We start from the raw sequence: 42,663 nt of genomic DNA, 5'->3' as shown, positions 1-42,663 counted from the left end.
TTCCACTGATATCTCCTTTGCCCCGCGCGGCTTCTCTCCCATGTGGAATCCCCTGACGAGGAGATGGAAAACCCTCACCATGAGGAACCTTCGTGAAGAGGCGCTCAACCGGGAATAGTCGGGATTCAGACCGAACGTCTCGTAATGGTTGCTCGCGTGGGCCATCTCCGAGCCGAACAGAACGATCATCCAGCTTATCTGCAGCCACACGAGAAGGAGGGGGAGCGCCGCGAAACTGCCGTATATGGCGCTGTACTTGGCAACACCTATCTGGAATGTGATGTACACGAATTGAACGACCTGAAATCCCGTGCCGGCAACGACGCCTGCCAGTACCCCTGAGCGCAGGGGCACCCTGGTGTTCGGCATCACCACATAGAGCACGATGAGAAGGACCCAGACGGAAACATAGGGCAGGAGATTGAGGAGGAACAGTATGACGGGGCTGAAGGCACCCAGGATCCAGATCTCATCCATTACCGCCTTCACGCGGCCCGACACCAGGACCGTGGCGCTCGTGGAGACGGCGAAGAGTATGGGGGCCACGACGAGTATCGAGATGTAATCCGTGAATCTCCTCACCAGCGTCCGCGGACGTTTCACCTCCCACACGGTGTTAAAACTGTCCTCGATCCTCCCAAGGATGGAAAGCACCGTCCAGAGCAAAAGGGCAATACCGACGCCGGCGATGACGCCTCCTTTGGCATGCGTGAGCAGGGAACTGGAGAAAGTGAGGATCTGGTTCGTCACATCGGCCTGAAGGTTTGCCCTTTCCGCCATCTGGACCACGTAGCTGACAACGATCTTCCTGAGACCGAACCCTTTCGCTATCGCAAAGAAGACGGCCACCAGGGGAACGATATTGAGCAGTGAATAGTACGTGAGGACCGACGCGGTCTTCACCGAGTCGTTCCTCATGAAGCCCTGCACCGAGAGGATGACCACCCGGAGGCAGCGGACAGAGAACGCCTTCCAGGGAGAAAGGTCCTTTAGCCCGATCTCCCAGACGCCTCGATCGAGAAAACTGATGACCCGTGCGACCGTTCCCATGCATCTACTCTTCCACATCTTGAAGGAACAATCAAACCATTTTCGGCGGCCGGCACAGCCACAGGGCTTTCGCACCCTTGTCTGAAGCCCCGCGAGGCGCAGGGCAAGACCGCGAGCTTTTCTTCCGGCGGCCGCGATGATATACTGAAACAAGACCGAACACACCGGTTAATGCAAGACACGTACACATAACAGGAGGTCGTTATGCTCGACGCACTCACCAGTCTTGACCGTTTCATGGCCGTTTATCTCATTCCCGTCGGGTGGAAGGTCCTCGGCGCGATAATCCTCTGGATCGTGGGAAGCTGGCTCATCAGGGTCATCGGCAACCTGTCCGGGCGGGGCATGCGGGCCCACAAGATCGACCCTACCCTCGTGAAGTATTTCGATGCGACGATCCGCGTCATATTGAAGATAGTCCTCGTCATCGCGATCCTCTCCATTTTCGGGATCCAGACGACATCCTTCGTGGCGCTCATCGCCGCCGCCGGCATAGCCATCGGGGCCGCCTGGGGCGGTCTCCTGGCCAACTTCGCGGCCGGCGCCTTTCTCATCATACTCAGGCCCTTTCACGTGGGAGAGATGATATCCGCCGCCGGGGTCACGGGGGACGTGCGCGAGATCGGGCTTTTCGCGACGACGATCGACACCGTGGACAATCTCTGCGTTGTGGTGGGCAACAACAAGATCCTCTCCGACAACATCATCAATTATACCCGCAACCCCTTCCGGCGCGTGGACCTCAAGGCGCAACTTGCCCACGGCGTCGACCCCCGCGAGGCGGCGGACCGTCTCATGGACAGGATAAAGGCTATTCCCAACGTGATCGATGCCCCTGAGCCCAGCGTTGAGATCCTGGAGTTCAATCTGGCCGGGCCTGTCCTTGCCGTCAGGCCCTTCTGCAACAACAAGGACTACTGGCAGGTCTTCTTCGACACCAACAAAACCATACAGGAGGTCTGTGCGACCGCGGGCTATCCGGCCCCGTCGACGAACCAGGTCATCTACCACAAGCCTCTGGCGACATAAGTGCATCCGCGTCGCCAACGGGAAGAAGCTTAAGCGGGGCTCAGCGCGCCCCGCTTAAGCGGGACCCCTTCAGCCCGACAATCTCTGTTTGAGCATATCGAGCGCCTGGTCCAGCAGGCCGCCTTCAGGCACTGTCCCATCCGGCGTGAGTCTGTCTATGACCTGCGGCAAAAGGTCGGCAAGGCCCTTTGAGGCTTCAGACTCAGACACGCCAAGTCCTCGGGCGATCTCCCCGATCCTGTCGCTCCCGAACGCGCCCGCTACCTCGTCACCCGAGACCGGGCTGTTATCCCCCGTTCCTATCCATGAAGACACGGCATCCCCCAGGCCATTGCTCCTGAACATTTCGACAAGACCCGGGAGCCCGCCGGTACGCGGATCGTTGATGATCCCCAGAACCTGCTCCATCAATCCCGACCCCTGGCCCGAACCCCCGAGAAGCTGGCTTCCTGCTTTCACGATCTCATCCAGAAAACCCATGACGACCCCCTTTTGTTGTGGTCGCTTCCACGCGGCCGGTTGGAGAGCGCGGCGGCCTTCAGGTGGGACGATGGCCGCCGCGGTGATGCGCCTCACGTCATTTCTTCGCGGGAGCGGACTCGGTCTTTTTCGGTTTTGCCGTTTTGCCCGTGTCCTTGACCTCGATGGTAGCCGCCTTCATCGTGTACTCGATGGTCACCTTCGATCCGACCTTCAGATCGCCCGTCACCTTCGTCGCCGCGTCCCTCGCGATCTCCCATTTTTCCTTGCCCTTCTGGACCGTGATGGTATCGGCCGTCATTTCCAGCACGGGACCCGTTACCTGATACGTCTTCGGACCTGCCGCGAACACCGACGAGGACAGCAGGGCCACCATTCCCATAACGATCAAGAAAACCCTGGCGCATGCGATCATAGATGTGATCCTCCTTTGTTGTTTTGTCACAAGGCGGGCACTGTACCAACATCAATTGATGCTGATCCCGCCCTTGATCTTCTCGAAAGTCCCTCCTTTTATCCCTTTCACTTTCATGATGTCCTCTATCTGCTTGTAGGGACGTCCATCGATGATGGCCTGCGCCTTCACAGGCCCAATTCCGGGAAGCGCTTCGAGCTGCTCCCTGCTTGCCGTGTTGATGTTCACCTTCTGACTTTGCCCCGGTCTCGCCGGGGCTGCCTTTGCCGGCGCTTTCCCGGGAGGCTTCCCCGCGGACGCAGGCGGAACCGGGCCTTTCGTAGGCGCCGGGGCCGAGCCGACCTTCACGTGAGGTTTCATGGACTCTATCAGCTTGTCGGAAATGCCCGCCTTCTTCAGGTCTTCGACTGACGAGTACGGTCGACCGGCGATGATCTTCTTCGCCGTTGCCGGGCCGACACCCTTCAAGGTCTCAAGCTCCTTCGCGGAGGCGGTGTTGAGATCCACCGACGTCTTCTGGGCCTGCCCGTAACACGGAACACCACCGATGACGAGCAGAAACCCCGCAAGCCCGGCCACGATAAAGATGGAGTAATACCGCAAATATCTTCTTCCCATCTCTTTTTTCATCGGATACCTCCCTGAATATGCCGTTCGTGACCTTTTCGCGCACGGACCCCGGCGTTTCGCGTACCCCGAGAAGACCTTCCTCCATGGCGGGTCAGGTTGTCGCGAACATCCTTCATAACGGCCACCTTCGTCACGCGCCCGAACTGGAGAACATACCGTATTCTTTAGACGCAACCCCCCTTTTTGTCAAGCGTGAGCCGTCCGGTCCGGCATCCTTCCCTGCCGGCCTTGACAAAAACCCCGGAGAGACTTCACAATGAACAAACAGGTTATGAAGATGGGCAAACATTTCGCAGCGATCATCGGCGTCCTCGCCCTCCTGCTCTTGCCGGGGGGTTTACTTGCGTGGGCGGACACGAACGGTCGCGATCAAGCCCTCCTCACGGCCTCCACAAAGGGTGACCTGACGGGGGTGAGGAACCTTCTGGAGAAGGGAGCGGACGTGAACGCCCGCACGGACATGGGTGAGACGGCTCTCCACATGGCAGGCTCTGAAGAGGTGGCCCGCGTCCTCATCGAGCACGGCGCGGACGTGAACGCGACAGACGCCGAGTACGGGATGACACCTCTTTTCAACCAGGGTGTCACTGTTGCCCGGCTTCTCATCCAAAAGGGCGCGGACGTGAACGCCCGAAGCAGGAAGGGGGTGACACCCCTCATGTGGGCCGTCTACTGGGATGCCATGGATAAGGCCCGTTTCCTCGTCGGGAACGGTGCCGACGTGAACGCCCGCGACGAACATATGAAGACCCCGCTCCATGTCGCGGCAAACTGGAACAAGGAGGAACTGGCTGGTCTCCTCCTGTCGCACGGAGCTGATGTGAACGCCCGCGACGTCTCCGGCTGGACACCACTCCACTGGGCAGCCTTTGAAGGCGGGCCCGAGACCGCGGAGACTCTCGTCTCGCATGGCGCAGACACAAGGGCCCGTACCACCCGGGACCGGATGATCTTTCCCGCGGGGTCCACCCCTGCCGATGTCGCGAAAAGGGCGAAGAACGGGGGAATGGAGAGATATCTCCTGAACGCTGACAGGACGAAGGAAGACACGACGAGGTGAGCCGTGAGATCGCCAGCCGCCGGAACCGACGATTGCCGGACGGTAGCTGAGTTATCCCTTGAGCAACGCTATTGCCAGTACGATCGCGGCAGCAACGCCAAAAGCCCACACGAAGATGCCTATCGACCCGCCGGGATGCAGTATCATGGCCCTGTAGTAGTGTTTCCTGCACCAGACGCGAGTGACCGGGACAAAACCGGGAAAGTGCAGGATGTGGCCCGGCTTGCCGCAGACGTCACAGAGCCCGCAAAATCCTTCGGGAATGCCCTGGCTGGCCAGCGTCTGCGGGCTCTTCTTCCACAGGTCGCAGTGGCAGCGTCCGGGTGGCCACTTTTCGTTCCTGTAACGCACGATGACCACCTCTCCATCCCAGTCCGAGCGGCGGCATTCCTCCTCGATGAACCCCTCAACATCGACCTCGGAACCTCCACCGGTTCCTGCCCCGATCAAGGGGAAAGCTACGGAACGGAACCCTCTCGCCCCCACCTCCCGTAAGGCGGAACAGACGGAATCACGTATCGATTTTTCAGACGAGCGCCAATCGTGGCCGATGCCCGCCACGTGTATGATGGCCTTGAACGGCAGTCGGCCCGCAGAGGTCACCGAGGCGCCTCCCAGGGCGAGGACGCCGCTGCGCCTGAGCTCGACGAAGGGCCGTAAGCCCGCGCGCTTCTTGATCGCGCCCGATACCCCGCGGGGCAACAACAACCACCATGGAATCAGGTTCCTGTTCCATGGATTGACTATGGCATCTACCGTCTGGTCCAGCAGGTCGCCATCTACGATCTTGATCCCCATTGTTCCAACACCCCATGTAGTCAAGCCGCCACCGGCAGGATTCCTACATGTTAGAATCAGCGGCCGGCATTGTCAAGGACGGGTGGCCGGGCAGGGAGCGTCGCACCACTCCTCCGGAGGCACCGCGTTTCCCTTTTTGTCTTGAAAAGCGACACAGTTTTCGCAGAAAATAGATAGCCGGGACCGCAGAGGGCCTGAAAGGGCATGACAATGCCGTGAAGCACCGGCGACCCTCCCACGTTGACACGCACCGGGCAAGGATGATGCATGGCGGATGATCTGAAGAAACTGCTTAAACCCGCATCGGTGGCCCTCGTCGGAGCAAGCGAGGGGGAAGGGTCTGTGGCAAGACCGATCCTTCTTAACCTGGCAAACTTCTTCAAGGGCGAGATATTCCCCGTCAATCCGGCACGGACGACGCTTCTCGGAATGGAATGCTTCCGCTCCGTTACGGCCATCGGCCGGCCCGTCGATCTTGCCGTCGTTGTCGTGGGGGCCGACCTTGTGCCCGATACCATCGAGGAATGCGCCCGGGCGGGAATACGGGGGGCTGTCATCATATCGACCATGTTCACCCGTGGGGGCGCCCCGGACAGGCAACTCCTGGAACGCCTGCTCGAGGTCCGCCGCCGCTTTGGCATCCGGATCATCGGCCCGGGCTCGGTGGGCATCATCAGTCCCGATATCGGACTCAACACGAGCTTTCTCAACGTCAATCCGAAGCTCGGCAATATCGCCTTCGTCTCCCAGAGCGGCGAGCTCGGCGATGCCACCCTGAAGTGGGGTATCGAGGCCGGCGTCGGTTTCAGTGCCTTCGTGTCCCTCGGCTGGAAGATCGATGTCGATTTCGGCGATGTCATTGATCTTTTGGGGGACGACCTGTCGACGCGCAGCATTCTCCTCAGCATGGAGAGCGTGCGGGATGCGAGGAAGTTCATGAGCTCGGCGCGCGGTTTCGCCCGTTCGAAGCCGATCATCGTGCTGAAACCGGGCCGCTTTCCCGAGAGCACGGCCGCAGCTGTCTCCGCCGCGGAAGACCCCTGGGGCGACAACGAAGCTTACGACGCCGCCTTCAAGCGCGTCGGCGTCGTGAGGGTGGGCGAGGCGAAGGACCTCTTCAACGCCGCCCAGGTCCTCGACTCGAGCTGCGTGCCCGCGGGCCCGAGCCTCGCCATCCTCGGGAACGTGAAGACCGTGGGCGTCCTGGCGGCCGACCTCCTCATCGAACTTGGCGGGACGATCGCCTCTCTCGGTCCCGACAGCACCGACCGCCTCGTCAGAGAGCTTGACGACGAGTGGAACGGAAAGAACCCCATTGACCTCGGCGGCACCGCCAATGCCCGGAAATACAGGGACGCGATCACCGCCTGCCTCGATGACCCCGCCGTCGACGCCGTCCTCGTGATCTACACGCCCCACGCCACAATAATCGCCGAGGACATCGCCACCGCGATCTCGGCCCTTTCTCGGGGGACGCGAAAACCCGTGATCGTCAGCCTCATCGGTGGTGAGGAGATGAAAAAGGCGGCCGCCATCCTCCACGAGAAGAACATCCCCACCTACGATACGCCTGAGGAGGCCATCAGGACGTACCTCCAGATGTTCACGTACAAAAAGGGCCTGGAACTCCTCTACGAAACCCCGGAAGACCTGCCCATAGACCAGGCCCCGCCGAAGAACCATCTCAAGACGCTCATCCTGAGGGCGCTCACGGAGGACCGGGGCAGTCTCACATCTGAAGAATCGATGACCTTTCTCGCCACCTACGGCATCCCCATCAGGCCGGAGACACAGGCAGCGCCGAATCCCGGACCCGATGCCAATGATGCCGGGGACGGCCTCTACCTGACCATGGCCAGGGACAGGGACTTCGGATCGGTGATCAGGTTCGGCATCGGGGGGATCGGCAGGAGCATATTCAGGGATTGCGCCGTCGGCCTGCCTCCGCTCAACCAGACACTGGCGCGGCGCCTCATGGAGGATTCACGGGCGTACACGATGTTGCGCAAGAGGGCCGGGGCGGCCGATGGTGTGCTATCGGAACTCGAACGTGTCATCGTCAATTTCTCGAACCTTATCGTGGACTTTCCGGAGATCACCGGCATCGATATCGACCCCCTGACCGTATCGAAGAGGGGAATAACCGCAGACCACGTCGTCATTTCCCTCGGTTCCGGCACGCCTCCCGCGGGGAAGACCTATCCCCATCTCGTCATCACGCCCTATCCCGTCCGGTACGTGATGCCATGGAGACTCAGGGACGGCACGGAGATCATGCTGCGCCCGGTGCGGCCCGAAGACGAACCGCTCCTCTTCGAGCTCTTCGGCTCCCTGTCGGAGCGGACGGAAACGGAGCGTTTCTTCAGCCCGATCAAGGACTGGACCCATCAGATGCTCACCCGGTTCTGCAACATAGACTACGACCGGGAGATAGTCATAGTTGCAGAGGTGAGGGAAGGTCAGAAAAGGTCGATACGGGGCGTTTCAAGCCTGATCGTGGGAGCGGGGCAGACGAGCGAGTTCGCCGTCCTCATACACGACGATTACCAGGGCAGAGGGTTGGGATGGAAGCTCATCGACGTCCTGATCGGCATCGGGCAGGAAAGGGAGATAGAGGAGATACACGGCACGGTGCTCACGGACAACATCAGGATGCTCGCCCTCTTGAAGAAACTCAACTTCCGCGCCTCCAAGAGGCCCCTCGGCCTCACCGAGGTGAGGCTCCGGCTCCGCTGAACGCCGGTCCGGTGGCGCCTGTGCGGGACCGCATCATTCGTCCAGCTCAGGATAGAAGTTCTTCACGCAATCGGGGCATATCCCGTGGGTGAACTGCGCGCCGGAATGCTTCTCGATGTAGGTCTCGATCTGGTCCCAGTATCCCTTGTCATCACGGATCTTCTTGCAGACCGAGCAGATGGGCAGGAGCCCCCGGAGGGTCTTGACCTCACCGAGCGCGTTCCGAAGCTCCTCGTTCTTCCGGTTCAGTTCCTCCATGGCGGTGACAAGGGCCAGGTGTGCCTCGATGGCGACCTTGAAGGTTGCGAGAACGTCACTGTATTGCTTCCCCCACTCGTGTTTCCTGGTATCGACAGCGCAGATGGTCCCGAAGACGTCGCCATCGGGCCAGAAAAGGGGGAACCCGAGGTAGGAGAAGATGCCGGCCTTCGCGGTGGGTGAATCGGCCCATTCAGGGTCCTCCCTGGCATCCTTCACCTGGACCATTTTCCGTCTCCTTGCCGCCGCCTCGCAGTAGACGCCCGCCATTTCCATGCGCGTTCCCGATGGGAAAGGGTTGTCGGAGCTGATATTTGAGCGGAATATCTCCAGTTCCGGGGGCTCCAGCCGGTTTATCATCACGCTCGGCACCGACAGGAGTACCGAGATGGAGTCTACCACCTCCTGCCAGACATCAACGATACGGGAAGGTATTTCCATGTCTTTCATCTTGATCCCGTCCGCGCCCTCCTTCTTCTCCGACGCTGCCCCAGGAACATGTTTCATGGTCACACCCCTCCTCTTGCTGTGCTTCTCGCCCCTGTCAACACAATTATAGCCCGGAAATAGAATAAGTAAACACAGGACCGGAGCCGGACCTTCCCCACGGGACCCTGATCGGGGCCGCGAGCCTCGGCGGCCTGCGCATCAGGGAGCGCCGCTCTTCGCCAGGACCCTTTCCAGGGTCTCGACGATGTCCGTCCTGATGCGCGTGCCCGCGATGTCGCGCAGGATCGCAAGGGCCTCGGCGGACGTTCTTGTTTTCTGGTAGGGACGCTCTGAAGTGATGGCGTCGTAAATGTCGGCAACGGATATGATCTGGGCCCCGAGCGGGATCTCGTTGTCCTTGAGCCCCCTGGGATAACCGCGTCCATCAAGCCGTTCGTGGTGGGCCGAGACGTAGTCTACGGCGGGCCCCAGGAAATCGAGGGGCTTTAAGATCTTCGCGCCTATGGAGGGATGGCGGTTTATCTCCTTCACAAGGTTCGACGGGAGCTTCCCCTCGTGATCGCCGAAGAGGATGTCCGGAAATCCGATCTTCCCGATATCGTGAAGCGCCCCGCCCAGACGAACGTATTCCAGCTCCTCGCCCGCAAGGCCCATCTCGCGTCCGATGGCGTGGGCAAGCTCCGCCACCCGCGACGCGTGGCCCTCGGTGTAGGTATCCCGCGCGGCCAGGGCGTGTGCCATAGCGGTGACCACGGCCACGGTATTGTTCCTGACCTGCTCGTTGAGGTCCTTCAGTTCCTCCACGAGCTGCTGGAGGCGGAACTCCCGGGCCTCCACCTTGACCATCATGAGCGCCACGGCCTCGGCTATGGTCCGGACAGTCTCCGGCACATCGTCCTTTGTCAACTCCATGATGTCATCGGAGTACCGCCCTTCGGCAATGTCGGAGATGATGTCAAGAAGCCTCTTGTCAAGTTCGGCGGAGTTCATAAGCTACCTCACGGGGCTTGTCTACCCCGGGTACCAGTTTCTTGTACACTATCGATCAGCACCTCGTCAATCACAAACGGACGACACTTTCGTCCCCCCGGGGGACATCCCGGCAACTTTTCCTTCCATGGTAACCGTAGAGGGACGTAGCATGGTCAAACACGCGCCTCCGATCGGCCGCGGGACCTCCCGGGGATCGCGGGTGGCCGCTGAAGGAACTCGAATGGAGGAGGCAGGAATGTTGAAAAAGCTTTTTGTGTGGCTGATGTGCCTCTTTGTTGTCTCGGCATCTGCTCCCGGGGCCGCCATAAGCGCACTGCGCAGGCTTCAGGCCATGTTCGGGAACGAAAGCGACATCTTCGCCAGCCACCCCGCCCCGGGCGACAGGGCGGCCGCCCTAGAAAAGCTGCAGGCTGGACCGGCGCAGGAGTTCTCACGGGGGCTGTAGAAATGCCGCGCAGGTCGGCGGCGGCTCAACGCACGGAGTCAGCCGCCACGCGTCAACACCCGCGGGAGCCGACCCGTGAGGGTCCCCGCTGAAGAGGCCCCCGATGGGACGCGGAGACCTCTTCCACTGCGGGGCGTTCACATAAAAGGAGGAGAAACGTTTCTGCCGGGTCACTGTACCTGCGCAGCGCCCGCCCTTGCCACGACGCCGTCCTGTGCGGACGATCCGCCGGAGACGCCGATGGCGCCGATGATCCTGCCGTTCTCAATAATGGGGACACCGCCTTCAATGGCCCGTATGCCATCGAGGGTAAGGTACGTCATGTTGCCGCCGCTGCTCAGGATGTTCTCGAAGGCCTTCGTGGGCCTCTTGAACATGACAGAGCTCTTTGCCTTGTTGACCGCCACGTCAACGCTGCCCCACTGGACAACGTCGAACCTCTCCAAATAGACCAGGTTGCCGCCCGTGTCGACAACGCCTATCACGACGTTGATCTTGATCTTCGCCGCCTCGGCCGCCGCTGCCGCCGCGACCTTCTTCGCCGTTGCCAGATTGACGTTCGGACCGTAAGGGTTCGGCATCTGCTGTGCCATCGCGATACCGGTCATCATGAAGAGGACCAAAATACCGATAAGGGTTACTGCTTTCAACGCACGCATTCCTGGGCCTCCTTTTTTTTGTTGACCCCATCCCGGGGCGGGGGAGTCTTCGATTCGATCCGCTCTTCGCGTTCCCGGACTGCCACCCGGGTCCTACGTTCCCAGAAGCGCCTTGAGCCGTGGAACGCGGTCGGCCCTCTTCTTGACCACGAGGTTGAACGATCGCGGCACGTCGGCCATCAGGTGCTTCGACTGCTCTGCCGCTTCCTTGTAGTAGCTGATGATCTTTTCTTCAATCTCCACGGCAGCCTTCAGCGTATCGGCCCGGCCGGGCCCGCCGGACGCGGCCTCTCCCAGCTCGTAGCCATCGGTCTCCAGGTCGAAGGCGAAACAGCCCTCAATGGCATCGGTGATCACGCCGTAGTACGCCCGTTCGATCTGGGCGATGAACTTCTTGTTCTCCTTGGCGAAAGACGCGAACATCTCGGCATCTGCCGGGAAACGGGTCGCCGCCTCCTCGTAGAATACCGCGGACTCCGTCTCCAGCTTCCGTGAGAAACTTATGGCGCCGGAACAGGTATTGATCGTCATGATTCCCCTCCCTTGCTAAACCCTAGAACCATCTCTGAATGACTACCTTGCTCTCCGTGAAAAAGCGGATGGCTTCCTTGCCCTGGGTATGAAGGTCACCGAAGAAGGAATCCTTCATCCCGCTGAAGGGGAAGAAAGCGACGGGCGCGACGACGCCGATGTTCGTGCCCACGTTGCCGCTCTCGACATTGTAGGTGAAGTATCGCGCGTACCCGCCATTCTGGGTGAAGATCGAGTGCCCGTTGCCAAAGGGATTGTTGTTGCAGATCTCGATCGCCTCATCGAGGTCTTTCGCCCTCATGATGCTCATAACGGGACCGAATATCTCTTCCGAGCCGATCCGGCCGTTGGGATCGACGCCTTCGAATATCGTGGGCCCCAGGAAACAGTCTTCCGGATAATCGCCTGTTATCTTCGGTTTCCTTCCGTCGAGGAGCATCTTCGCTCCCTCGCTGATCCCCATCTCTATGTACTTCAGTATGTTCGCCTTCTTTGCCTGGTCCCTGACCGGTCCCATCTGGGTGTTGTCATCGAGTCCGTACCCGACACGTATCCTTGACGCCATCTCCAGGAGCTGTGTGACGAAATCCCTGTAGAAGGCCTCGTCCTCACCCACCATCAGGAGGTTGGCGGCGGCAAGACATCTCTGGCCGGCATTTCCGAAGAATGATGTCCCGCATGCGGCTATGGTCGCCCGTACGTTGCAGTCAGGCATGACCACCATGAAGTTCTTCGCGCCGCACTGGGCGATGACCTTCTTTCCCGTTTCCCCGCACCTTCTGTAGATCACGTCACGGCCGGTGGGTGTTGAACCGACAAATGTGATCCCCTTGATATCGCGATGATCGAGCATCCCTTCGACCACGGTCCTTCCTCCGTTCACAACGTTCCAGACCCCGGGAGGGAACCCGGCCTCTTCCGCCAGCTCGGCAAGGCGCATCTGGCTGAAGGGGACCTCGCTGGACGGCTTGATGACAATGGTATTCCCCGTCGCCACCGCATACGGCGCGGACCAAAGAGGTATCATGAAGGGGAAATTGAAGGGCCCGATGATCCCGAAGACTCCCGTGGGCGTGGGTATGACCCATTCGTCGATACCAGAGGCGATATCCTCGGAGTAATACCCCTGCATGAGCGTGGGGATGCCGCAGGCGACCTCCACATTCTCGATCCCCCTGCGGGTCTCGCCCCTCGATTCATCGATCGTCTTGCCGTGCTCCATGGTCTGGATACGGCTCACCTCTTCGAAGTTCTCCTCGAGAAGCTCCTTGAGTCTGAAGAGTATCCTGGTGCGGGCGAGCGGGGTCGTCCTCCGCCAGTCATGGAATGCCTCCTTCGCTGCCTCAACGGCCTCGTTTATCTCCTCTTTCGTGGAGATGGGGCATTTGCCGATCACTTTGCCCGTCGCAGGGTTTACAACGTCCACTATCTTCCCCTTCGAATCGACCCATTCCCCGTTGATATAGTTCCTGACCTCTTTGATACCCTTGATCGGTTCTTCCAAAATGGCCATGTTGTCCTGTCTCCTTTGTCTTCGTATTTGCTTTGCCGCACCGCGGATTCTGTCTAGCCGTCCTGGCTCTCCTTTGCGTTCTCCTTCAGGTAGTACTCGACGTTCTCGAGATGCGCGATCATCATCTTCTCGGCGGACGCCCCTTTCTTTTTCTTCAGCGGCTCCAGAATGAGTTTGTGGTCCTTGATGATGCTGTTGGAGAACTCGCTGCTCGGCGCAAGCGCCGTCTTCTTGAAGCTGAACATGAAGTCGAGCACGTAATCCATCGTGAGCACGAGGACCGGGTTCTGCGTCGCCTCTCCGATGATGCTGTGAAACTCTATGTTGCTTTCCTCCAGCCGGAAGAAATCCTCTCTCGACAGTGCCCCGCCCGTCTTCTCTATCAGGGATTCGCAGTACTCGATGTTCCTTTCAAGCCTGGATATCTCCGTCTCCGATATGCGCTTCGAGGCGAGTTTGCACGCCACGGGCTCGATGATCATCCTGAGCTCCGATAGGTCCTTCGATGTGAACTTCTTGTGGTTCAGAAAATGAAAGAGGGTGGTCTTGACATAATCGCTCCTCGGTTCGGCGACGAATACGCCTCCCCCCTTACCCTTGCGCTTTTCGATGAGACCGAATGTCTCAAGGCCCTTTAAGGCCTCCCTCACCGTCACGAGGCTGACGCCGAACTGTTTCCCGATCTCGAACTCGTTGGGAAGCCGGCTGCCGGGAGGGAATTCTCCCTCGAGAATGCGGTCCTTGATGCTGTTCTCGATCAAAAGGGAGAGCTTTTTGTAGTTGATCGGCTCAAAAGTTGAATACTTCATCTCTTCTCTCCTGTCTATTGAGTATTTGATGTTTCCGCCACTGTCCGCATGCCTCTGCACAACCAATTCCAGGAAACCCGGGGCTGTTTGCTCATATTCCGAGATAGGCACACCTCACGTGTTCATTCCCCAGGAGCTCGTTCCCGGCTCCTTCGAGGCCGATCTTGCCGTTCTCGAGGACATAGCCCCTGTCTGCAAGTTCCAGTGCCTCATGCACGTTCTGCTCCACGAGAAGCACCGTCACCCCTTCCTGGTGTATCTTCAGCACCGCCTCGAATATCCTCTCCACCACCAGGGGAGCGAGGCCGAGGGACGGTTCATCGAGCATCAGGAGCCGCGGACCCGCCATGAGGCCGCGCGCCAGCGCGACCATCTGCTGCTCGCCGCCCGACAGGGTGCCCGCAAGCTGCTTCATCCTTTCCTTCAACACCGGGAACAGCGCGAACACCTGGTCGAGCCTCTTTTCCCTTTCCTCCCCGGGTACCTTGTAGGCACCCATCATGAGGTTCTCCAGAATGTTCATCTCGGGGAAGAGCTTTCTTCCTTCGGGGACCTGGACGATGCCCATCTTAACGATATCACGGGCACTCAGCTTGTCGAAGGATTTTCCGTCGTAGCTGATCTTTCCCGACTTCTTCTTTACGATCCCCGATATGGTCTTCAGCAGCGTTGTCTTGCCCGCGCCGTTCGCCCCGACGAGGGCGATGATCTCGCCTTCGTTGATGTTCAGGGACACACCCCAGAGCACCTGCGCCCTTCCGTAGGAGACTTCAAGATTCTCGATCTTCAGCATATTGGTTCGCCTTTTTTGTAGGAATTGGCCTTCTTGCCGAGATACGCCTCGATCACCACCGGGTTCGTGACGACCTCCTCCGGCGGCATATCGGCTATCTTTTCGCCGTGATGTATCACTATGACCCTGTGGCAGGAACTCATGATGGCCTTCAGGACATGCTCCACCCAGACGATGGTCACACCGCTCTTGCAGATGTCCCTCACGAGGACCGACGCGTGATCGATCTCCGTCGGGTTGAGCCCTCCCATGGGTTCGTCGAGAAGAAGGACCTTCGGGTCCGTCGCGAGGGCCCGGGCGATCTCCAGCCGTTTCTGTTCACTCAACGTCAGATCCGACGCATAAGCTTCGGCCTTGTCGCTGAGCTCGACCCGTTCCAGCACCCGGCGCGCCTGTGCCTCGGCGTCCTTTCTCGCGGAGTGCCTCAGGAAGGCCGCGAGGCTCACGTTCTCGAGAACCGTCAGTTTCCGGAAGGGCTTGACGATCTGGAAGGTCCGTGCCATGCCCTTATGCGCGATCGAATAGGGCTTGAGTCCCGCGATGTCCTTGCCTTCGAGAAGGACCTTGCCCTGGTTGGCGGGAATGAAACCCGTTATCAGGCTGAAAACGGTCGTCTTGCCCGCACCATTGGGTCCGATAAGGCCGAGGATCTCTCCTTCATTCACCTGGAAGGAAAGGTCGGAAACAGCCTTCAGGCCGCCGAAGCATTTGGTGAGCCCCTGAACATCAAGCAGTGCCATGGTTTGCATCCTTCTTCAAACGAAGTTTTTTGAAAAGCACATTGAGGCGCCCCCACACTCCATCGGGCATGTACCTGATGGCAACCATCATGAAAAAACCATAGAAGATGAGGTGGCCCGAGAGAAAATGCTCCCGGAAGCTTTCGCCGAGGGTAACGAGGACGATGGCACCGATCAGGGGGCCTCCGACCGTCGCCAGCCCGCCGACAATCGCTATGAAGAGCATCTCGACGGAAAGGCCTATGGAGAAGACGGCGTCGGGGTCGACATACCGCAGGTACATCGCGTAGAAACCCCCCGCTATCCCGGCCAGGAACGCCGACAGAGCGAGTGCCACAACCCTTGCCTTCACCGTGTTGATCCCGATGGACTCGGCGCTGTCGATGTCCTCTCTCAGGGCAAGCAGGTACGCGCCGATACGGGTCCTCGACACTATATAGGTTATGATCAGCGCGATCAAGGTAATAACGGCGATGATATAATAGAAGGGGACCTTGCTCTCCCAGTTTATGGCCTGGCCCAGGAAGCTGACCCTGGGAAGGGTCGTTATGAGGAGACCCACGGGGCCCGCCGTCAACGATTCCCAGTTGAGGGCCACAAGCCTCACGATCTCGGCGACGGCAAGGGTTGACAGGGCAAAGTAGGGGCCGCGCAGGCGAAAGCATATGAAGCCTATCGGCAGCGAGATCGCCATGGCCACTAGCCCGCCGAGGAAGATGCCGTACCATGGATCGATGCCGCACTTCAGGTAGAGGATCATGGTCGTGTAGGCCCCGGCGCCGAGAAACGTCGCGTGCCCGAACGAGACCTGTCCCGCGTACCCTCCAAGTATGTTCCATGACGCGCCGAGTACGGTCCACATGAGCACCATGATCATGAGGTGCACGAAGAACGGCGAGTGGATAACGATCGGGGCTATTCCCAGAATGATCAACCCCAGAATGATCAACGCTGTCTTTTTCATGATTTACCAACCCCGAAAAGTCCTGAAGGTCTGAACAGCAGAACGAGCAGGAAGATGACAAACCCTATTGCATCCTTGTAAGGAACCGATACGTAGACCGCTCCTAAGGATTCCACCACCCCGAGGAGCAGCCCTCCCGCGATCGCCCCCTGGACGGAGCCGAGACCGCCCAGCACGACGATCACGAAGCACTTCGCCACCAGGATCTCGCCGACAGTCGGGTAGAGATAGAGAGACGGGGCCAGCAGCACTCCCGCCCCGCATGCCAGCGCGGTCCCGAGGCCGAAGGTGAGCATCTCCATCTGGGCGGCATTCACACCCATCAATGCCGCGGCCATGGGTTCCTGGCTTGTCGCCCTGATGGCCCTGCCGGTATCGGTCTTCACGAGGAACCAGTATAAAAGCGCGGTGATCAGGATAGCCATACCGAACGCTATTGCGAGCGGGATCGGCACGGCTATCCCGAATGGCCGTAAAGGCATGACCGCGTAGTCAAGCTTGATCGTACGATAATCACCTGTCCAGACAAGGAGCACCAGGTTCGATACGAACAGTGAAAGACCGGCCGTGTAAAGCAAGGTGTTGAGTTCACCCGCAGGCACGATCTTCTTCAGAAGGAAACGGTATGTGAGCATACCGATAAGAAAGGCGACGGGCACCCAAAGAATGATCGACACGAAGGGGTCGATGTGCCACAGGGTCAGCGCCCAGAAGGAGCTGTACATCCCGAGCATCACCATGTCGCCGTGGGCCATGTTGATGATGCGCATCACCCCGAAGATTATGGTAAGTCCCACCCCTATCATCGCGTACAGGGATCCCGTCAGTATGCCGCTTACCAAGCTCTGGACAAGTGTCTCCATGTTCTACCCGCTGGTTATTTTTTTGTTGAGGGATCAGGGAACACAGCGGTTACTTCCGCATTCGCCTTGGGGTACACATTCAGCAGTTTCCCGTCACGCCACTGGGCAAGCACGGAGTGGTCAGGAGAGTAGATGTTCTGGTTCGTGTACTTGTCCCCAAGGGGGCCTGTCCAGTTGCCGAATTTCACCTTTCCGAAGACTGTCGACATGTTGGTCTTCAGCAGGGACTGGCGCAAAAGGTCGCGGTCCTTTTCGAGGTTGCCCGTGAGCTTCGTCCTCTTCATGGCATCGGCGATTATGTAGATGATCGCGTATCCTTCAACCTCGTGTTCCTTCGGATGGAAACCGTATTTCTTCTCGAACTTCTGGTAGAACGCCTTCGTCTTCGGATCGTTCGGATTGCCCGACCAGGCGGCCGATGAGAAGACGTTGTCGCTCAGTTTGCGGAGTTCCGTCGCGAAGTCCGCGACGCCGAAGCCGCCGCCGAAGCCCACGAAGGCCCTCGGGGAAACACCCATCTCTTTCGCGTGGCGGGTGAGCAGGATGGCGTCGGTCGTCGAAACGGCCACCATGAGGAGGAAGTCGGGATTGTTCGCCTTCACCTTCGTCATGATGGGCTTGAAATCAAGGGTGTTGACGGGATAGGCCTCGTCGTTGACTATCTTGACGTTCTTCGACTTCAGGAACGACATGGCGGAATTGGCGATGGATTTCCCGAACACGGTGTTATCGTAGACCACTGCCGCCGATTTTGGCAGGGCGCCCGGGGTCTCGCTGATGAACTTGTTGAACGCCTGGGGATAGATGGTTCCCGTGGGGTTGTTCCTGAAGACCCACTCAAACCCCTTTGCGGTTATGATGTCCGCCGAAGGGTGATCAACGACGTAGGGCGTCTTCAGTCTGTGGGCCACCGAGGCGATCTCGACCGCCTGACCCGAGGCCCGTCCGCCTGTCAGTACGAGGACCTTGTACTGGTTGATGAGTTTTTCCGTGACGGTAGCGGCAAGCGGGTTCTTCGCCTGGTGGTCCTCTATGACCACTTCGATCTTCTTTCCGTTTATGCCGCCGGCCTGGTTGATCTCTTCAACCGCGAGGTCATAGGCCTTCTTGAACTTCGCCCCGAAGGGGGCGTCCGAACCGGTCATGGGCTGCGGTGCGCCTATCTTCAGCGTGTCATAGGACATTGCCGGTGATGCGAAGAAGAAGAATGAAAAACAGAACAATGCAAGTGCAAGTACTAAAAACCTTTTCATGACTACCTCCCCACAGTGTTTATTTGATGAAACACGCTAGTATCCCCGAAAAAGGTCAATAATTCCCTGGCTTACTCAGACTGTTCCTGTTATTGTGTTAATCTCTGAAGTTGATAATATATTAGATTATGAGATTAAGAAAGTTGTCAATAGAAAAATCGACAAGGGCCAAAACTTTCTTCAACCCCCCATGGAGCGCAGGAAGGCGCACAGGTTGTGCCTGCTCCTGTTTATCTTCAGCTTCTTCCTGATGTTGTAACGGTGGACCTCGACGGCCCGGCGGGATATGTGGAGCGATTCCGCGATCTCCTTTGTCTTCCTTCCATCCCTTATCAAGCCCGCGATATGCGTCTCCGTGGGTGTGAGGCCGAAATGTCCGATGGCCCTTACGAAGGGCGCGATCACGTCGTTAAGGTTCTTTTCGATGATCTCCATGAACATCTTCTGCCTGATACTGAGGTTCGACACCTGCATCTTTTCGATGTACGGGAAGACGAGCGTTCTGAGATTGAGGACGATGTTCTTCTCCAGTTCCTGCCTGTTCTCCTCTATGTGTCTCGCGAGGGCCTTCAGGGCTATGTTCGCCTCTTCCAGGTTCCGCGTCTTGAACCGAAGTTCCTCTTCTCTCTTTCTCAATGCTTCCTCTGCCTCCTTGCGGTCCGTTATGTCGCGGCCCTCGGCGATGAGAAAGGAGACCTTTCCGTCCTCGTCCGGCACGGGTTTCAGGGAGAAATCAAAATGGTGGGGACGGCCTTCCGGCGACAGATGGGTTGCCTCGAAGCGCATGAGTCTGCCGCCTGCCGCCTCTTTTATCGCGTTTCGCAGGGTGTTCATCAGTTGCCTGGAATGGGACCACCACGGCGTCAGCCAGAACTTGTGTCCCATCACGTCCTCTTCCCGAACCCCGGCAAAGGCAAGCGCGGCCCTGTTCACCTCCAGCACGTTGCCGCCAGGCGTCAACAGGCCCATGAACTGGAACGTGTGGTCAAATATCGCGCGGAATCTCCGTACCCTTTCGAGAAGGGAGTCTTCCGACCTCCCGCTTTTGGTGATATCATGCATGGCCCTCATACGCCCCTTTCTTTCCCAATACGATCATGATGAGCCTGGAATCTTATCATAATGTTCGAACATTCTACAGTTTTGCTTAAAATGAGCCTGCCCGGTCACCGTCGACAAGGCATCCGGCGTTCCCTTCCCGGGGATGGCACTACTAATAAATCATACGTATTCCATAGCAAGTTATTTGTTATAGCATTCTTCTGGCTTTTTGCATACAATTACGAATCACAACGGCAAGGGACCAGCAAGGGCGCAATGGAAGGCTCCTGGTGTCAGAAAGACAGGGGTTCCTTTCGATCGGGGTACGAGAAGACAGGCAGTCCCATATCACCGATGAGAAGAGCGATCTCGTCGGGCCGTCCAACCCGTTTGGCCCAAAGTGATGCCGGGGTATCTGGCGAGAACGCCCCGGCACATCAGGTAAGCCCGTAAAAGAACAGATGAACTTTGCTGTAATGAAAGCAGAATATCCAATGTGTTCGAGAGGACGTTTTTCTTGAGCGAAGACCACTACCGTTCGCTCGTGGACCTGAGTCCCGATATCATCTATCGCCTGGACAGGGAAGGGCGGATACTCTTCATCTCCAACGCCGTCAGGCAGCTCGGCTACGACCCGCAGGAGCTCACGGGGAAGCCCTTCGACGAGATAGTCCACCCCGACGACCGCAGGAAGGGACCGGTCCATTTCGTGGAAAGACGTGTTGGCTCGAGGTCCATGCGGAGGCTGGAGATGCGCCTCGTCAAGAAGAACAAAGGGATAAAGGACTATTCCCTGGCACAGGTCACCGTCGAGCTCACCGCCCGCGGGAAATGGGACGTGCCCGATTACGACATATCGACTCCGCGGAAACATTTCCTTTACTCCCAGGGCGTTGCCCGGGACGTCACGGAGCGCAAGCGCATGGAGGAAGAACGGGAAAGACTTATCGTGGAGCTCAAAGAGGCCCTGCTCAAGGTCAGAACGTTGGCCGGCCTTCTGCCCATATGCAGTTCCTGCAAGAGGATCCGCGATGACGAGGGCCGCTGGCAGCCGCTGGAGGACTATATACGGGAGCATTCCGAGGCGGAGTTCACCCACACCATTTGTCCGGAATGCGCAAAGAAAACGTATCCAAACTATTTCAAATGAGACCGTCTCACTATCGATCGTGTTTCGCGTCGAGGGGATCTGCACGGCGGGGAGGAAGGGAGGAACCATCAGGCAAAGTGAGGAGTTGTATCGTAAGCTGATCGAAACAAGAGATATCGGTTTTGTGGTCCTCAACAGGAAAGGTGTCGTCGTGGACGCAAACACGAAATACGCCCGCCTTGCAGGCCGACGAGACATCGATCACGTGCTTGGAAAGAACGTCCTTGACTGGACGGCAGAGCATGACCGTGGCAAGCTTTCCCGGGAACTCGCCGGATGCCTGAAGAAAGGTTTTGCCAGAAGCGTCGAGATCGACCACACCGACGGGCAGGGCGGAACCACACCTGTCGAGATGAACGTCACATGCATCGGCAGCGGATCCGGGAAGGACCTCGTTGCGTTCTGTCGTGATGTCCCGAAAAGGGAGCGCATAGCCGGAAAGCCCCGTTATGGGACCGGCGGACCGGCGGGCCTCACAGAGGTTGCCGACCTCGAGCTGAAAAGCACCTTTTTGGCCGTCCTTGAGAACATCCCCCTCGGCATCATACTCGCCGATCGCTCCGGGACCGGCAGGTATGTGAACCCGCGGTTCACCGGCATTACCGGCTACACTCTCGATGATGTGCCTACCGAAAAGGATTGGGCTGTCCGGGCATACCCCGACGACGAACTCAGGAAGAAGGTGGTGGAGGCCTGGAAGAGGAACCGTTCCCCGGGAAGCACCTATGAGGCCGAGCGGCGCCCTATAGCCTGCAAGAACGGACGGGAAAAGGTCATATCACTGTGGGCGACCCGCCTCGAGGAGCTCACCATCATAACCCTGAGCGACGCAACGGAAAAGAGGCATCTCGAAGCGCGGCTCCGCCAATCGGAAAAGATGGAGGCCATCGGCAAACTGGCCGGGGGCATCGCACACGATTTCAACAACATCCTCGAGGTCCTTCTCGGCCACTGCGGCATTCTGAAAATGCAGGTCCCGAAGGATGGTCCGCTGCAGGAACGCGTGAGGCAGATCGCCGACACGATCGAGAAGGCGTCGAGCTTCACGAGGAACCTCCTCACCTTCAGCAGGAAACAGGACGTAGCGCTCAGGCCCGTGGCGATCAACGCGATGGTCCGGAAAAGCGTGCGCATCCTGGAGGGGCTGCTGCCGAAGAACATCGACCTCGACATGACGCTCGCAGGCAGGGATGTGACGGTCCTCATGGACGTACCGAAGATCGACCAGGTATTGCTGAACCTCGTCGCCAATGCCCGCGACGCCATGCCGCGGGGCGGCATGATCACCATACGGTCGAGAACGGTCAACCTCGACGAGGATTTCCGCAAGCTTCACGGCTACGGCACACCCGGCAGATACGTCCTCATCTCCGTGACCGACACGGGAGAAGGCATTGACGACGAAGCGATGCACAGGATATTCGAACCCTTTTACACCAGGAAAAAGGCGGGGAAAGGAACCGGTCTCGGCCTTGCCATCGTTTACGGCATAGTGAAGCAGCACAACGGATACATCAACGCCTCCAGCAAGCCGGGCAGGGGAACGACCTTCAATATCTATCTGCCGGCGGCAGAGACACCGGAGCGCCACTAACAGGTGGGCAGGTGCTCGCAGGATCCGTGACCTTGTCATCAGGTGAAAAACGTCCCAACATCGTTACGTTTGGCAGACCTCAAGCGGTCCTGAGCCTCTCCGTCACCGCGTCCCCGACGTCGGGGGTGCGCGCGGTCCCGCCGAGGTCGGGCGTCACGGTCTTTCCCTCCATCAGCACCCTTTCGACGGAGTCGAGTACCCTCTTGCCCCAGTCCCCGCGACCGAGGAAGTCGAGCATCTGGCTTGCCGACCATATGGCGGCGAGCGGGTTCGCTATCCCCCTCCCCGCTATGTCCGGGGCCGAGCCGTGGATGGGTTCGAACATGGAAGGATACGTCCTCTCGGGATTGATGTTCGCCCCCGCGGCGAGTCCCATCCCGCCCGCTATCGCGGCGCCGAGGTCGGTGAGTATGTCCCCGAAAAGGTTCGAGGTGACCACGACCTCAAAGCGCCAGGGCTCCTTCACGAAGAACATGGCCGCCGCGTCCACGAGGTACGAGCGCGTCTCGACGTCGGGATACTCCTTTCCCACCGCGGCGAACACCTCGTCCCAGAACACCATGGAATAATTGAGGGCGTTGCCCTTGCTTATGCTCGACAGCGTCTTCTTCTCTCTCCGCGCGAGTTCGAAGGCGTAGCGGATGATCCTTTCCGTTCCCTTCCGGGAGAATACCCCCGTCTGCAGGACGACCTCCCGGTCCGTGCCCCTGAAGAGCCTGTCGCCCACTCCGGCATACTCCCCCTCGCTGTTCTCGCGCACGACGATCATGTCGATATCTTCCCTCTTCACGTTCGCGAGAGGACAGGGAGCGCCCTTAAGCAGCTTCACCGGCCGGAGGTTCACGTACTGGTCGAATCCCCTCCGTATTCTCAAGAGCAGGTCCCACAGGGAGATATGGTCCGGAACGGACGGTGAACCCACGGCGCCGAGGTATATCGCGTCGAACTTCGCGAGCCGTTCCATTCCATCATCGTCCATCGCCCTGCCGTGCCTCAGGTAGTGCTCGCAGCCCCAGGGAAAATGCTCGAAGGCGAACCTCGTCCCGCCGTCGAGCTCCTCGACCGTCTTTAAGACCTTGATCCCCTCGGCCAGCACCTCGGGCCCTATCCCGTCGCCGCCTATCACCGCTATCCTGTACGTTTCGATGTCCCCCTCCTTTGTTGATCCTCGAGGATCCGTGACGGTGCCACCCTTTGCGGACACCTCTCCATTGTACCTCCGGCATGCCCATCTTTCCACTGTTTGGGCATATGACCCCGATAATCGGACCCGTCGGGGCATCCCGCCTTCCCGCGGATCCCCGGCTCGGACCCGCCGGACCCCGGGAAGATAAGTACCCGTAAGATCGCGAGAGATATGATACTTCGTGGTTCCCATGTACTTCACGTGTGAAAACATTGTATAATTGCATGCGGTAAGTTGATGAAAGCATCCTGGAGGTTCACAATGAAACTTGCCTCAGGCTGGTCGACCAATTCCGACCCGGGGATGGCAGCCGAAGAAGCTTTTGGCAGAATGTCCGCGAAGCTTGGCGACACCCCTCATTTCATCCTTCTTCACAGCTCATGCGCCTACGATAACGCTATCGTGTTGAAGCGCCTCCGCTCACTTGCCCCGGCCGCATCCCTGCAGGGAGGGACCACATGCCTCGGCGTTGTCACCGAGGAAGGTTTCCATACAGAGGATGGGTTCGGACTCGGCCTTCTTGGCATTTGCGATCCCGATGGCAGCTATGGCGCGGGCATCGCGAGACAGGGGGATGACCCCGCGAAAGCCGCCGTATCGGCCCTGTCCCGGGCCCTCGAACAGGCGGGCAGACCGGGGGAACTGCCGGTCGCCATCGTCATAACAAGTTGCCCCGGGAACGAGGAAACGATGATACGCGCCATCGAGGCCTACCTTGGAGCGGACGTTCCCATCCTGGGAGGGACTTCCGCGGATAACGACATGACCGGTCAGTGGGAACAGTTCGCGAACGAGGGCGTCGTCTCCGACGGAGTGTCCGTGGCCGTCTTCTTCCCCTCCGGACATGCGAGCTACGCCTTTCACAGCGGTTACGAGCCCACCGAGCACAGGGGGCGGGCAACCCGTGTTTCCGGCCGTGTTCTCCACGAGATAGATGGCCGGCCCGCCGCAACGGTCTACAATGAATGGACGGATGGCCTGATCGCGGACACGCTCAGCGGGGGAGGAAGCCTCGTGCCCACGACAAGCTTCACACCCCTTGGCCAGCCCGTGGGGCAGGTAGGAGGGGTCGTCTATCACAAGCTCTCTTATCCGACTGCTTCGCTCCCGGATAAGGGGCTTGAGCTCTTCGCCGAGATCCAGCAGGGCTCTGAGGTCGTGCTGATGAAGGGCACTACCGCGAGTCTCGCCAGCAGGGCCGGGAGGGTCGCGAAGGCGGCGATCCACAGCGCCCCTTTTTCCGCCAGCGAGACGGAAGGGGCGTTGATGCTCTTCTGTGCCGGGTGCATGCTTGTTGTCCGGGACCGGATGGACCAGATCGTCGCGGACTTGAAAGGCATCCTGCCGAACAGGCCGTTTCTCTGTTCATTCACCCTGGGAGAGCAGGGGTGTTTCATCGGCGGAGAGAACCGCCATGGCAACCTGATGATCGCCACCCTCTTCCTGGGGCACAGCAGAACGGGGTAACATATGAGCACATCGGAAGAACTGCGGGAGGCCCTGCTTGATCTCGAGGAAGCCCGGAAGAAGGAAGCGCTCCACCGGCAGATGGCCGAGGCGCTCCTCAACGGACTCCGTGTCCTTGTCACCGGCAAGGATCCGCACACCCTGTTCGCTCAGCTCTTCGATGCCATGAAGGAACCCCTTGATTTCGATTCGGCCTTTGTCCTCCTTCAGAACAACGACGGGGCCCTCGTTACGCTCACGGCCTCCAATCCCGTCTTCGCCCACAGGGTCTGGCGGCCGGCGGCCATGCTGCGAAGGGTCCTCGCGGGCCAGCCTGTCGCCGTTTTCGACACAAATCTCGTTGAAGAATGGAACAAACAGCCGGAAGAGGTGCTGGGAGCAGCCCGCTCGGCCCTCCACCTGTCGATCCGAACGGCAGACAACCACGCCATCATCGTCTGCACGCATCCGGACCGGGCGCATTTCTCCAAGAACCACGTGACCCTGGCACGGCGTTTCTCCGTGCTGGCGACCCAGGCGCTGCAAAAGCTCGAGTCCGACGAAAAGCTCGCGGACCTCGAGAAGCAACTGGAAACGCAGGCAAGCATGGCCGAACTGAACCGCCGCCTGGCGGAAAGTGAACAGAAGCTTTCCCGGGCGAAGAAGATGGAGGCCGTCGGCCTTCTCGCGGGGGGAGTGGCGCACGACCTGAACAACATCCTGACGGGGATCGTGAGCTATCCGGACCTCCTGCTCATGGACGATGACATGCGGCCCGAGCAAAGAGAGGCGATCGAGGCCATCAGGAACGCGGGACTCCGCGCGGCCGCCGTCGTCGACGACCTCTTGACGGTGGCAAAGGGCGCGGCCAGCCCCAGGGAACCTCTGAACCTGAACCCCCTCATCGACAACTACCTGTCATCACCGGAGCACCAGAGACTGCTTGAGGCTGACGACGGGGTCGTGATAGAGACGGACCTCGGAGGCGACCTCCTCAACATCATGGGTTCACCCATCCACATAACGAAGGCCATGATGAACCTTATCTACAATGCCGTCGAGGCCCTGCAGGGAACAGGGAGCGGGCGGATCCTCGTGAGAACGGGAAACAGGTACGTCGACAGGCCCCTCAAGGCTTACACGGAGGTGCGGGCGGGCGAGTACGCCGTCGTTTCCGTGCGTGACAACGGCACCGGTATCTCACCGGAAGATCTGGAGCGCATCTTCGAACCCTTCTATACCAGGAAGAAGATGGGCAGGAGCGGCACCGGGCTCGGCCTCACCATCGTCTGGAACGTGATGCAGGACCACGGCGGTTACGTCGACGTGATGACGGGCACGGAGGGAACGGAATTCCTCCTTTACTTTCCCGCCATCCGTGAAGCCCTGGCCGATACGCCCTCCTTCCTGCGATTTGACGATTACCGGGGAAACGGCGAGACCGTCCTCGTCGTCGACGATCTCGAAGACCAGAGGAAGACCGCCTGTGCCATACTGACAAAGCTCGGATACGTGGCCAACTCCGCGGAAAGCGGCGAAAAGGCCCTCGAGTACCTGAAGGACCGTCCCGTCGACATCGTCCTTTTGGACATGATCATGGACCCGGGCCTGAACGGAATGGAAACATACAGGAGGATAAGCGAGATCCATCCGGGACAGAAGGCCGTGATAGCAAGCGGCTATTCCATGAGCGAGGACGTCATCGCCGCCCAGCACATGGGAGCGGGGGTCTTCATCAAGAAACCATACACCATCGCCAAGCTGGGCAAAGCCCTGAAAGAAGAGCTGACGAAATGAACGGTGGAGCGGAGAGTCCCGGGAACGCCCTCAGCATGCTCATATCCCCGGCACAAAGCACATGGGCCCGGCCACACCGGCGGCCAATCGGGGTTGGAGCAATGAGGGCTTCGGTAAACGGGTTCATTTCTTCCGGGATCGGTCCGCGTAGAGTTTCCCGGCACACTCGGGGCAGATGCCGTGGGAGAACTTCGCTTCCGACCGGTCCCTTATGTACGCCTCCATCTGCTCCCAGGTGCCGTCGTCGTTCCGTATCCTCTTGCACGAGGCGCAAATGGGGAGCAGTCCGCTCAATGTCTTGACCTGGGAAAGGGCGTCCTGAAGCTCGGCGATGAGTCTTTCCCGTTCCTCTTCCGCGAGCTTGCGGTCCGATATGTCCGTCAGCAGGTTAAGTGTCGCCGGTCTGCCTTTCCAGAGGACCGTGGTGGCGGACAGGAAAACCCAGATGAACGCGCCCCCGGGGCCGACGAGCCTGAAATCGTAGGCGTCGGGCACGCTTTCGCCGGCGATCCGCTTCCTGTACTTCCCCATGACCATGTCCCTGTCCTCGGGCCAGATGAGATCGACGAAAGGTCTTCCTTCCAGGGTCCCTGCCGGTACACCCGCGAGCTCGTACGCCCTGGGGTTGGCGAAGACGAGGACCTCATCCTGCACGATGATGACCGCCTCGTTCGCCTTTTCTATGAGTATGCGGTACTTCTCCTCGCTCTCCCTGAGCGCCGCCTCGACCTGTTCCCGCTCCCGTATCTCCGCGGTCAATGAAGCGTTGGCGAAGTTCAGCCTCTCGGTCCTTTCCTCCACCAGTACCTCCAGGTTGTCCTGATAGCGGCGCAGTTCCCTTTCGGCCCTGTTCTTCTTGACCACAAGGATCGACAGGAAGGCTACGGCGGCGAGGCAAAAAAGGATGATGCCCGCGCCCGCGTGAACGGCGTCGGCGTGCCTGGCATAGAAAGACACCGGTTTGTTGACGACGACGCTCCCCGCCGGCAGCAGGTCCTCCTCGATGCCGAAGAGCTCAAGCTGCCTGAAATCGAAGGTATACTGATTGGGGCTCCTCCTGACCACCGGGATGTCTTTTTCGCCGCCGAGGATCCTCCGGGCGATCTCGCCGGCCGTCTTCCCCTGGTAGAAACCGTTGGTGAGCATTCCGCCGACAATGCCGTGACCCAGGTAGTACTCCCACATGCTGTAGACAGGGATGCCCTCCTTAGCGATCTCAGGCGTGCTCGTCTCTATTGGTATCCCCTCGCCGGCCGACGACCGGAACCTCCCCGTGAGCAGGATGACGTGCTCATCCTTTCGCAGGCCCTTCAAGCGTTCAAGGAAGGGCCCAAGCTCGGGGTCCTCCACTATCTCGAACTCGAATACGCCCTTGAAGGCGGGGATCGTGGCCTCCAGCAGGTGCCTGTTGGAGATTCCCGTCACGTTGGAGTTGACGGGAGCGATCACTCTCACCGCCGTCGGATGCAGCGCGTGGGCCGCATCCAGGGTGCCCTTGATGTCTATCTCTTCGACAACCCCCGTGTACGGGGTTTTCCCCATCAACCTCGCGTCCGAGAAATCGTTGATCCCGCAGAACACGACGGGCGTGGAGGGAAAGAGGTCTTCTCCGAGGTCCAGTATCAGGTCGAGGGCCGGGTCGTCGGAAACGATGACCACGTCGTACCGATGACCCCTGAACTTGATACGGAAAGACTCCCGCAGGCTGCGGAGGTATTCCGGGGTGGAGATCCTGCGCGCGTCCATGTACTCGATCCTCAGGTCATCGTCCTTGCCGAGGACCGACCTCACCCCGGAAACGATGTCGTCGGACCACTTGAACCCGTCGTGATAGGAATTGATGAGCAGGATCCTGGCGCCCTGCCGGGCACCCAGGGTGTGAGGAACGCACAACGCCAACAAGACGACCAGCGCGCACGCACACCAGATTGAACACTTTATACCGCGCCGGTCCATCATCTCATCATCTCGTTTCCGCGCCACCCCGCCGCAACGGCCATCACAACAAATTCTACCGTATCTCCCGCAATTCGACAAGGGCTGCGGCTTCGCCTATCTCAGCAATCCGCACCGGGGCTTCACGCGTTCGCCCGTGAGATCGATATAGATGGGCTTGGTCATCGTGTATTCGTCGAGGACCATCTTCGAGAGGTCTTTGCCCCAACCCGATAGCTTGCACCCTCCTGAGGGCGTGTCGCAGAAGATGATCAGGCACTCGCTGATCCAGCCCGGGGCCACTTTGGTTCTTGACAGAGGCGGTGTTTGTTTACTATATAATATGATTGCAACAATCTTAAAGAGGAGTGGGACAATGGAAGACGAGATCGCAAAAGTCAATCTGAAGGAATTCGAGAAGAAACCGGATGGTTCCTGGGTCTGTGTCGCAAACTCAGACATAACCATGAAGACCGGAAAGATAATAAGGGTACCACCCGGAACCGTCTTCAAGAAAGGCACCATGTTCGTGGGAATTAACATGGTGGAAGAGCTCGACAAGTTCAGCAGCGCGAACTAAACGAACCATTTGCCGCTTTGAATCCCGCTGTGCCGTAGACTCAGAGGGCCTTGAAACAACAGCGTCTCCTCAAGACGCTTTTCAAGGCCCTGTTAACCGTAGCGCAGTAGACAGGGAGACGATGTTTTGCGCCCATCGCTCTCCGGTTCCTCTTTTTTTTTCTTTAGCTGGACGGATTCCCGTTCTCAGAAATGACGACACGATGGCTGTTAGAATTACTACACAACAATTGTTTATTGGGCGACAGACAGAACGAACTGATTCTTGTAGCATATTCCTGATATACATCTAATCAGGCTTCGAGTGGCTGTTAGAGGCTTTGCTGCACCGAGAACACGTCTATCTCGGATCCGCTTTGTGGGACATCTCCGGCGAAAACCGGCCAGATGGACAAGAACCTGCATATGGAGGGGGATTATGGGCGTCATAATGCAAGGATTCTACTGGGACTGCCCCAGGGTGGATCAACAGGAGTTCACCTGGTGGAATCACATTGCCGGGAAACTCCCCAGCCTTAAGGCGGCGGGCTTTACGGCACTCTGGCTCCCGCCCGCGAGCAAGGCCGCCAACATTGGCGGCATGTCGATGGGGTATGACGTCTATGATTATTACGATCTGGGGAAATACGACCAGAAAGGATCGGTGAAGACCTGGTTCGGCTCGGAGGATGAACTGCGGGCTATGATCGAAACGGCGCACCAGCAGGGGATGAAGGTCTACGCGGACCTGGTCCTCAACCACAACAACGGGGCCGACGGGAAGGAATTCAATCCCATCGCCCGGCAGGAGCGGTGGACCCTGTTCAAGCCGGCGAGCAAGCTCTTCACCCGGGACTGGACCTGTTTCAACCCCAGCCCTTTTCCGGAATACACCAGCGGCGCCTTCGGCGACATGCCCGATCTGTGCCATATCAATCCCCGCGTCTCGGCGGGCATCCTGAACCACGCCAGGTGGCTCGTTGAGGAGATCGGCTTCGACGGCTTCAGATATGACTTCGTCAAAGGGTTCGGCTCCTGGATCGTGCGGGGGATCCACGACCGAAAATACAAACGGGGTGGTCAACCCGTTAGCATCTTCGGCGTCGGAGAGTGCTGGGACGGCGACAATTGCATCGATAACTGGCTCGACTCGGTAAACGCCTGGGCTGAACACCGGGTCGGCGCCTTCGACTTCCCTCTCCGGTACCGGCTGAAGGACATGTGCGACACATACGGCTTCAGCCTTCGAAACCTTGCCAATGGCGGCGTGCTTTCCAAGGACCGGCCCTTCGAGGCGGTGACCTTCGTGGACAACCACGACTTCCGCGGGGACGGCTCCGACGAGATCATCAACGACAAGATGATGGCCTACGCGTACATCCTGACACATGAAGGGTATCCCTGCGTTTTCTGGAAAGACTGGTCCACTTACGGCTTGGCCGAGCCCGGACAATCAAGCGGGATCGAACGGCTGACCAAGGTCCACGAGAGCCGCGCCGGAGGGGGCACCAATGTCCTCTATGTCGATGACGTCTTCTACGTTATGGAGCGAACCGGGTTCGGGGATCAGCCGGGGCTGGTGTTCACCCTGAACAACATGGGCGAGACGGTTTCGCAAAGGGTAAGAACGGTCTTCCCGAACAAGATGCTGAAACCGCTGGCCTGGCGGGGAAGATATTCATCGACGAGCCCGGCGACGGTCACCACCGACGGGAACGGATGGTGCCAGGTCGAGGCGCCGCCCAGGGGCTATGTGGTCTACGGGCCGGAATCGTAGATTCGGTGAAAAAATGCGTGGAGCACCCTTGAATGACGGGCGGGGTGATCTCAGCCACCGAGACAAGTGTCGCGAATACAGGCAACTCCAGGGATTCATAACGCAATAAGGAGGAATGGACTATGGAAATAGATCTGCGGCCAGACCTGAACGGTTTGCGGGTGCGGCTCCCCGGCACCTTCCCGATCTATCTGATCGACCAGGGCAAGAGGCGCCACATACCGAGTGAAGATGTCTACAATTTCCTGTTCTCCACCTGGGACGGGATCGTTGACGATATAGACATTGTCAAGATCCAGCTGGGGGAACCTATTCCATCAACAGCCGACCTGGTCCGATTTCTTGGCAGTCCGGCAATCTTCCTGAAGGACGGCGTTCAACCGAACCACGTCCTTCGGCACATCACAAGCCCGGAAGTCATGGAACGCTACAAGTTCAACTGGGCCAACGTGTGGGATTACGAGTTTACCCTGGAAGCCTTCCAGCAAGGCCAATCGCCGTATTTCGGACTCGGCCCCGAGATCACAAACCCTTAAGGGTCAGGTCGGCGATATTCGAAGGAATCGAGTTGCCTTTCAATGAGGATGTGCCCCATATTCCATTTGCATGCCCGGAAGGATTCTGGGAAAATAGACCCAAACCATACCGCCCCAGGAGGGAGAAACCGCGGTGTTTGCGGAGCTTGAGGAGATCAATTCCCGTCCGGAGCCGTTTGAATTCTATACGGCGCGCGATCTGTGGACGGACGGGCACACATCGCGACAGATGCTGTCACTCCACCTTGACCCCGGCGTCAATGCGGCTTCGCGCAATCAAACTTTCATAGAACGTTCCGTCGAGTGGATCGCCGATCATTTCGCGCTGACCGCCGGCATGAAGGTAGCCGACTTCGGGTGCGGCCCGGGATTGTACACGACGCGGCTGGCAAGAAAAGGTCTCCGCGTGACCGGTATAGACTTCTCCCCGAGGTCCATAGCCTACGCGAAAGAGGCGGCGGTGGGAGGTTTGTCGGTCGACTATATCAACGAGGATTACCTGGACTTCGAGACGGACGAACGCTTCGACCTCGTCATGATGATAATGTGCGACTATTGCGCGCTGAGTCCCGTCCAGAGAAGGAGGATGCTCGCAAAGTTCGGCAAGATCCTCGAACCGGGCGGCCACGTTCTCCTCGATGCCTATTCCTTGAAAGCCTTCGAAAGTCGCAAGGAGACCGCCACGTACGAACCAGATCTCCCGGGCGGCTTCTGGTCGGCGGAAAAATATTGCGAATTCCTCAACGTTTTCAAGTACGAGACGGAGAAGGTGGTGCTCGACAAGTACACGATCGTTGAGCCTCACCGCACAAGGACCATTTACAACTGGCTCCAGTACTTCAGTCCCGAAACCCTGAAAAGAGAATTCGCGGAATGCGGCTTCGAGACCGAATCCCTCTTCTCCGATGTCGCCGGCACACCGTTCGACAGCGAGAGCAGTGAATTCGCAATTGTAGCCAGGAGGTCCCCTGGAACGCGAGTCGACCGGGTATCCCGGTCAGCTTGATCGCCTGGCCGACAAACCGCTGAGCTTCCTGTACTCCAGGGTCTCCGGTCCGGGTTGTGTTCTCCATGATATCAGCTGGATCATTTTGAAATATCAGCTCTTGTGACCGCGCCGTATTACCAGGGGTCCCTTCATGGCGTCCATGATCCGCGCGACGGGGATGCCGTTCTCCAGCAGCTGGGCCATGGCGCTGCAGTACTTTCTGATGTGGAGAAAGAACTTCCTGTACCCTTCGCAGAGGTAGTGAAGCCCGGGTTCATCGTAAGGGGTCGTCATGAAGCGGTGCTTGGGACATCCCCCCCGGCATGCCCGAAGCACGTCACACTCCCTGCACCAGCGAGGCAGCGCGGTCTCCTTGGCGATCCCGAACCCCGACCGCAGCGACCTTTCCGCCAGGTCGGTCAGCCTGTCGGTCCCGATGTTGCCCAGCCTGTATTCGGGATAGACACTATGATCGCAGGCGTAAACGTCCCCGTTGTGTTCCACGACGAGTGACCGGCCGCACCGCTCAGCGTGAACACAGACCGGTGAAGGGTTGCCGATCCAGGCGTTCAGCGCCCACTCGAAGTTCATGACGAACACCCTGCCCACGTCGTTGCGGACCCATTCCTCGTAAACGGCTATGAGGAAATCGCCGTACTCTTCGGGAACGACCGACCATGGAGCGACCCTGGCCTCCTCCCCCTTCCTGTCGAGGGCGGCGGGGCCGGCAAGCTTGAGGCCTCTGTCCTCCCCGGCCCTGTCCGCCAGGCGCTCCACCACCGGTGTGAACTGGATGAACTCGATGCCCTCGGACTTGAAGAAATGATACACGTCGAGGGGCCGGCGGGCCGTATCCCTCCCGACACAGGCAAGAACGTTGTATTCGATCCCGTGTTTCTGCAGGAGCCTGAGGCCCCGCATGACGGCGTCGAAGGTGCCCTCTCCCTTGCGGTCGCGGCGATAGCGGTCGTGGACCTCCCTCGGTCCGTCGAGACTGATACCGACCATGAAATTCTCTTTTTTCAGGAAGGAGCACCATTCATCGGTGAGGAGCGTCCCGTTCGTCTGCAGGGAATTGGTGATAGTCTTTGCGCCCCCAAGAGACCTCTGGAGCTCGACGACGCGCCGGAAAAAATCGAGTCCCAGAAGGGTTGGCTCGCCGCCCTGCCAGACAAACTCGACGACGGGGGTCGGCTGAGACGCGACATGGTTGGCGATGAAGGCGCGAAGGACGCCATCGGTCATGCGGTATTTCTCGTCCTCAGGATAGAGTCCGTGCTTCTCGAGGTAAAAGCAATACTCGCATCGGAGATTGCACGATGGACCGATGGGTTTAGCGATAACATGAATGCCTTCCGCTGCCATTTCCCTCCCCTTTTACCAAATTCTATTTACATTAAGGGGCGAAACGTTGTCAACTGCTATCCCTGAGAACCAACGCGTCGAAGGGAGCGCGTGGAGGATAGAATCCTGTTGATATGCCTCGGGTTATCGGATTACCATTTAGGCGTGTCTCAACAGGAGCCGGAGGATGAAGAGATGAGGCGTCAAAGCATAATGGTGGTCATACCGCCTGGAATGTCAGATGACGATGGGGGTTATGGCGAGGTGGTCGAGTATGTCGCCGCCTGCGCGGGTTTCGACTGCATACGGGACAACCCGGACGGTGAGGACAGCGTATCCTGCGATGCCTATTTCAGGGACGATAAGGGCAACATATGGCATGGGCAATTGTGCAACCCTCCCTATCCCGACGGAAGCCAGAAGTACATAGTCGGTCTTGAAAAGAAAGCCGGGCAGTAAACCAACGGGGGTTTTTCCTCAGAAACTGGGTGATTTTGGCGTCCTTGTCCACGGTGGCTGGCCCAAACGCCGCGCCCTGCTGTGGAATCTGTTCTCGGCCCTGACCTTTCCCCTGGGAGGGCTGATCGCATGGATCGCGTCACAGAGTTTTGGCGTGTCGGGGCTGGTACTCTTCGGCGCGGGCAGTTTCATCTACATCGCCGCCTCGGACCTCATACCGGAAATAAAGGCTCAGGAAAGGCTCTCGCGAGCCATACTGCATTTCATGTTCTTCGCCATCGGCCTCGGTCTGATGTTCGCCCTCGCGTATTGCTTTCAACGGAGTTGATCTCTTGGAGCGCATCGTTGACGATGATCCTTACTCCAGCAGTGCCGAACGGTACGACGAGCGGTTCGACGCGAACCGGTTCGTCTATGATGCCGAGTTGAGGGCGGTCCGGTCGCTTTTCGCACCCACGGTTCATCCCGCGATAGAGGTGGGCGTGGGAACGGGCAGATTCGCGGCGCCTCTCGGGATCGGAGTAGGGATCGACCCTTCGGAAGGCATGCTGCGGATGGCGCGGGCAAGAGGAATCGCGGTCGCGCGGGGCGTCGCGGAGAACCTTCCCGTGAGGGACCTGGCGGCGGGATGCATCCTGATGGTGACAGCCATCTGTTTCGTGTCCGATGCGGTCAGGGCATTTGAGGAATCCTTCAGGGTCCTCAAAAGGGGCGGTGCCATCGTCATCGGGATGCTGGACCGCGCGAGCCCGGTGGGACGGACATACGGGGAGCGGAAACAGACGAGCCCGTTCTACCGGCACGCGAGGTTCTATTCCGTTGCCGAGGTCCTCGATATGCTCCGCCAAACGGGCTTCCGGGACTTCGACCTTCGACAGACCATCTTTGAGCAGGCATCGCGCATCGGTCAGGACGAGACGGTGAGGACCGGCCACGGGGAGGGACTCTTCGCCGTCATCCGGGCCCGCAAGGATTGACGGGGAGGAGCATCGATCATGAAGTACAAGGACATTCTTGAGGCGAAGGAACTCCTGGGATTGCCCGAACGGGCCTCGATGGACGAGATCAAATCGAGCTACAGACGACTCATCAGTCTCTGGCACCCGGACAGGTGCCGGGAGGACAAGGACAGGTGCGAAGAGATGACGCGGAAGATCATCACCGCCTACGGCATCATTGTCAGCTACTGCGAGGAGTACAAGTATTCCTTTGCCGAGGAAGAGGTCAAGAGATACCTGTCCGCCGAGGAATGGTGGTTCGAGAAATTCGGCAGCGACCCCCTGTGGGGGAAACCCTGAGAACCAGGGAAAGGTCAGTCAGAGCGACGGATGGATAACAGGGGAAACCGGAAAATGCGGATATCGGTCAGCGGTGAGAGGGTTGAGGAACTGAAGGGGTGGTTCTGGGATTACGTTCACACATTCCAGTACAGCGAGCCCGAAAGGCAGCAGAACATCGACATGAAGAAATGGCACACCCTGCGTGTGTGCGCGGAGATATCATCCCTCGGGACACAGCTGGGATTGAACGAGGATGAGCTGCGTCTGGCCGAGATCATCGCCATGCTCCATGACGTCGGCCGCTTCGAGCAGTACGCACGCTATCACACCTTCGTGGATGGAAGATCGGAGAACCATGCCGAATTAAGTGTGGCCATAATCACGGCGACCGGGATACTGGAGCTTTTTGACGATGCGGTACGCGACCTCATCGTCAGGTCTGTTCGGTACCACAACAGGGCTTCGCTTCCCTCCGACGAATCCGAAACGTGTCTTTTCTACTCAAGACTGGTGCGCGACGCCGACAAGCTGGACATATGGAAGGTGGTTACGGACTATTACTCCCGGAAGGATAAAGACCGCAACACGGCCATCGAGCTTGATCTGCCCGACACGCCTGGATTCTCGGAAGAGGTCTATCATGACCTCATGAACAGGAGGATAGTGAGCATAGGCCACATAAAGAACCTCAACGATTTTAAACTGCTTCAGATAGGATGGGTCTTTGACATCAATTTCAGACCCACGCTGGACCGCGTCAGGGAATGTCGGTACCTTGAGATGATCCGCGAAGCCCTGCCGCCGTCGGATCGCATCGACGGGATCTTCGGCGTTATCGACAGATCCTGCTTCACATGACGCACGGGTTCATCCCGTCTCCGGACCCTTTTAACATTGCATACTGCAATTTCACCCGCGTTATAAGAGTGCATATTGCGTCTATCAGGTCAACCTGTCCTCTCCGTCTGTTTTCTAACATGTAGTGATTACAGTGTTATGCTGATAACCCTGCCAAGGGTATGGGACTTGCAAGGTACCTGTTGTCGGTCAGCAGGCGGCCCGTGATCTCACGATGGGCAGAGAGATATAACATCTCCGGAGATGCGTGGCCGGCAAGGACACATGCCATGAAAGAAGGTTTTGAACATGAGAAAAGGCGGTAGAAGAGGCGGGCGTGGAGCCGGATCGCGCGGGGGCGGCGGCAACCGCCGCGGTATCGGCGCCCGCGGGACCTCGGCTACCGCAAAGACCGGGTTCCTGTCTTCTGTCTTTGCCCTGTTTGGCAGAATGATGCCGTCAGGACACACGGGGCCGCGACAGGATGGCGGCGGGGTCTACGGGATCGACGATGCGCGGTCAACCCGTTTTCCGGCAGCGGGCCCGAGAGTTTCGCCCTTCCCCGGCAGGTCCGCAAGTCCGCAAAGAACCAGCCCCCGCCGCCAGGCGTCGGTGGATGTCGAAAGGTGCACGGGTTGCGGGGCATGCGCGCGGGTCTGTCCGGCCGGCGCCATCACCGTGGGGTCAGCGGCCGCGATCGACACCATGAGATGCACCGGTTGCGGACGGTGCGTTGCTGAATGCCCCCAGGACGCCATAAGCCTGGCGGAGATACCGCGCGCGGCAGACACAACACCACTATCAACGAAAAAGGAGAAATAGCAATGGCAGTTATCATCGACAGCACGAAATGTACCGGATGCGGTTCCTGCGCTGAGGCGTGCCCTCTTGAGGCGATGACGGTGAACGACGGGCTGGCCGCGGCTGATCCCGAGACCTGCGTCGAATGCGGTATTTGCATGGAGGCGTGCACGAACGGCGCGGTCTCGCTTCCGTAATCTTCGATGATCCGAGAAAACCCGCCGTAAGGCTGGCGGGGCTTTCCACGATCGCCCATGGTTGACAATCACAACAGGACCATCAACTATCTCCGTCTCTCGGTGACGGACCGGTGTAATCTCCGCTGCATCTATTGTATGCCGGAGGAGGGCATCCGATTCGTTCCGCATAACGATATTCTCACGTATGAAGAGATGCTTCGCGTGGTGAGACTATGTGTCAGGAAAGGTATCAGGAAAGTGAGGCTGACCGGGGGAGAGCCCCTTGTACGACAGGGGATCGTCGGTTTCATCGAAAAACTCAACAAGATCGAAGGGCTTGAGAAGATAGCCGTAACGACAAACGGGGTTCTTTTGAAGGAATTTGCCTCCAGCCTGAGGCAATGCGGGATACGTCATATAAACGTGAGCATGGACACCTTGAGGAGAGACCGTTTTGCGCACATCACCCGGCGGGACGTCTTCGATAAGGTATGGGCAGGCATAGAAGAAGCGGAGTCGCTCGGATTCGATCCCATCAAGATCAACGTGGTCGCCTTGCGCGGCGTCAACGATGACGAGGTTCTCGATTTTGCACGATTGACCCTTGAGAAACCCTACCGCATCCGGTTCATAGAAATGATGCCCATCGGGGAGAACAACAGCTGGAGCAAGGAAAGATTCATCTCAGCGGAAGAGATCCTCGCTCGCATCCTTCCACTCGGCAAGACGGTTCGCGTGGGATCGGGGCCCCTCGACGGACCCGCCGACTATTACAGGCTTGAAGGGTCCCGCGGGATGATAGGTTTTATCGGCGCCTTGAGCAACCATTTCTGCGCAAGGTGCAACAGGCTCAGGTTGACGGCCTCCGGTCAACTGAGGGGGTGTCTTTTTTCCGACGACGAAACCGACATAAGGACCCCCCTGAGAAGGGGTGAAGGAGATGACGTCCTCCTCCGGTTGATCGAAGAGACCATTCTCAACAAACCGGCAAGCCACGGAGTGCGGGAATGGATGCCCCGCAATTGTGTACGCCCCATGAACCGCATCGGTGGATGACCCCGGGAAAAAGCGGCTATCAGGAAAAGTGAGCTCTGGGGTCCATCGCTCAATCAGCCATTGCTTTCTTGCCGGCCAGGTCTGCCCGCAGTTTGTCTTCCTCCGCTTTGTCGGCTTTTTCCATCTCTTTCACGTCGACGGTGACCTTGTCGATCTTGCCCGTGAACCTGTGGGGTGCCGGGACTCCATAGTCCTCCACGACCGGCGTCTCCCCGTCAAGACCGACATCGGCCCCTTCGTCAGGTGAAAAGATGAAGGCATGCGTACCCTCGATGCGCCCCTCGGCGACCTTCTCACCGTTGACGGTGAGCGTGGCCGAACCGCCTTTGCCGAAGCCATTGCCGTCATAGACGAACTCGTAACGGATGGTCGCCTTCCCGGAAGGCAGGCTCTTCGGAGAGGCGACAGTGTAACGCTTGAGACCGAGCCAGTTGTAAGTGAATGCCGGTTTTCCGTCCCTGACGTAGAGACTCCATCCCCCGAACCGTCCGCCCTGGGCGAGGACAACTCCCCGGACACCATCGCGGGGCACCTGCACCTCTGCGGTAATCGAGTGAGACCGGTTCTTCACGTTGATGAAAACATTCTCCGACATACCCCGCATTCCTTCGTAGACGGTGAGCGACGTCCGATCGCCCATCAGGTCCGGACGACCGGCAACGGCAGCGTTCATGCGTTCCTGAATACGGTCGTCGATGGGCAGAACCCGGTACTTCACCGCCTCGGTCATGAAGAGGTCCTGCATCTCTTTGAGTTTGTCGGGATGCTTTGCCGCCAGGTCGTACGCGAGGCTGAAATCGGTCCGTGTATTATACAATTCCCACCTGTCCTTTTCCAGGGAAGCCCGGGGAGCGGCCTCCCACACCGCCTTGTGCACGGTGCCGGCAAGCCAGCCGTCATGGTAGATGCCGCGGTTGCCGGCTATCTCGAAATACTGGACCAGGTGGCGGTCTTTTGCCCGGGCGTCGTTAAAGGTGTAAAGGAAGCTCACACCCTCGATGGGGGTCTGCTCGATGCCATCCACCCGTTTCGGCTCGGGCAGGCCCGCGGCCTCCAGGATGGTCGGGGCGATATCGATCACATGGTGCCACTGCGAGCGGAGCTCGCCCCTGGCCTTGATCCTCCCGGGCCAGCGGACGACCATCCCGTTACGGGTGCCCCCGTAATTGGAGGCCACCGCCTTCGTCCAGGTGAACGGGGTGTCTCCCGCAACCGCCCAGCCCGCGGCATAGTGCCCGTATGTCATCGGCCCACCCAGATCGTCGATGCGCTTCAGAATATCGGCAATGTTTTCATCCACTTTGTTGAAGAAGGCCATCTCATTGAAAAGGCCGCTCATGCCCCCGTCGGCGCTGGCACCATTGTCACCCGGTATGTAGAAGACCAGCGTGTTGTCCAATTGCCCCATGCTGTCGATCGCATCGATGAGCCGGCCGACCTCGAAATCGGCGTACTCACCGAAGGCGGCATATATCTCCATCTGGCGGGCAAAAAGCCTTTTCTCGTCAGGGCTCAGCTTGTCCCAGTCCTTGATGGCGTTGGGCTTGGGCGCCAACTTCGTGTCCGGAGGCACCACCCCCAGTTTCTTCTGCCGCGCCAGCGTCTCTTCCCGCAATTTGTCCCAGCCCTGGTCGAACTTCCCTTTGTATTTCGCGATCCACTCTTTCGGCACATGGTGGGGCGCGTGGGTCGCACCGGGAGCGAAGTACACAAAGAACGGTTTGTCGGGGGTAAGTGATTTCTCCGCTTGCACCCACTTGATGGCCTGATCGGTCATGTCCGTCATAAGATGATAATTCGGGTCGCTCGGCGTTTCCACCCTGGTCATACCATCATAGAGCGCGGGCGCCCACTGGTTCGCCTCGCCGCCAATGAAACCGTAGAATTTGTCGAAGCCGCTGCGCGTCGGCCACCTGTCCGTCGGCCCCGAAGGGCTCACCTCCCACGCGGCGGTCTCGTGGCTCTTGCCGAATGCCGCCGTGGCGTAGCCGTTGTAGCGCAGCATCGTCGCCAGGGGAGCAACGCTGACGGGGCGCTGGCCGGTGGCCCCCGGGAAGGCGGTTGCCATCTCCATCACCAGCGACGCGTTGCAGGTATGGTGGTTCCGCCCGGTGAGAAGCGCCGCCCGCGTGGGCGAACTGACACCGGTGGTATGAAAGTTGTTGTAGCGCAGACCCTGATCCGCCAGACGCTGCAGGGTGGGCATATGGATCGGCCCGCCAAAGGTGCCCGGCTGGCTGAACCCCATGTCATCGAGGAGTATGACAAGCACATTGGGAGCACCCTTCGGCGCCTTCACCTCAAACCTCGGCGGAGGTGTCGCCTTCCGCACATCCAGCACGGTGCTGTGCGGGTAATCAGGCTCCGATACTGGCAAGGCGGTTCGATCAACCGTCGTCTGCGCCCCGGCCGCTGCAGCAATGATACTTCCAACGGCAATACCCAAACTCGTAAAGCTGACCCTTCGTCCCATCATCACTCCTCTGCGCTGAAGGTATTTTTTCCAGACTTTGTTTACATTATCGGAGAACCATTGTCAAACACTATCCCCCCTGCTGTGACCCCGGAGCCCCCCTTGAATGAACGAAAAAGAAGGCCCCCTGGGTGGGGGCCTTTAAGTGCAGGATGAAGTTCTTTAGGTTCTAGAGCTTGCGGACGTTCTCTGCTGCCGGGCCTTTTTGGCCCTGAACGACATCGAAGCTGACCCGGTCGCCCTCGGACAGTGATTTGTAACCTTCTCCCTGGATCGCGGAATGGTGGACGAACACGTCCTTGCCACCGTCCTGCTCAATAAAACCGAATCCCTTTGAATCATTGAACCACTTTACTCTTCCTTCTGGCATCTTTTCTCCTTAAGAGATACTCTCTTGTGCGAAAATACGACGGATTGGACCATCAAAATCTTTTTGGCTGTTTCTCCTGTCTCTTCGCTTCTTTCTGCTGCTGTTTCCGGACGTTTTGCTTCTGACCCTTTTCCTTGTCCTTCTTACCCTTGTCTCCCATACTTACCCCCTTCATCCTTCACAAACACTTTCGGTGCTGCCCGTTCTTTTCTCCTCCCTTCTTTGATTCTAGCAGAACAAAAGGCAACTCGCCACAGACACTTTCATCTATTTCCCGGACACAGTGGGCCGACCGGGGTTGCATCGGGGAGGGGACCGAGAGCCAGGCAGTGGATCTGGAACTCCAATCCGGCTTGACACATCATATGGTGTTAATGTAAACAATCTCATGAAGGCAAATGGATCAGCAGGTAGTGCTGCCGTTGTTCTCGCCCTGTTATTGATAGCCGCCCTGACTTCAGGGCCTCTGTGTTCAAGCCTTTTCACTGTACCGCACGATTTCGGCAATGATGTTTCTGGCCACACCAACCTTCTTCTGTCTCAGAAATGGGGATCCTGCAAGACAGCCGTCAGGCCTGTCCGACCGCCGTCGACCTCAGTGTTTCATACGGGAATATATCTGGAGAACGGGTCAATCCCTGTCGCATCCGGAGGAAAACGTCCCGTAGCAGCTCTCCTCACCAGTCCTACCGGCTCCACCTGCGCATATCTGCACAACCTTAGTCTTCGCTGTTAAGCCAAAGCACGCCGGAGATCCACCCGGTCAGTTGCGTGATGTCCTTGTGGGATCACACATGCCGGACGCGGAGGCTCACTCTATCAGCAACTGCAGCCTCGGGCTGGCACAAGATATCACGGTGGTAGTTGACGGCAGAGTAAAGTGTAACGGACGAAGATCTCTTTTAGTGGGGCGCTGTGCATCTCGGACACGGGAGGGTTAGAACATGACACGTATCCGATCTATTCTGGCTGCAACCGACTTTTCCCCCAATTCCCGCCATGCCGCGGAACGTACGGCAATGCTCGGTGCAACGTTGGGCGTGCCGAGAGGGTTGCTGTTGCACGTGTTGGAGGAATCATGGCTGGAGAGTTTGAAGCGGTTCGTCGGGTCGCCGGCCGAGGTTGAACGCGGGATCATCGATGATGCTTCGAATTCCCTCGTGGAACTGGCCGAAGAGATCCGACAGGCATCGGGTTTTTCCTTCAAGACACAGGTCCGCAAGGGCAGTACGCTGGACGGGATCGCCGAGGCTGCTTCAGATCACGACCTGCTCGTGGTGGGTGCTCACGGTCGGCACCCGGTACGGACCCTGGCCCTTGGCACTACCGCCCAGCGCCTTCTGGGCAAAACGCGTACACCTGTCCTTGTTGTTAAGGGCAAGCCTGA

The 42,663-nt window shown here is 58.7% G+C and carries 44 protein-coding genes; 21 read left to right on the top strand and 23 right to left on the bottom strand.

Features of this window, described 5'->3' with window-relative positions; all coding sequences use genetic code 11:
• Positions 1-1,050 (bottom strand): YihY/virulence factor BrkB family protein (locus tag GXX82_12905; protein NLT23938.1); only part of this gene is annotated, 1,050 nt, incomplete at its 3' end.
• Positions 1,051-1,254: 204 nt separating this feature from the next.
• On the opposite strand from GXX82_12905, the gene GXX82_12900 reads away from it, so the two are divergent.
• The gene (locus GXX82_12900) at positions 1,255-2,079 is read left to right on the top strand and encodes a mechanosensitive ion channel family protein (GenBank protein ID NLT23937.1); all 825 of its coding nucleotides are present in this window, start codon (positions 1,255-1,257) and stop codon (positions 2,077-2,079) included.
• 69 nt (positions 2,080-2,148) lie between these two features.
• Here the strand turns inward: GXX82_12900 and GXX82_12895 are convergent, their stop codons facing one another.
• The 3 genes from GXX82_12895 to GXX82_12885 all read right to left on the bottom strand — a co-directional run bounded on the left by GXX82_12895 (position 2,149) and on the right by GXX82_12885 (position 3,604).
• Complete coding sequence (locus GXX82_12895) at positions 2,149-2,559, bottom strand: DUF937 domain-containing protein (protein ID NLT23936.1); 411 nt, start codon at positions 2,557-2,559, stop codon at positions 2,149-2,151.
• Positions 2,560-2,656: 97 nt separating this feature from the next.
• Complete coding sequence (locus GXX82_12890) at positions 2,657-2,941, bottom strand: hypothetical protein (protein NLT23935.1); 285 nt, start codon at positions 2,939-2,941, stop codon at positions 2,657-2,659.
• An 84-nt stretch (positions 2,942-3,025) separates the two neighbouring features.
• A complete protein-coding gene (locus GXX82_12885; protein ID NLT23934.1) occupies positions 3,026-3,604 on the bottom strand; it encodes a hypothetical protein in 579 nt (192 codons plus the stop codon).
• Positions 3,605-3,860: 256 nt separating this feature from the next.
• On the opposite strand from GXX82_12885, the gene GXX82_12880 reads away from it, so the two are divergent.
• Positions 3,861-4,664 (top strand): hypothetical protein, encoded by an 804-nt coding sequence (locus tag GXX82_12880; protein NLT23933.1) that lies wholly within the window; start codon positions 3,861-3,863, stop codon positions 4,662-4,664.
• 51 nt (positions 4,665-4,715) lie between these two features.
• On the opposite strand, the gene GXX82_12875 is transcribed toward GXX82_12880, so the two are convergent.
• Positions 4,716-5,462 carry a hypothetical protein gene (locus GXX82_12875; protein NLT23932.1) on the bottom strand — a complete coding sequence of 249 codons (747 nt, stop codon included), beginning with the start codon at positions 5,460-5,462 and terminating at the stop codon, positions 4,716-4,718.
• Positions 5,463-5,729: 267 nt separating this feature from the next.
• Here GXX82_12875 and GXX82_12870 point away from each other — a divergent pair, with 267 nt between their 5' ends.
• Entirely contained in the window at positions 5,730-8,198 is a 2,469-nt protein-coding gene (locus GXX82_12870; protein NLT23931.1) for a GNAT family N-acetyltransferase, read from the top strand.
• 33 nt (positions 8,199-8,231) lie between these two features.
• On the opposite strand, the gene GXX82_12865 is transcribed toward GXX82_12870, so the two are convergent.
• Positions 8,232-8,963: a GAF domain-containing protein gene (locus tag GXX82_12865; GenBank protein ID NLT23930.1), complete on the bottom strand. Its 732-nt coding sequence runs from the start codon at positions 8,961-8,963 to the stop codon at positions 8,232-8,234.
• Positions 8,964-9,104: 141 nt separating this feature from the next.
• A complete protein-coding gene (locus GXX82_12860) occupies positions 9,105-9,896 on the bottom strand; it encodes an HD domain-containing protein (protein ID NLT23929.1) in 792 nt (263 codons plus the stop codon).
• A 238-nt stretch (positions 9,897-10,134) separates the two neighbouring features.
• Between GXX82_12860 and GXX82_12855 the strand changes: the two genes are divergently transcribed.
• Positions 10,135-10,344, top strand: coding sequence for a hypothetical protein (locus GXX82_12855; GenBank protein NLT23928.1), 210 nt, complete (start codon positions 10,135-10,137; stop codon positions 10,342-10,344).
• Positions 10,345-10,514: 170 nt separating this feature from the next.
• Here GXX82_12855 and GXX82_12850 read toward each other — a convergent pair whose 3' ends face one another.
• The 10 genes from GXX82_12850 to GXX82_12805 all read right to left on the bottom strand — a co-directional run bounded on the left by GXX82_12850 (position 10,515) and on the right by GXX82_12805 (position 19,531).
• Positions 10,515-11,003, bottom strand: a complete 489-nt coding sequence (locus tag GXX82_12850; GenBank protein NLT23927.1) for a heme-binding protein — start codon at positions 11,001-11,003, stop codon at positions 10,515-10,517.
• 93 nt (positions 11,004-11,096) lie between these two features.
• Entirely contained in the window at positions 11,097-11,534 is a 438-nt protein-coding gene (locus tag GXX82_12845) for a hypothetical protein (protein ID NLT23926.1), read from the bottom strand.
• 22 nt (positions 11,535-11,556) lie between these two features.
• Complete coding sequence (locus GXX82_12840) at positions 11,557-13,047, bottom strand: CoA-acylating methylmalonate-semialdehyde dehydrogenase (GenBank protein NLT23925.1); 1,491 nt, start codon at positions 13,045-13,047, stop codon at positions 11,557-11,559.
• A gap of 53 nt (positions 13,048-13,100) precedes the next feature.
• Positions 13,101-13,856 (bottom strand): FadR family transcriptional regulator, encoded by a 756-nt coding sequence (locus GXX82_12835; GenBank protein ID NLT23924.1) that lies wholly within the window; start codon positions 13,854-13,856, stop codon positions 13,101-13,103.
• A 91-nt stretch (positions 13,857-13,947) separates the two neighbouring features.
• Positions 13,948-14,649, bottom strand: a complete 702-nt coding sequence (locus GXX82_12830; GenBank protein ID NLT23923.1) for an ABC transporter ATP-binding protein — start codon at positions 14,647-14,649, stop codon at positions 13,948-13,950.
• The gene (locus tag GXX82_12825) at positions 14,643-15,389 is read right to left on the bottom strand and encodes an ABC transporter ATP-binding protein (GenBank protein NLT23922.1); all 747 of its coding nucleotides are present in this window, start codon (positions 15,387-15,389) and stop codon (positions 14,643-14,645) included. The genes GXX82_12830 and GXX82_12825 overlap by 7 nt, the downstream gene beginning before the upstream one ends.
• Entirely contained in the window at positions 15,376-16,353 is a 978-nt protein-coding gene (locus tag GXX82_12820; GenBank protein NLT23921.1) for a branched-chain amino acid ABC transporter permease, read from the bottom strand. The genes GXX82_12825 and GXX82_12820 overlap by 14 nt, the downstream gene beginning before the upstream one ends.
• Entirely contained in the window at positions 16,350-17,216 is an 867-nt protein-coding gene (locus GXX82_12815; GenBank protein ID NLT23920.1) for a branched-chain amino acid ABC transporter permease, read from the bottom strand. Before GXX82_12815 ends, GXX82_12820 begins: the two co-directional genes overlap by 4 nt.
• Before the next feature lie 14 nt (positions 17,217-17,230).
• Positions 17,231-18,469: an ABC transporter substrate-binding protein gene (locus GXX82_12810; protein NLT23919.1), complete on the bottom strand. Its 1,239-nt coding sequence runs from the start codon at positions 18,467-18,469 to the stop codon at positions 17,231-17,233.
• Positions 18,470-18,649: 180 nt separating this feature from the next.
• Positions 18,650-19,531, bottom strand: coding sequence for a PAS domain S-box protein (locus tag GXX82_12805; protein NLT23918.1), 882 nt, complete (start codon positions 19,529-19,531; stop codon positions 18,650-18,652).
• A gap of 496 nt (positions 19,532-20,027) precedes the next feature.
• Between GXX82_12805 and GXX82_12800 the strand changes: the two genes are divergently transcribed.
• Together GXX82_12800 and GXX82_12795 are read left to right on the top strand one after the other, a co-directional pair.
• Positions 20,028-20,660: a PAS domain S-box protein gene (locus GXX82_12800; protein ID NLT23917.1), complete on the top strand. Its 633-nt coding sequence runs from the start codon at positions 20,028-20,030 to the stop codon at positions 20,658-20,660.
• 85 nt (positions 20,661-20,745) lie between these two features.
• Complete coding sequence (locus GXX82_12795; GenBank protein ID NLT23916.1) at positions 20,746-22,254, top strand: PAS domain S-box protein; 1,509 nt, start codon at positions 20,746-20,748, stop codon at positions 22,252-22,254.
• 79 nt (positions 22,255-22,333) lie between these two features.
• On the opposite strand, the gene GXX82_12790 is transcribed toward GXX82_12795, so the two are convergent.
• Positions 22,334-23,536: a tartrate dehydrogenase gene (locus tag GXX82_12790; protein ID NLT23915.1), complete on the bottom strand. Its 1,203-nt coding sequence runs from the start codon at positions 23,534-23,536 to the stop codon at positions 22,334-22,336.
• 165 nt (positions 23,537-23,701) lie between these two features.
• Between GXX82_12790 and GXX82_12785 the strand changes: the two genes are divergently transcribed.
• Complete coding sequence (locus tag GXX82_12785) at positions 23,702-24,907, top strand: hypothetical protein (protein ID NLT23914.1); 1,206 nt, start codon at positions 23,702-23,704, stop codon at positions 24,905-24,907.
• 3 nt (positions 24,908-24,910) lie between these two features.
• Positions 24,911-26,683: a response regulator gene (locus GXX82_12780; GenBank protein NLT23913.1), complete on the top strand. Its 1,773-nt coding sequence runs from the start codon at positions 24,911-24,913 to the stop codon at positions 26,681-26,683.
• A gap of 123 nt (positions 26,684-26,806) precedes the next feature.
• Here GXX82_12780 and GXX82_12775 read toward each other — a convergent pair whose 3' ends face one another.
• Complete coding sequence (locus GXX82_12775) at positions 26,807-27,829, bottom strand: PAS domain S-box protein (GenBank protein NLT23912.1); 1,023 nt, start codon at positions 27,827-27,829, stop codon at positions 26,807-26,809.
• A gap of 906 nt (positions 27,830-28,735) precedes the next feature.
• Positions 28,736-28,921, bottom strand: coding sequence for a hypothetical protein (locus GXX82_12770; protein NLT23911.1), 186 nt, complete (start codon positions 28,919-28,921; stop codon positions 28,736-28,738).
• A gap of 73 nt (positions 28,922-28,994) precedes the next feature.
• Here GXX82_12770 and GXX82_12765 point away from each other — a divergent pair, with 73 nt between their 5' ends.
• From GXX82_12765 to GXX82_12750, 4 genes are all read left to right on the top strand, one after another.
• Positions 28,995-29,198, top strand: a complete 204-nt coding sequence (locus GXX82_12765) for a hypothetical protein (GenBank protein NLT23910.1) — start codon at positions 28,995-28,997, stop codon at positions 29,196-29,198.
• 417 nt (positions 29,199-29,615) lie between these two features.
• On the top strand, positions 29,616-30,953 hold the full coding sequence (locus GXX82_12760) for a DUF1939 domain-containing protein (protein ID NLT23909.1): 1,338 nt from the start codon (positions 29,616-29,618) through the stop codon (positions 30,951-30,953).
• A 122-nt stretch (positions 30,954-31,075) separates the two neighbouring features.
• On the top strand, positions 31,076-31,489 hold the full coding sequence (locus GXX82_12755) for a hypothetical protein (protein ID NLT23908.1): 414 nt from the start codon (positions 31,076-31,078) through the stop codon (positions 31,487-31,489).
• 133 nt (positions 31,490-31,622) lie between these two features.
• On the top strand, positions 31,623-32,495 hold the full coding sequence (locus GXX82_12750; protein NLT23907.1) for a methyltransferase domain-containing protein: 873 nt from the start codon (positions 31,623-31,625) through the stop codon (positions 32,493-32,495).
• 93 nt (positions 32,496-32,588) lie between these two features.
• Here the strand turns inward: GXX82_12750 and GXX82_12745 are convergent, their stop codons facing one another.
• Positions 32,589-33,842 carry an anaerobic sulfatase maturase gene (locus GXX82_12745; protein NLT23906.1) on the bottom strand — a complete coding sequence of 418 codons (1,254 nt, stop codon included), beginning with the start codon at positions 33,840-33,842 and terminating at the stop codon, positions 32,589-32,591.
• A 174-nt stretch (positions 33,843-34,016) separates the two neighbouring features.
• On the opposite strand from GXX82_12745, the gene GXX82_12740 reads away from it, so the two are divergent.
• From GXX82_12740 to moaA, 8 genes are all read left to right on the top strand, one after another.
• Positions 34,017-34,280 (top strand): hypothetical protein, encoded by a 264-nt coding sequence (locus tag GXX82_12740; protein ID NLT23905.1) that lies wholly within the window; start codon positions 34,017-34,019, stop codon positions 34,278-34,280.
• The gene (locus GXX82_12735; protein NLT23904.1) at positions 34,258-34,608 is read left to right on the top strand and encodes a ZIP family metal transporter; all 351 of its coding nucleotides are present in this window, start codon (positions 34,258-34,260) and stop codon (positions 34,606-34,608) included. Before GXX82_12740 ends, GXX82_12735 begins: the two co-directional genes overlap by 23 nt.
• Positions 34,609-34,621: 13 nt before the next feature.
• The gene (locus GXX82_12730; GenBank protein NLT23903.1) at positions 34,622-35,257 is read left to right on the top strand and encodes a class I SAM-dependent methyltransferase; all 636 of its coding nucleotides are present in this window, start codon (positions 34,622-34,624) and stop codon (positions 35,255-35,257) included.
• A 15-nt stretch (positions 35,258-35,272) separates the two neighbouring features.
• A complete protein-coding gene (locus GXX82_12725) occupies positions 35,273-35,578 on the top strand; it encodes a J domain-containing protein (protein NLT23902.1) in 306 nt (101 codons plus the stop codon).
• A gap of 54 nt (positions 35,579-35,632) precedes the next feature.
• Complete coding sequence (locus tag GXX82_12720; GenBank protein ID NLT23901.1) at positions 35,633-36,418, top strand: HD domain-containing protein; 786 nt, start codon at positions 35,633-35,635, stop codon at positions 36,416-36,418.
• 432 nt (positions 36,419-36,850) lie between these two features.
• Positions 36,851-37,219 carry a 4Fe-4S dicluster domain-containing protein gene (locus GXX82_12715; protein NLT23900.1) on the top strand — a complete coding sequence of 123 codons (369 nt, stop codon included), beginning with the start codon at positions 36,851-36,853 and terminating at the stop codon, positions 37,217-37,219.
• 2 nt (positions 37,220-37,221) lie between these two features.
• Positions 37,222-37,395: a 4Fe-4S binding protein gene (locus tag GXX82_12710; GenBank protein NLT23899.1), complete on the top strand. Its 174-nt coding sequence runs from the start codon at positions 37,222-37,224 to the stop codon at positions 37,393-37,395.
• 57 nt (positions 37,396-37,452) lie between these two features.
• On the top strand, positions 37,453-38,433 hold the full coding sequence (gene moaA, locus GXX82_12705; protein NLT23898.1) for a GTP 3',8-cyclase MoaA: 981 nt from the start codon (positions 37,453-37,455) through the stop codon (positions 38,431-38,433).
• A gap of 49 nt (positions 38,434-38,482) precedes the next feature.
• Here moaA and GXX82_12700 read toward each other — a convergent pair whose 3' ends face one another.
• Complete coding sequence (locus tag GXX82_12700) at positions 38,483-40,906, bottom strand: arylsulfatase (GenBank protein NLT23897.1); 2,424 nt, start codon at positions 40,904-40,906, stop codon at positions 38,483-38,485.
• Positions 40,907-41,075: 169 nt separating this feature from the next.
• Positions 41,076-41,276: a cold-shock protein gene (locus GXX82_12695; protein NLT23896.1), complete on the bottom strand. Its 201-nt coding sequence runs from the start codon at positions 41,274-41,276 to the stop codon at positions 41,076-41,078.
• 944 nt (positions 41,277-42,220) lie between these two features.
• On the opposite strand from GXX82_12695, the gene GXX82_12690 reads away from it, so the two are divergent.
• On the top strand, positions 42,221-42,663 hold a 443-nt coding region (locus GXX82_12690), incomplete at its 3' end, for a universal stress protein (protein ID NLT23895.1).

It is taken from the genome of Syntrophorhabdus sp. (assembly GCA_012719415.1).
GTDB lineage: Bacteria > Desulfobacterota > Syntrophorhabdia > Syntrophorhabdales > Syntrophorhabdaceae > Delta-02.
The sequence above is the reverse complement of the archived record's forward strand: the minus strand, read 5'-3'. Positions and strand labels throughout refer to the sequence as shown.

Coding starts and splice junctions, on each gene's coding strand:
- GXX82_12900 (NLT23937.1), top strand. CDS start 1,255: ATGCTCGACGCACTCACCAGTCTTGACCGTTTCATGGCCGTTTATCTC.
- GXX82_12895 (NLT23936.1), bottom strand. CDS start 2,559: ATGGGTTTTCTGGATGAGATCGTGAAAGCAGGAAGCCAGCTTCTCGGG.
- GXX82_12890 (NLT23935.1), bottom strand. CDS start 2,941: ATGGGAATGGTGGCCCTGCTGTCCTCGTCGGTGTTCGCGGCAGGTCCG.
- GXX82_12885 (NLT23934.1), bottom strand. CDS start 3,604: ATGAAAAAAGAGATGGGAAGAAGATATTTGCGGTATTACTCCATCTTT.
- GXX82_12880 (NLT23933.1), top strand. CDS start 3,861: ATGAACAAACAGGTTATGAAGATGGGCAAACATTTCGCAGCGATCATC.
- GXX82_12875 (NLT23932.1), bottom strand. CDS start 5,462: ATGGGGATCAAGATCGTAGATGGCGACCTGCTGGACCAGACGGTAGAT.
- GXX82_12870 (NLT23931.1), top strand. CDS start 5,730: ATGGCGGATGATCTGAAGAAACTGCTTAAACCCGCATCGGTGGCCCTC.
- GXX82_12865 (NLT23930.1), bottom strand. CDS start 8,963: ATGAAACATGTTCCTGGGGCAGCGTCGGAGAAGAAGGAGGGCGCGGAC.
- GXX82_12860 (NLT23929.1), bottom strand. CDS start 9,896: ATGAACTCCGCCGAACTTGACAAGAGGCTTCTTGACATCATCTCCGAC.
- GXX82_12855 (NLT23928.1), top strand. CDS start 10,135: ATGTTGAAAAAGCTTTTTGTGTGGCTGATGTGCCTCTTTGTTGTCTCG.
- GXX82_12850 (NLT23927.1), bottom strand. CDS start 11,003: ATGCGTGCGTTGAAAGCAGTAACCCTTATCGGTATTTTGGTCCTCTTC.
- GXX82_12845 (NLT23926.1), bottom strand. CDS start 11,534: ATGACGATCAATACCTGTTCCGGCGCCATAAGTTTCTCACGGAAGCTG.
- GXX82_12840 (NLT23925.1), bottom strand. CDS start 13,047: ATGGCCATTTTGGAAGAACCGATCAAGGGTATCAAAGAGGTCAGGAAC.
- GXX82_12835 (NLT23924.1), bottom strand. CDS start 13,856: ATGAAGTATTCAACTTTTGAGCCGATCAACTACAAAAAGCTCTCCCTT.
- GXX82_12830 (NLT23923.1), bottom strand. CDS start 14,649: ATGCTGAAGATCGAGAATCTTGAAGTCTCCTACGGAAGGGCGCAGGTG.
- GXX82_12825 (NLT23922.1), bottom strand. CDS start 15,389: ATGGCACTGCTTGATGTTCAGGGGCTCACCAAATGCTTCGGCGGCCTG.
- GXX82_12820 (NLT23921.1), bottom strand. CDS start 16,353: ATGAAAAAGACAGCGTTGATCATTCTGGGGTTGATCATTCTGGGAATA.
- GXX82_12815 (NLT23920.1), bottom strand. CDS start 17,216: ATGGAGACACTTGTCCAGAGCTTGGTAAGCGGCATACTGACGGGATCC.
- GXX82_12810 (NLT23919.1), bottom strand. CDS start 18,469: ATGAAAAGGTTTTTAGTACTTGCACTTGCATTGTTCTGTTTTTCATTC.
- GXX82_12805 (NLT23918.1), bottom strand. CDS start 19,531: ATGCATGATATCACCAAAAGCGGGAGGTCGGAAGACTCCCTTCTCGAA.
- GXX82_12790 (NLT23915.1), bottom strand. CDS start 23,536: ATGCCCCGACGGGTCCGATTATCGGGGTCATATGCCCAAACAGTGGAA.
- GXX82_12785 (NLT23914.1), top strand. CDS start 23,702: ATGAAACTTGCCTCAGGCTGGTCGACCAATTCCGACCCGGGGATGGCA.
- GXX82_12780 (NLT23913.1), top strand. CDS start 24,911: ATGAGCACATCGGAAGAACTGCGGGAGGCCCTGCTTGATCTCGAGGAA.
- GXX82_12775 (NLT23912.1), bottom strand. CDS start 27,829: ATGCTCACCAACGGTTTCTACCAGGGGAAGACGGCCGGCGAGATCGCC.
- GXX82_12765 (NLT23910.1), top strand. CDS start 28,995: ATGGAAGACGAGATCGCAAAAGTCAATCTGAAGGAATTCGAGAAGAAA.
- GXX82_12760 (NLT23909.1), top strand. CDS start 29,616: ATGGGCGTCATAATGCAAGGATTCTACTGGGACTGCCCCAGGGTGGAT.
- GXX82_12755 (NLT23908.1), top strand. CDS start 31,076: ATGGAAATAGATCTGCGGCCAGACCTGAACGGTTTGCGGGTGCGGCTC.
- GXX82_12745 (NLT23906.1), bottom strand. CDS start 33,842: ATGGCAGCGGAAGGCATTCATGTTATCGCTAAACCCATCGGTCCATCG.
- GXX82_12740 (NLT23905.1), top strand. CDS start 34,017: ATGAGGCGTCAAAGCATAATGGTGGTCATACCGCCTGGAATGTCAGAT.
- GXX82_12720 (NLT23901.1), top strand. CDS start 35,633: ATGCGGATATCGGTCAGCGGTGAGAGGGTTGAGGAACTGAAGGGGTGG.
- GXX82_12715 (NLT23900.1), top strand. CDS start 36,851: ATGCCGTCAGGACACACGGGGCCGCGACAGGATGGCGGCGGGGTCTAC.
- GXX82_12710 (NLT23899.1), top strand. CDS start 37,222: ATGGCAGTTATCATCGACAGCACGAAATGTACCGGATGCGGTTCCTGC.
- moaA (NLT23898.1), top strand. CDS start 37,453: ATGGTTGACAATCACAACAGGACCATCAACTATCTCCGTCTCTCGGTG.
- GXX82_12700 (NLT23897.1), bottom strand. CDS start 40,906: ATGGGACGAAGGGTCAGCTTTACGAGTTTGGGTATTGCCGTTGGAAGT.
- GXX82_12695 (NLT23896.1), bottom strand. CDS start 41,276: ATGCCAGAAGGAAGAGTAAAGTGGTTCAATGATTCAAAGGGATTCGGT.